This window comes from Flavonifractor sp. DFI.6.63, from assembly GCF_024462255.1.
In the GTDB taxonomy this organism is placed as follows: domain Bacteria; phylum Bacillota; class Clostridia; order Oscillospirales; family Oscillospiraceae; genus Lawsonibacter_A; species Lawsonibacter_A hominis.
Genome location: NZ_JANGBE010000003.1, coordinates 112,306 through 167,603 on the forward strand (window position 1 = coordinate 112,306; position 55,298 = coordinate 167,603).

Here is a 55,298-nt window from a genome sequence, read left to right on the forward strand (position 1 = left end):
CTGGCCGCCTGCCTGCCCATGGCGCTGGGCGGCCTGCTGTCCGGCATCGCCCAGGGCCGGGTGGCCGCCGCCTCGGTCAACATCGTGGCCAAGAACCCCAACGACTGGTCCAAGGGCATGGTGCTGTGCATCATCGTGGAGTTCTATGCCATCCTCTCCCTGCTGATCTCCTTCCTGATGATCATGTTCGGCTTCTGAGCGGGGATACGCTATGGACGGAATCGAAAAAATCACCGGACGCATCGCGGAGGATGTGGGGCGGGAGATCGACGAGCTGACCGCCGAAGCCCGCCGCCAGGCCGACGAGATCGCCGCACGGTATGACGCGCAGGCAAAGCGCGAGTGCGAGGACATCCTGGCCCGAGGCCGGCGGAACGCCGACGAGCGGGTGGAGCGGCTGGCCAGCGTGGCCCAGCTGGAGTGCCGCAAGCTGGAGCTGGCGGCCAAGCAGGAGATGCTCTCCAGGGCCTACGACAAGGCGCTGGAGCAGCTGCTGAACCTGCCGGAGCAGGAGTACACAGCCCTGCTGGCCGACCTGGCGGTGAAGGCCGCCGTCACCGGCCGGGAGGCGGTCATCCTCTCCCAGAAGGACCGCACCCGCTATGGCAAGCAGGTGGTCACCGCGGCCAACGAGCGCCTGAACGGCGGCCGGCTCACCCTGTCCGAGCAGACCCGCCCCATCCAGGGCGGGGTGATCCTCAGCGACGGGGATGTGGAGGTCAATTGCAGCTTTGAGACCCTGGTGCGTCTCCAGCGGGGCGCGCTGGACCGCCCGGTCGCCCAGATCCTCTTCGGAGATTGACGCGCACTCCGGACGAATGGAGGCAATGTCTTGACTAAGATCAAAGATACCGACTACCTGACCATATCCACCCGCATCCGGGCCATGGAGAACAAGCTGCTCACCCGTGAGCGCATGGAGCGGATGCTGGAGGCCCATACGGACGACGAGGCCGTCAAGGTCCTTTCCGAGTGCGGTTACGGGGAGCTGACGGAGCTGACCCATACCGCCCTGGACGCCCTGCTGGCCCAGGCCAGGGCGGCGCTGTATCGGGAACTGCGCAGCGCGGTGCCCGATCCCGGGCTGGTGGAAGTGTTTCAGATGAAATACGACTACCACAACGCCAAGGTGCTGCTCAAGGCCCAGGCGGTGGGCGCGGAAGCCGACCGCCTCCTGTCCGAGGGGGGGCGCTGGAGCGCCGGCGCGGTGAAGGACGCGTTTCAGCGGGACAGCCTGCGGGACTTCACGGAGCCCTTTCGCCGCGCGGTGACGCAGGCGCAGGAGCTTCTGAACGCCGGGGGCGACCCCCAGCTGGCCGACTTTGTGCTGGACCGGGCCTATTTTGAGGAGATGCACGCCGCCGCGGAAGCGACCGGCAGCGCATTCCTCCAGGGCTACGTGCGCCTGCTCACCGACGCCACCAACCTGCGTTCCGCCGTACGCTCGGCCCGGATGGGGAAGGGAAGCGATTTTCTCCATCAGGTGCTCCTGAGCGGCGGCAGCGTGGATGCGCGTACCCTGGCCAGCCGCAAGGGAGGCGACCTGTCCGCCGCATTCCGGGCGGGAGCGCTCGCCGAGGCCGCCGCTCTGGGGGATTCCCTTTCCGCGGCCGGCAGCGGGGAATTGACCGCCTTTGAGCGCGCCTGCGACGACGCGGTTATGGCCTACCTGACCCGCGCCCGCCGCATCCCGTTTGGGGAGCAGGCGGTGGTGGGCTACCTGTACGCCAGGGAAAACGAGTTTACCGCCATCCGTACCATTCTCTCCGGCCGTATGGCCGGTCTGGACGCGGACACCATCCGGGAAAGGCTGCGTGAAGCCTATGTCTAACAGTGGATACAAGATCGCGGTCCTGGGCGACAAGGACAGCGTCCTGGGGTTCAAGGCGCTGGGCCTGGACGTCTTTCCGGCCGAGACGGCGGAGGAGGCCCGCAGGATCCTCCATACCCTGGCAAAGGAGGACTACGCGGTGATCTATCTTACAGAGCAGTTTGCCGCCGGGATGCAGGCCGATGTGGACCGTTACAAGGATGAGCTGACCCCCGCGGTCATCCTCATCCCCGGCAAGGACGGCAGCCTGGGCATCGGTATGGCCAACGTGAAGAGCGCTGTGGAACGGGCTGTAGGCGCGGATATTCTATAGTCCGGGGGAGGATGCTTCCCCCTGGATACAAAACCGTCGCGCCGCCTGCGGCGGAAACTCCGGGAGGCGGGGTGCTTCGCAGGGGCGGGTGCCCGCACCCGCCCGCGCCCCCCGACGTGAAAGAAGGTTGAGTCAATTTGAGCGGAAAAATCGTCAAAGTCTCCGGCCCGCTGGTGGTGGCCACCGGGCTGAAGGACGCCAATATGGCCGACGTGGTCCGGGTGGGAGAGCAGCGCCTGATCGGTGAGATCCTCACCATGAACGGCGACGCCGCGTCCATCCAGGTCTATGAGGAGACCTCCGGCCTGGGCCCCGGCGCGGCGGTGGAGACCACCGGCGCGCCCATGTCCGTGGAGCTGGGCCCCGGTATCATCGAAAATATTTACGACGGTATCCAGCGTCCGCTGGAAGGCATCATGAAAAAGGCGGGGAGCAACAACCTGCCCCGCGGCGTAGAGGTGCCCGCCCTGGACCGGGAAAAGAAATGGCAGTTCGATGCCGTGGCCAAACCGGGCGACCAGGTCACCGGCGGCGATGTGCTGGGCACCGTGCAGGAGACCAGCGTGGTGCTCCATAAGATCATGGTTCCCCCCAACATGAGCGGAACCATCGAGTCCATCCAGTCCGGCACCTTCACGGTGCTGGATACGGTGGCCGTGCTGGTGGACGCAAACGGGGCGCGCCACGAGCTGACCATGGTGCAGAAGTGGCCCGTCCGTGTGGGGCGGCCCTACCGGCACAAGTACCCCCCCAGGACGCCCCTGCTCTCCGGCCAGCGGATCGTGGACGCCATGTTCCCCGTGGCCAAGGGCGGCACCGCCGCCATCCCCGGCCCCTTCGGCTCGGGCAAGACCGTCATGCAGCACCAGCTGGCCAAGTGGTCGGACGTGGATATCGTCATCTACATCGGCTGCGGCGAGCGCGGCAATGAGATGACCGACGTGCTGCGGGAGTTTCCCGAACTGGTGGACCCGCGTACCGGCGAGTCCCTGATGAAGCGGACGGTGCTCATCGCCAACACCTCCGACATGCCCGTGGCCGCCCGTGAGGCGTCGATCTACACCGGCATCACCATCGCCGAGTATTTCCGGGACATGGGCTATGATGTGGCCGTCATCGCCGACTCCACCTCCCGCTGGGCCGAGGCCCTGCGCGAGATGTCCGGCCGCCTGGAGGAGATGCCCGGCGAAGAGGGCTACCCCGCCTATCTGTCCTCCCGCCTGGCCCAGTTCTACGAACGGGCCGGCATGGTGGCGTGCATCGGCTCTGACGCCGGCCGCCGGGGTTCCCTGACCGCCGTGGGCGCGGTCTCCCCCCCGGGCGGCGACCTGAGCGAACCCGTGAGCCAGGCTACCATGCGCATCGTCAAGGTGTTCTGGGCGCTGGATTCCTCGCTGGCCTACCGCCGCCATTTCCCCGCCATCAACTGGCTCAATTCCTATTCCCTGTATCTGGACTCCCTCAAGCCCTGGTATGACGAGCACCTGGGCAAGCAGTTCATGATCAATCGCGATAAGTCCATGTCCATCCTTCAGGAGGAGGCCAGCCTCAACGAGATCGTGCAGCTGGTGGGCAAGGACTCCCTCTCCGCCGCCGACCAGCTGACCCTGGAGACGGCCAAGATGCTGCGGGAGGACTTCCTCCAGCAGAACGGCTTTCTGGAGGTGGACTGGTACTCCAGCTATGACCGGCAGGACAAGATGCTGGGCATGATCCTGGAGTATGACCGGCTCTGCCGCGCCGCCATCGAGAAGGGCGCCAGGGTGGCCGACCTGTTCGAGATCCCCTTCCGGGAAAAGATGGGCCGGGCCAAGAGCGTACCCGACAGCGAATATCCCGCCGTTTATGCGGACATGGCCCGCGAGATGGCCGAGCAGATCGAAGCGGCCGCCGCCAAGGGAGGTGCTGAGGAATGATCCGTGAATACCGTACCATACAGGAGATCAACGGCCCCCTGATGGTGGTGCGCAAGGTCTCCGGCGTCACCTATGACGAGCTGGGCGAGATCGAGCTGCCCGACGGCAGCACCCGCCGCTGCCAGGTGCTGGAGGTCAACGGCGACAACGCCGTTGTGCAGCTGTTCGAGGCATCTGCCGGCATCAACCTGGCCGAGTCCAAGATCCGTTTTCTGGGCCACCCGCTGGAGCTGGGCGTATCCGGCGACATGCTGGGGCGGGTGTTCAACGGCATGGGCCGTCCCATCGACGGCGGACCGGAGATCCTGGCCGAGGAGTTCCGGGACATCAACGGCCTGCCCATGAACCCGGCCGCCCGGGACTACCCCAACGAGTTTATTCAGACCGGCATTTCCACCATCGACGGCCTGAACACCCTGGTGCGCGGACAGAAGCTGCCCATTTTCTCCGGCTCCGGCCTGCCGCACGCGGCCCTGGCGGCCCAGATCGCCCGCCAGGCCAAGGTGCTGGGGGACGACGCGGGCAATTTCGCCGTGGTCTTCGCCGCCATCGGCATCACCTTTGAGGAGTCCAACTTCTTCGTGGAGGAGTTCCGCCGTACCGGCGCCATCGACCGCACCGTGCTCTTTACCAACCTGGCCAACGACCCCGCCGTGGAGCGTATCGCCACACCCCGCATGGCCCTCACCGCCGCGGAATATCTGGCCTTTGAGAAGGGCATGCACGTACTGGTCATCATGACCGATATCACCAACTACGCCGAGGCCCTGCGCGAGGTGTCGGCGGCCAAGAAGGAAGTCCCCGGCCGCCGCGGCTACCCGGGCTATCTGTACACCAACCTGGCCACCATTTACGAGCGGGCCGGCCGTCAGCTGGGCAAGAGCGGCTCCATCACCCTCATCCCCATTCTCACCATGCCCGAGGACGACAAGACCCACCCCATCCCCGACCTGACCGGGTATATCACCGAGGGGCAGATCATCCTCAGCCGCGAGCTCTACCGCAAGGGCGTCAATCCCCCGGTGGACGTGCTGCCCTCCCTGTCCCGCCTGAAGGACAAGGGCGTGGGCCCCGGCAAGACCCGGGAGGATCACGCGGGGACCATGAACCAGCTCTTTGCCGCCTATTCCACCGGCAAGGAGAACAAGGAACTCATGTCCATCCTGGGCGAGGCGGCCCTGTCCCCCACCGACCTTTTGTACGCCCGGTTTGCCGACGAGTTTGAAAAGCGCTATGTCTCCCAGGGCACCGACGAAAACCGCTCGATCGAAGAGACGCTGGACCTGGGCTGGGAGCTGCTTTCCATCCTCCCGAAGGCGGAGCTCAAACGCATCAAGCCGGAGCTGATCGACAAATACCTCCCGAAAAAGGAGGGGTAAGTCATGCCCGCAATTAACGTAAACCCCACCCGGCAGGAGCTGACCCGGCTGAAGGGCCGGCTCAAGACCTCAATCCGGGGCCATAAGCTGCTCAAAGACAAGCGGGATGAGCTGATGAAGCAGTTTATGGACGTCGTGCGGGAGAACCGGGCGCTCCGCGCCAAGGTGGAGGCGGCCCTGATCCGGGCCCATGGCTCCTTCACTGTGGCCTCGGCGGTCATGTCCTCCGAGATGCTGGAGCAGTCCCTGCTCTACCCCAAACAGAGCGTGGAGTTGGACATGACCTTCCAGAACGTCATGTCCGTGAACGTGCCCGTCTATCAGTTCAAGACCAAGAGCGACGACGCCGGGGAGATCTATCCCTACGGCTTTGCCACCACTTCGGGCGAACTGGACGACGCGGTGGACGCCCTTTCCGGAATCTTTCAGGATATGCTGCGCCTGGCCCAGATCGAAAAGACCTCCCAGCTGCTGGCGGAGGAGATCGAGAAGACCCGGCGGCGCGTCAACGCGCTGGAGTATGTGAAGATCCCTCAGATGCAGGAGGCCATCAAGTATATCTCCATGAAGCTGGATGAAAACGAACGCTCTTCCACGATCCGACTGATGAAGGTCAAGGATATGCTTCTCAAGGAAGCCATTGAGGAGAAGCGGGAGGAGGACGCCAGGGCTGTGGAGGCCTTTGGCGGCCGCCTGGACGATCCGGAGAGCATCTGATCCAGCAAAAGGCCCCCATCCATGACTTGGATGGGGGCCTTTTGGCGTCAAAAAAATGATTGACAAACGATAATAGTTCCGCTAAACTGAAAAAGAAATTATTGCAAAACGATAATTTGGAGGGAGAGCACATGACAAAACGGGAGGCGCTCCTGTTGACCGCGGCGGCCGCGCTGGGAGCGGTGCTGGCCGGCCTGACGGAGTGGGGGATGGGACTGCGGGCCGGGCTGGGCTTGATTGACGGCATTGGGGATGGCCTGCGCGCGCTCTCCGGACTGGGATACGCCGGAAATCTGGCCGCCTGGGCCATCTGCCTGGTGGCGGCAGGACTGCCGTTGGGATGGCTGTGGTATCAGCGGCGCAGGCGCAGGCTGTACTGGGAGGACGCGCTGCTGCTGCTGGCCGCCCAGCTTCTGTACAGCCTCTACCGGCTTGCCAATCGGGCCGCCCTGATCGGACAGGAGACGTTGGAGCTCACCGGCGTTTGGGCGCTGGCGGCGGGGGGCGCCCTGTTTGCCACCCTGGCCGGATACGCGGTGCTCCGTCTGCTGCGGCGCCTGGAGAAGGAGGCGGGGCTGTCCCGCTTGTTCCGGGGCCTGCTGACCGGCGCGGCGGCGCTGCTGGTGTTCCTGGCCGTATGGGGGGCGCTGAGCGGCTTTCTGGCCCAGGCCGCGGCGGTGACCGCGGGCAACACCGGCGATCCGGCGGGGGCGGCGCGCACCAACGGAGTTGGCGCTGTCCTGACGCTGCTGGGGCTGACGCCCAGCTTCCTGGGGGCGGCGGTACTCCTGTGGGGCGCCCGGCTGGCCCGGGCACTGGAGCGGGAGCCCTTCGGGGCGGAGACGGTGGAGCTTTGCCGGATCACCGCGGAGCGCTGCCGCCGGACGGCCCAATGCGCCATCCTCCTGTGCGTGGGCGGCAACCTGCTCCAGCTGCTCCTGCTGCCCCAGCTGCGGAAGGTCTCGTTTACCATGACCCTGCCGTTGGTGAGCGTGGCGCTCTCAGCGGCGCTCTTTCTGCTGTGCCGCTACTTTCAACAGGGCAAGGCTATCCACGACGACAACCAGAGCATTATTTAAGGGCGCGCCATGGCCATACGGGTATCTCTGAGCGATGTGCTCAAGGCGCGGGGCATGACGGCCAAGGAGCTGTGCGCCAAGGTCGGCATCACCGAGGCAAACCTTTCCATCCTGCGCAGCGGGAAGGCAAGCGGCGTGCGGTTCCATACCATCAACCGCATTTGTTATTACCTGGACTGTGACGTGGGCGATATCCTGCATTTTGACGGAAGATTGGAGGAGGACGATGAAACGGATGGGTAGGCGCCTGGCGCTGCTTGCGGCGGCCGCGGCGGTGCTGGCGGCTCTGGGGACCGTGCCGCTGGCCGCGCCGGGGCCGGAGGGGCAGGCGGACCGCTTTGTGGGCTTCCATGTGGCGTTCGGTGCAAGGCAGACCCCTTATGACGACGGCAGCTGGACGGAATACGGCAGTCAGACGCTGGATACCGGGCGCTTTGGGGCGCTGTCGTTCCCGCGCAGCGTGCTGTTCGGGGTGTACGACGCGGAGCGGGGCCGGTATGACTTCCCCGGTCTGGAGGGGCGTAACTGCTTCCTCTATCAGAGTGTGGAGGAAAACGGAGACCTGGTGAACAGCAGCAGCGTGGAGCTGGCGCATCCGAACATGGCCTACAAGTCGACGGACCAGGGGGAGGAGGAAACCATCTCCGGCACCGTTTATTTCCGGGCGGGAGAGGAAGAGCGCTTTGTTACCCTCTACCGGGTGTATCAGACGGAGGACGGGCGCCTCTATCTGGACGGCAGCGGCAACAGCTACGGCGGGGCGGGCGGCATGACCGTCACGGAACATTGGCAGCAGAGCGTAACGGAGAACGGCGAGACGCACAGCACCTCCTTCTCCGTGGAGGTCTCCCTGCAGGACGTTCAGCCGCTGCAGACGGTAACGGTCACCCAGTACGGCGGCTCGGACGAACCGCTGGCGGCCTGCGTGCTGGACGGAAGCCGGGCGGAGGAGTCGATATCCCTTCTGCCGCAGACCCAGTGGGTGCTGGTGGCCGAGCGGGACGAGGACGGCGGCGTGAAACGCACCGTCTACGACCTTGCCCCGGAAGGCGGGCCGCTGATGCATACGGCGTGGTTTTTGGATGAGGCGGGTCTGGGCCGTCCGGTTTTCCTTACCATCGGAGTGCAGGCTGAGGGGCGGGTGTGACACCCGCCCCTACCGTGCTACAGCTGCTCCAGAATGCCGCGCAGCAGCCAGGCGTGGGCGTTTTCATCCCCGGCCAGCTCCAGATAGAGCTCCCGCAGACAGGGGTCTCCGGTCTCCTCCGCCGCGGCCAGATAGGAGAGCTCGCCCCGCTGCTCTTCCGCAAAGCGTTCCCGCAGGGCGGCGGGAAAGGCGCAGGCAAGGGCGGCGGCCGGACGCTCCACCGGCCAGTAGCGCACGCCGGAGATCAGGAAATACGCGGTGGACAAACGCTTGGCGTGGCGGCGCTCGTCCGCGGCCATCGTGGAGAGGACCTTGCCGCCGGTGCCTGTGGCCCGCCGGGAGAGAAGCTGATACGTCCGCCAGTCGGCCAGTTCGTGGTCTATGTACTGCTGGAGCTGGGCGCCGTATACGGCCGAGGCCGCGCCCAGACAGGGTACGTCGTGTTCCGGCGCGCAGCCGGACTCCTCCTGGGGCATGGGCATGGGCATGGCGGGGCGCATGGCCGGAACGGACAGGACCCCGGGCGCGGCGGCGGTGGCCGCAGGGCCTTCCGGGAGGGACGCGGCTTCTGCCGCGGGCTGGGCGGCGGCTGCTTCATCCAGCACGAAGGGGCAGTCGGGCCGATCCTCCGGCATGACCCGCCGCCAGACCCGCTCAAAGACCTCCCGGTCGCAGGGGTAGTCCGGGGAATCGGGCGGGGTGCAGGGCAGTTTATCTTGTTCCATGGATTTGCCTCCTAATCTGCATAGAATCTAAGCCATACTATGCGCCATCCGGACCGGATGCCCCGGAGGAGGCCGGGAAACGGCGGACATACTTGTTTTTTCCGGATGGGCATGTTACAATATTTAATCACGGAAATCACCATGTACAAAGGAGCAACGGCTTATGTTGGAAATCAAGGGCCTCAGCTACCAGGTGGAGGGGGAGTCCGGCCAGGAACTGGGCATCCTCAACGACGTTTCCCTGACGGTGGAGGACTACAAGCTGGTGGTCATCACCGGCCCCAACGGGGGCGGCAAGACCACCTTGGCCAAGGCGATTATGGGCCTGGTGCAGCCCACGGGGGGAAGCATCCTCTGGAACGGCGCCGATATCACGCAGATGGATATCACCGGCCGGGCGCGGCTGGGGATCAGTTACGGCTTCCAGCAGCCTCCGCGGTTCAAAGGGCTGAAGGTCAAGGACCTGCTGGCGCTGGCGGCGGGCAGCGACTCCCTCACCCGGGAGGAGGGCTGCCAGTACTTGACCAAGGTGGGCCTGTGCGCGCACGACTATATCGACCGGGAGGTGGACGCATCCCTCTCCGGCGGCGAGGTCAAACGCATTGAGATCGCCACCATTCTGGCCCGCAAGGCCGGGCTGATGATCTTCGACGAGCCGGAGGCGGGCATTGATCTGTGGTCCTTCGCCAAGCTGACCGAGACCTTCCAGGCCATCCACCGGCGGCGGGAAGCCACCCTGCTCATCATCTCCCATCAGGAGCGGATCATCAATCTGGCGGATGAGATCGTGATGATCAGCGACGGCCGGGTGAGCAAATACGGGCCCAAGGAAGAAATATTCCCTCAGATCCTGGCCAACACCCTGTCCGGGTGCAGCTATATGACGGAGGGGGCGGCACAGTGAATCACACCGATTGGAAACTCCTGAAGGAGATCGCGGAGTTGGAGAAGACCCCTCAGGGGGCCTACAACATCCGCCGCAACGGGCAGCTGGACTCCCGCGCGAGCACCGCCAATATCGAGATCACCACCAAGACCGAGCCGGACAAGCCGGGCATCGATATCCGCATCAAGTCCGGTACCCGGAACGAGTCGGTCCACATCCCGGTCATCATTACCCAGACCGGTATGTCCGAGATGGTATATAACGACTTTTTCATCGGAGAGGACTGCGACGTGGACATCGTGGCCGGCTGCGGCATCCACAATACCGGCTGTGAGACCAGCCAGCACGATGGGGAGCATACCTTTTACGTGGGGAAGAATTCCAAAGTCCGCTATGTGGAGCGCCACTACGGCGAGGGACCGGGCACGGGAAAGCGCGTCATGAATCCCCGGACGGTGGTATATCTGGAAGAAGGGGCGTCCATCCACATGGAGACCACCCAGATCCGGGGCGTGGACTCCACCAAGCGGGAGACCAAGGTCGTGGCTGCCAGGGGAGCCGAGGTCGTCATTACGGAAAAACTGCTGACCCACGGCGACCAGACCGCCGAGAGCGATATGGAGATCATTCTGGACGGAGCGGACGCCAACGGACGGGTCATCTCCCGCTCCGTGGCCCAGGACGGCTCCAGACAGGTATTTTATCCCAGGATGACCGGCAATGCAAAGTGCTTTGGTCATGTGCAGTGTGATTCCATCATCATGGGGCAGGCCAAAATTTCCTCCATCCCGGCCATTGTGGCCAACAGCGTAGACGCCCAGCTGATCCATGAGGCGGCCATCGGCCGCATTGCGGGAGATCAGATCCTCAAGCTTATGACTCTGGGCCTGACGGAGCAGGAGGCAGAGGAGAAGATACTCGATGGATTTTTACAGTAAGCTGCTGGAGCGGGTCAATCAAGCGGGCACGTTTTCCACCAACAGCCGTATTTTTGTCACAAGGATCGAGCAGGGCTGCGCCGAGGGCGTCCTGCATGCGGACGAGAGCAGCCTGAACCCCAACGGTATCGTCCACGGGGGCTGCCTGGTCACCCTGGCGGACACCGTAGCGGGCTGTGCCGCCCACGGGCTGGGCGGACAGTATGTCACCCTGAGCAGCAACCTGAATTTCCTCGCGCCTGCTCAGAAGGGGGAGGTCCGCTGTGCCGCCGAGGTCCGGAAGGCGGGGCGCACGATCGTGGTGTGCGACGTAACCATCACCGACGCGGCCGGGAAACCGCTGGCCTGCGGGAGCTTCACCTTCTTCCGGGTGGGAGAGCTGCCGAACTAGGATACCAGGGGGACAGGATTTCCTGTCCCCCTTTTGCACCGCTTAAACGGGCAGGTCGCCGCTCTCTTCCAAAGCGGGCTGGCATCGCTGCAAAAAGAGCAGATCGTCCAGCCGCAGCAGGGCGGCCGCCAGGACCAGCACAGAGGCGCACAGGTTGGCGGCGGCTGATTTTCGGGCGACGGGGTCGTCGCCCTGGGAAGCCTGCTGCCAGGCGTTCAGAGCCAGACACAGGAAAAAGCCCAGGGCGCCGATTACCAGGGCGCTGGCGCAGCAGCGGATCGGAAAGACCGGCGGCAGCGCCGCCGCGGCCTGCGTGTTTCCGGCCAGCGTATCTGCCAGTTGGCGGCGCTGTATCCCAACGGCGGCGTAGGACAGCACGACGGAAAGAATGATGAACAGCAGAAACAGCAAAGAGGCGTCCACTGTTTTTAATTGGCTGCAGAGTGTCTGCCGCGAATTGGTCTCCTGCATGCAAAGCCCTCCTTTTATTCCAGTCTATCCGCCGACGGCGGAAGAGGTGCGCAAAACAGGGCCCCGGCATCCAGTTGGATGCCGGGGCCCTGTTTTGCCCGCTTTAGCGACTTTCGCGGGGCGAAAGTCGGCGTCGTTTCGGCGCTGGCCTCACCATGCCCTTTTAGGGCTTGTTCAAGCCACGCGTTTCACGCGTGGTCTTGGCTTGCATTCAGGCGATCCCGCCGCCAAATTCATAGAAGGTCAGATCCCGGTTCCGCTCCTGGGTCCAGCCGATGGCCCATTGAGACCCGAACAGCAGCAGCTGATTGCCCTTATAGTCCTCCACCAGCTTTACGTCGGTGCCCAGGATGAGGTCCTCCTCCTTCACCGGCTCGCCGTCCGCGCTCCGGATCCAGCGCAGATATTCGTAGGGCAGACCCTCCATATAGAGTTCCACATTGTACTCGTTCTTTAAGCGGTACTCCAGCACGTCGAACTGAAGGGTGCCCACCACCCCCACGATGACCTCTTCCATGCCGGTATAGGGCGTTTTGAAGATCTGGATGGCGCCCTCCTGGGCGATCTGCTCCATGCCCTTCAAAAACTGCTTGCGCTTCATGGTGTCCAGACTGCGCACCCGGCGGAAATGCTCGGGGGCAAAGGTGGGGATGGGGTCGAACCGGAATTTTTTACCCGGAGCGCACAGGGTATCTCCGATGGAGAAGATGCCCGGGTCGAACACGCCGATGATATCGCCGGCGTAGGCCTCCTCAATGATCTCCCGTTCGGCGGCCATGAGCTGCTGGGGCCGGGAAAGGCGGATCTTCTTACCGGCCTGGACATGGTAGACCTCTTTGTCCGCGTCGAACCGGCCGGATACCACCCGCAGGAAGGCGATGCGGTCCCGGTGGGCTTTGTTCATGTTGGCCTGGATCTTGAAGACGAAGGCGGAGAAGTCGTCGTCCATGCAGTCGACCACCAGTTCTCCGGCCGTTCGGGGCAGCGGAGCGGTAGTCATGCGCAGGAACTCCTCCAGAAACGGCTCCACGCCGAAGTTGGTGAGAGCGGAGCCAAAGAACACGGGAGAGAGCTTGCCGTGGCGCACGCGCTCCAGGTCGAACTCCGCCGCCGCGCCGTCCAGCAGCTCGATGTCGTCGGAGAGCTGGGCGTGCAGCCGCGGCCCGATGAGCGCGTCCAGGTTGGGATCGTCCAGAAGCACTTCCGTGGCGGTGGCCGCCTTGGCGCCGCCGTTGGAGGTGAAGTGGATGATCTCGCCCCTGCCCCGGTCATAGACGCCCTGAAATTCCTTGCCGCAGCCGATGGGCCAGTTGACCGGGTAGGTTTCCAGACCGAGCTCCTTTTCCAGCTCCTCGCACAGCTCAAAGGGATCCCGGGCTTCCCGGTCCATTTTGTTTATAAATGTGAAAATGGGGATGTCCCGCATGGCGCAGACCTTAAAGAGCTTGCGGGTCTGGGCCTCCACACCCTTGGCGGCGTCAATGACCATTACGGCGGAATCGGCGGCCATCAGGGTGCGGTAGGTGTCCTCGGAGAAGTCCTGGTGGCCGGGGGTATCCAGAATATTGATGCAGAAGCCCTCGTACTGGAACTGCATTACCGAGGAGGTGACGGAGATGCCGCGCTGCTTCTCGATCTCCATCCAGTCGGAGGTGGCGGCGCGGGAATTCTTCTTGCCCTTGACGATACCGGCCTGGGCAATGGCCCCGCCGTAGAGCAGGAATTTTTCCGTCAGCGTGGTCTTGCCCGCGTCCGGATGGCTGATGATGGCAAAGGTGCGGCGGCGATTGATTTCGGATTGATACTGAGACATAGCGGATAACCTCCAGAACAGGGCGCGGGGCCGGGATCAGCCCACGCGCCGATTGGCACGCAGATGGGGCGGTTTGCTGCCTTGGGCGTGTAAGAACGCACAGGGAGATTGAGAAGAGCGCCCTTATGGGGGCGTAACGGCAAAAGCGCAGCGGCAGCTGCGCTCGGATTTACAGCGCGGCATGGGATCCCCTCCGGACCGGTTGATGCCGAAAAACGGCCACATCCCCCCGGACGTGGTCAATTCAGGCGCAATATATCCGTATTATATCCGAAAAGAGCGCGTCTGTCAAAAAATACTGCACCGTGGGGGAATGGCTGCCCTTCTCTCAGATAGCGCGGGGCAGCAGGTCCGCTGGGCGGGGTGTGACGCTGGCAGCGGCAGGGCCTTCCCGCCCAAGCTGCGCTGCAGCTCCATGGGCAGTATCCCCCTGGGGGACGGTCAAGCGGAAGACAGGAAAAGGACCGGAGACAGCGTTGGTTGGCGCGGCGGAGAAGTGGAAGCGGGAAAACCGAGGGCCACCGGATGCACGACTTGATCCGGGCCCTGTGTGCCGGGCCGTGTTGTGCGCGCGGTTCCGCACTTGCAGCGGAATAAGGTTCAGCCGGTTCAGAACGGGAGCCCTCCCGGCGGGGCGGGACTTTTTTGTGGCAAAAAAGAGTGAAATCAGACGGCTTCTTTTGCTGCAATAGAGAAGCAGCGCGAAAAAGAGGAGAGTAGTGCAAAATATCTATTTTGTGGGTAGAAAATTGTGGTTTCCCTGTTGACATGCTGAGGGGAATATGCTATAAATTATTTGAACAAAATAATTATTTCATTCAAATAGATAAAATATCGAAAAAATAAAAAATATAAATTTTAAGCTGTTTGTTAATATCGTTCTGAAGCCAGAAGGATATTTACAATAGAAGGAATGGAAACGACTTGTAGAGGAGGATGTTATGAAAACGATCGGTAAGAGAAGTCTCGCCCTGTTCCTGTTGTTGACCCTTTTGGCGGCGCTGGGCGGCTGCGGTGGACAGACGTCGGGGGAAAGCGGCACGCCTGCGCCGCAGACCGGCGCACCGGCAGCCGAAAGCGGCGCGCCTTCGGGAGAGCAGCCGGATCCTATGACGCTGACCTTTGCGACGCATTTGCCTGAGACCGGTGTGGACGGCGCCTCGCTGAAATACTTCTTTGAAGAAGTATCCAAGGAGACCGGCGGCCTGCTTACGTTTGAGTACTATTTTGCAGGGTCCCTGGTCAGCGCCACCGATTCCCTGACGTCCGTATCCGAGGGCTTGACGGACATCGCCTTTGTCCCGGAGGGATTTTTCGAGACGCAGTTCTATCCCACGTTCGTGGCCACCATCCCCTATACGACCACGTCCGAGTGGGTGACCAACAAGGCCCTGTATGAGATGTTCCAGACCTACGCCCCCTTCCGGGAGATGTGCGCCGCTCAGAACGTGGTGAACTTGGGCGTCGTGGCCCCCAGCGAGCTGGCCATGTGCTCGAACCTGAAGATTGAGTCCCTGAACGATCTGACGGGCCTGAAGATCCGGGCCATGGGCGCGGTCAATGCGGATATGACCAAGCTGGGCGCGACCCCCGTGGCCATGGCCGCCAACGAGATCTATGAGGCCCTGGAGCGCAAGACCGTGGACGCCGCCACCGGGATCCCCGTCACCCTGGCGGTCTCCTACAAGCTCCAGGAGATCAGCGACTACTTTATCTATACCGGCTACGGCATGTACACCACCTCCAGCATCTACATGAATAAGGCGGTCTATGACAAGCTGCCCGAGGCCTATAAGCAGGCCTTCCAGACGGTCTATGAGCGCTTCGTGGACGAGTATTCCAGCGAAACGTGGATGGGCGGGGCCATCAAGGACTCCATCCAGGCCATTGAAGATGCCGGCGGCGAAGTGATCGTCCTCCCCAAGGAGGAGCGGGACAAGTGGGCGGAAAAGCTGGCAGTAGACGCCCAGGAGTTTGTGGATACCGCTACCTCTTACGGGTATAACGGCCAGGAGATCCTGGACACCTATCAGGCACTGGTGGCCAAGTATGCTCCGGACGATATCGCCTATCAGGTCTACGAGTGACCGCAGCCTGCGGCGGATCCGGCGGGAGACTCCCAAAGGGGTCTCCCGCCCTTTTAAAAGACGGAAGGAGCGACTGTATGAAACTTTTGCGGAAGGTACCCGATTTCTTCGGACTTCTGTCGGCGTTGCTGATCGCACTGATCTGGATCATCATGACGGCGGAGCTGGTGGCGCGCAATGTGTTCCACTCCCCCATCCTTGGGGTGAGCGAGATCGCCATCTATCTGTATGTGACGGCGGCCTATTTCGGTTTTTCCTATACCCAGAAGGAAAAAGGACACATTTGTGTGGAGCTGCTGTATGACCGGCTGGGGCAGCAGACCAGGCGGGTCGTTGACGTAATCGCCTATCTGCTGTGCGACGCACTGTTTCTCTGCTTTGCCGTGTGCATCTGGCGGGCATTTGGAGAATCCTGGGCGATCAAGGAGATCCAGCTCTCCGCCATGAAAATGCCGGTGTATGTGCTGAAGTTTACTATCGCCCTAGGGATCACCGCCATGCTGCTGCAGCTGATCCTGGATACTGTGGATGCCGTAAAGCTCGCTCTGGGCCAAGGCGGAAATAACGGCCTGATGGAGGAGGAAAAGTTATGAATCCTTTGCTGATCGGACTGATTGCGCTGGTGGCGCTGATCGTACTGATGCTGCTGCGGGTCCCCATCGGGATCTCCATGTTTATCGTAGGGGCCGGAGGACTGCTGCTGACCAAGGGGACGGTACTGGCCAACTACGCCCTGGCCACCACGCCGGTCAGCGCCATTTCCTCCTTTACGCTGGTGGCCATCCCCATGTTTATCCTAATGGGAAACCTGGCCAACGAGGCGGGAATTACCACCGAGCTGTACGATACCGGCTATAAGCTGCTGGGCCGGCTTCCCGGCGGGCTTGGCATGGCTACGGTGTTCGCCTGCGCGGGCTTTGCCGCCACCACCGGTTCCTCCGTGGGCATGGTGGCCGCCATGACCCGCATCGCACTGCCGGAGATGGACCGCTATGGGTATGACCGCCGTCTCAGCCTGGGCACCATTGCCGGCGCAGGCACCCTGGGCATTCTGATCCCGCCCTCCATCCCGGCGGTGATGTACGCCATCACCACCGAGCAGTCCGTGGGCCGCATCCTGTTGGGCGGCGTACTCCCCGGCGTCATCATGGCGGTGGCCATGCTGGCCTATCTGGGCATCCGCTGCGCCATCAACCCAAAGCTCGCTCCCGTGTCCTCGAAAAAGGTCCCCCTGCGGGAAAAACTGCGTTCACTCAAGGGCATCTGGGCGATCGTGGTATTGTTCGGCGGCGTGATCGGCTCCATCTATCTGGGCATCGCCACCGCTACCGAGGCCGCTGCGGTGGGCTGCCTGGGCGCCGTCGTGATCGCGGCCATCAAGAAGAATCTGAGCTGGAAGGGGATCAGATCCGCCCTGGTGGACACCGTGAAGATGACCTGCATGATCATGCTGATCTCGGTCGGCGCGGCGGTGTTCCAGCTCTTCCTGACCCGATGCGGGTTTGCGTCTGCCTTCTCCAATCTGTTTATCGGCTCTCAGATGCCGATGATGGCTACCATAATCCTGATGCTGCTGGTCTACATCCCTCTGGGCATGTTCTTCGACACCATGGGTATGATCCTGCTGACCATCCCCATCTTCTACCCCATCATGAGCAACTTGGGCGTGGATCCCATCTGGTTTGGCGTCATGGTCATCATTATGATCCAGGTCAGCCTGCTCTCCCCGCCCGTGGGCCTGAACGTCTACGTGCTGAAGGGCTGCGTCCCGGACGCGTCTCTGGGCCAGATTTTCCGGGCCTCTGCACCGTGGATGGGCATACAGCTTGTCGTGGTGGCGCTGCTGCTGCTTTTCCCGGGGCTGGTGACCTGGCTGCCCAACCTGATGAAATAGGAGCCGCAAATCCGGAAAGGAAGCGTTTGAATGGAGCGTTTTGCAATCGTAGGGTTCGGCTGCGCAGGCTGCCATGCACTCAAGGCACTCCGCGCGGCCGGCTGCAGCGCGGCGGTAGATGTGTACAGCGATACCGGGCTGCCGCCCTATAACCCGATGCTGACTACTTATTACGTGAAGGGGAAGATCCCCTATGAAGCTATGTTTCCCTTCGGAAGCATGGAGCAGCTGAAACAGGAGCTCTCCTTTACGCTGTTTGACCAATGCACGGCGGCCTCCATCGACGCCGGGGCCAGGACCCTCCGGCGGACAGACGGGACGGTGCAAACCTATGACAAGATCCTGGTATCCACCGGCGCGCGGGCCTTCGTGCCGCCGGTGGGCACGCTGCCCGACGAGAGGATCTTTTCCATGCGCTCGGTGGAGGACGCGGTGCGGCTCAAGGAAGCCTTGGCGGCGGGAACGCTCCGGCGGGTACTGGTCGTAGGCGCCTCCATGGTGGGCATCAAGATCGTGGAACTGCTGGAGGAGCGGGGCATCGAGGTGGTGCTTTCCGATCTGGCGCCCCACATTTTTCCGACCGCCGCCTTTGCGGAGACCAGCCGGCGGATCGAGGGCGAGCTCCGGGAAAGGGGAATCGTCCTGCGCTTTGGGGAAAAGACCACCGGGGCCTGCGAACAGGACGGCCGGGCGGAGGTGAGCTTCTCCGGCGGGGATCGGGAGATCGTGGACGCAGTCGTGGTCTGCATCGGCACCCGGACCGCCTTGGACTGCCTTGCGCCGGAGCAGGTGGAGATCGACCGGGGCGTTGTGGTGGACGAGCATATGCAAACCAGCGTGCCGGACCTGTTTGCGGCGGGGGATTGCTGTCAGGGCCGCGACCTCTCCATCGAGGGGACCCGCCTCATCGGCCTGTGGGCCAACGCGGTGTGTCAGGGAGAGACGGCCGGGAAAAACATGGCCGGACTGGATGCGGCCTATCCCGGCAACCTGCTTCACAACATCACCCACTTTATGGATATGGACTTTGTCTCCTTTGGAGACAAGAGCCTGCCGGGTGAGCGGCGGGTCTTCGTGGACAAGGGACGGCAGTACGCCGAGGCCACCATTTCGGACGGCCGGGTCCGCTGTATCAACCTGCTGAATCTGTTCAAAAACAGCGGCGCCGTAAAAAATTACATGCTGCGGGCCCTGTACCGGCACGATACGCCCGCGGATGCGCAGATGAAGGCCGTTCTCCTGAAAAGCGGCCTTCCCCGGGAGCTGACGGAACTGCTGATGGGAGGGGAAGGAACATGACGGAACTGGAGCGCCTGCAAGAGGCGAAGATCCCCTGCAAGGAGACCGGGATCGAGGTCAAACACACGTTTTGTTCCGTATGCGAGCCGCTGTTTCACTGCGGAATCGACGCGTATGTGAAGGACGGCCGAGTCGTCAAGATCGAGGGAACGCCGGACTATCCGGTCAGCAATGGGAACCTGTGCCCCAAGGGGCATGCCAACCGGCAGTATATCTACCGCGCCGACCGCATTCAAACGCCGCTGCGCCGGACGGGTCCCCGGGGCAGCGGCCAGTTCGAGGAGATCTCCTGGGAGGAGGCTTACCGGGAGATCGCTGCGCGGCTGAAGCAGCTCAAAGCGGCCTATGGGCCGGAGTCGGTGCTGTTCTATTCCGGCTACGCCAAATGGTACCGCTCTTTCCTCCAGCGGCTGGCCCATTCCTTCGGCTCCCCCAACTTCGGGTCGGAGTCCTCCACCTGTCACATGGCCACAGTGGAGGCGTGGAAGGATATGGTCGGCACCTTTTCCGCCTACGACGTGCAAAACGCAGCCACCTTCATGGCCTGGGCGGTCAATCCCTACCACTCCAAACCGACTCAGCTGCGGCAGCTCTATGAGGTGAAGGAGCGGGGGCAGAAGATCGTGGTCATTGACCCGCGGGTCACCCCCATGACCACCAAGCTGGCCGACCTGCACCTGCGTATCCGGCCGGGCACCGACGGAGCCCTGGCGCTGGGCATGGGGAAGCTTATCATCGACAACGGCTGGGTGGATCGGGATTATGTGGAGCACCATGTCCACGGGTTCGAGGCATACGCCGGCTACGTCCGGCAGTTTGACTTGAAGCGGGTCTGTGAGATTACCGGCCTGGCGGCAAAGGACGTCGAGCGGGCCACGGAGTGGTATGCCACCAATAAGCCCTCCTGCATCAGCCAGAGCGGCGCCCCCATCGTCCATCACCGCAACGGCTACCAGACCTTCCGCGCCATTATGAGCCTGAGTGCCATTACCGGCAACTACGACGTAAAAGGCGGCAATTTTCCCATCGGGGAGACCTATTCCCACCAGTGGGCCGGGTTTCAGACCCGGGAGCATGAATTCACTCATGCCACCAAGCCGAAGGATGCCCCGCCCCGCATCGGCGACAGGCGCTTTCCGCTGTGGGAGCACTTTATGGACGAGGGGCAGATGACCGACCTGACCCGGCAGATCCGGGAGGGGACGCCCTATCCCGTCAAGGCTGTCATGGCCTTCGGCCTCAACCACCGTATGTTCCCCGAGCCCCACAAGATCCTGGAGGCGGTGGACGAGCTGGAATTTGTCATGAGCGCGGAGCTGTTTATGACGGACATGTGCCGCCACTCCGATATTGTCCTGCCCGTGTGCACATCCTTTGAGCGGGAGGAATTCAAAGTGTATCCCGGCGGCTTTGCCACCTATATCAAACCGGTCATCGCGCCGCTCTATTCCGCCCGGCCGGATTCCACCATCATCAAGGAGCTGGCCGACGTTCTGGACCTGGACGACCCGCTGCTGCGCTCGGGCTATGAAAACTGTGTGCGCTGGATGCTCTCAGACTGTGCCCTCAGCCTGGACGACTGCATCCGGGAGGACCGGCCGGTCAGGGTGCCTGACGCCAGGCCTTATGAGCCGGGCGCCTATACCGCGCGGGGATACGATACCCCCACCGGGAAATTTGAACTCTATTCCACCAGCATCGAGCGGTACGCCCCTGGATTGAGCCCGCTGCCTACCTATACGCCCCCCTGGGACCGGGCGGAGCCGGAGGAGTATCCCATGGTGCTGTCGGTGGGCGCGCGGCTCCCCTTCGCGCTGCACAGCCGGATGCACGAGGTACCCTGGACCCGCTCCCTCCGCCCCGATCCCATGGCCGACCTGAACGATGGGGACGCCGCGGCCCTGGGCGTGGGCGAGGGGGACTGGATCACCATCGAGAGTACCGCCGGGACTCTTGCGGTACGGGCCAACCCCACCGCGCGGATCCTGCCAGGGTGCCTTCAGATGTATCACGGCTACCGGGAAGCGGATGCCAACGAGCTGGTAGGCAGCGTCCATCTGGACCCCTATTCGGGCTATCCGGGCTATAACTGCGTCCGCTGCCGCATCCGGAAGGGAGGCGGAAAAGCATGAAGCTGCGTCTGCTGCTGGAAATCGAAAAGTGCTCTGCCTGCGGGGCCTGCGCTGTGGCCTGTATGGATCAGCACGATATCGACGTGGAGGCCGGGGTGTGCCCTCTGCGGCATATCTATGACGTAGAGGCGCTGGGACGGGAGGGCTACTTGTCCGTGTCCTGCATGCACTGCGATGATGCGCCCTGTATCGCGGGGTGTCCCTCCGGATGCCTGAAAAAGGATCCGGAGACCAACCTGACCATATATGACAATACCAACTGCATCGGCTGCCACAGCTGCGCCATGGCCTGCCCGTATGGAGCGCCCTCATTCGGGACCGACGGTAAGATGATCAAATGCGACGGCTGTATCGAGCGCTGGCGGCACGGTCTGGAACCCGCCTGCGTACGGACCTGCCCCACCGGCGCGATCGCGCTGCGGGATATGGATGAGGCATAAGCGCATCAGGCTCCGGGGGTCTCGCCTCCCTTGCTTTTTGGGCGTTTCTTGTGATAAAATCTTGGAAATAGAAAGGGAGGGAGCATATGGCAGCTTCCAATGAAAGCACCTTGCAGAGGACCTTCTCTGTGGTCGAATATCTGAGCAGGGAGAAGCGCAAAGTTCCCCTCCAGGAACTGGCCGGGGCGCTTTGCCTGACAAGCGCCGCCGCGCACCGGCTCCTGAACGGCCTGATGGAACTGGGGTATGTGGATCAGGATGAAAACAAGCGGTATTATCTGACCTATAAGGTCTATAAAGTGGCCGGCAAGTCCCTCAACCGGGATAACTTTCTGCAGGATATGATCCCCTATATGAATTACTTTGCCATGCGCTACGGCTGCGAGGTGGGGCTGACGGTCTTCGCGGACGACACCATCATCCACGTCCTGAATGTAGGGAGGAACATTAATTTGGGAAAGGACTGCCTGCGGCCCGGACAGGTGTTTCCGCTCTACTGCTCCGCGCCGGGCAAGGCTTTTCTGGCGCAGATGGCGCCGGACGCGCTCAGCCGCTGGATCGAAGAGAGCGCGCTGCTGCCGCATACCATACGGACCATCATTGACAAGCAGCAGCTCTATCAGGAAATCCGGAGGACCCGGGATCAGGGCTACGGCGTCAGCGAAGGCGAGCTGTATGATATCGTATACGCAGTGGCGTTCCCCATTCACGATCAGAGCGGGGCTGCGATCGGGACCTTCAATTTCCGTATGCTGCCGGAGACCTATCAGGAAAACATGTGCAGCACCTTCACGGAAGATGTCCAGAGGGCGCTGGAGAATTTTGGGCTGTAGGGACGGCGGTGAAATATGAACAGTAATGAGGACTCCATGCAGAAGATTTTTTCTGTGATCGAGTACATGAGCGATATGGGGCGGAAGCTCTCCATCCAGGAGATATCGGCGGCGCTGGACATGTCCACCGCCACAGTCCACCGTATCCTGACCGGGCTGAAGGGCCTGGGGTACGTGGAACAGCATACGAATAAGCAGTATTATCTGACGTACAAGCTGTATGCCCTGTCCGGCGATGTCATCAACCGGGACGGCGCCATCGACCGGATCATCCCCATCATGAATTACTTTTCCATGCGGTATGGCTGTGAGGTGGGACTGACGGTATTCGACGGGGCGTCCATCATCCACATCATCAGTGTGGGAGAAAACATCAGCTTTGGGATGCAGCCTACGCCGGGGCAGGTCTGTCCAGTGTATTGTACCGCCGCCGGGAAATTCCATCTGGCCCAGATGGAACAGGACGCGCTGATGGAGTGGATCGCAAAGGCGCGTATCGTCCCCCATACCCGCAATACGATCATCGACCGGGACGAGCTGCTGCAGGAGATCGTGCGCACCCGAAGCCAGGGATACGGCGTAGCGGTGGGCGAGCTTTATGATATGCTGGCCTCGGTGGCCTTTCCCATTCGTGACGGAGGCAGGCGCATTACGGGGACCATCAACCTGAACTTTTCCGTGGAGAAGTTCCGAACCCAGATGAGCCAGACGTTTGTCCAAGAGGTGGAAGAGGCGCTCAAGCGGTTCGGCGTATAAGGGAAACGCGGTACGGTTTCAAACAAAAGCGGGGTATGCGCACACGCGCATACCCCGCTTTGGAGTTGATGGGAAAACAGCCGGCCGGACCGCGCGGCCCTATTCGTCCAGATAGATCCACTGTTCCAGCCGCTCGGTCACGGAACCGATGATCGCGGCCTGTGGGATCTGCTCGCGCAGCTCATCCAGGCAGGCCTGCGCCTGGTCTTCCGGAAGAGCCATCAGCAGTCCGCCGCTGGTCTGAGGGTCGTACAGGATGTCCTGCATGGCGCGGCTGACGCCGGCGCCTGCGGCCACGCCGCGGGCGGCATAGTCCCGGTTGCGGTAGGCCCCGGCAGGGATGAGGCCCATTTCAGCCAGCGGATAGGCCTCGGCGTGGAAGGGAACCTGGCTGGTCCTGATGTGAATGGAGCAGCCGCTCCCCTGCGCCATTTCAAAGCTGTGGCCCAGCAGGGCGAAGCCGGTGACGTCCGTACAGCTGTGGACCGGATAACGGACCATGATGTCCCGGGCCGTTTTGTTCAGCGTGGCCATCTGACGCCAGACGCGCTCCAGAACCGGCTGCTCCACCAGATCCGCCTTGGCGGCCGTGGTCAGAATGCCCACGCCCAGGGGCTTGGTGAGGATCAGCGCGTCCCCGGGCCGGGCGCCGCAGTTTTTCAGGACCGCCTTGGGGTGCACAAAGCCGGATACGGCCAGTCCGTAAATGGGCTCTGCGCCGTGGATCGTGTGCCCGCCGGTGATGATGGCCCCCGCCTCATAGGCCTTGGCGTAGCCTCCCCGCAGGATCTCCTGCACGGTGGCGGCCTCCATCCGCTCCGGAATACACATGATGTTCAGGGCCAGCTTGGGTTCCGCGCCCATGGCGTAGACGTCGCTCATGGCATTGGCCGCCGCGATCTGCCCGTAAAGGAACGGATCGTCCACAATGGGGGGAAAAAAGTCGGTGGTCTGGACCAGCGCCACCGTATCGCTGATGGCGTAGACGCTGGCGTCGTCGCTCTTGTCGTAGCCCACGATCAGGCGGGGGTCCTGATGGGTCTCAAACCCCTCCAGCATCCGCACCAGCGTGCCTGCGCCGACTTTGGCGCCGCAGCCGGCGCAGGCGGCCAGCTTGGTCAGTTTTACTTCCGTTTCCATCCGCGCACTTCCTTTCAGCTGTTCTCCGCGCGATAGCAGGTGCGGTAGCCCGCCTCCAGCACCTGCACGATCTGTTCGACCTCCTCGGGGCAGGACGGCTCCGGGCAGGGCGCGTCTCCTTCCCAGCGCACGCAGGTGCCGCAGCTGCTGCTCAGATCCCGGGGCACCGGCATGAGCGTGGCCGCCATTCCATGGAGCTGGCACAGCTTCTTATAGCGGATGGCGCCAAAATGGGAATAAAAGGTGGCGATATAGGTCATCTCACTTGACGATGGAAAGGGTATATTCCCCGTCCTGCTCCGTGCAGGTGACATGATACCCCTGATGCTCCGCGTAACGGGTCACATTTTCCCGGGAGGCCGGGTTGTCCACGAGGATCTGATAGGCTTGCTCTCCCGCGGCCATGGCGTTGCGCAGCAGGACGACGGGTTCCGGGCACGAAAGGCCGCGGGCATCCAGTGTTTTCATAAGCGCTCTCTCCTTTTATGCGTCTTTTTTCCGAAAGGTGTTGAGGCACGCGATGGCGCACACAACGGCAATGCCCAGGATCACCGCGATCTTGCCGTTGGCGGTGGGGCCTTCGCCGCTGGAAGCCAGGCCGAAGTTATGGGCAAAGGCCGCTCCGGCCATGAGCCCGATCACGGTCATGGCGCTGTCCGTGTTCCCCTCGCCCGAGAGGACCAGCTGGCGCAGGGGACAGCCCCCCAGCAGGACGCAGCCGAAGCCGGCCAGCAGCATGCCCAAAAAGTTCCACAGCCCGTCGGTGTGGGCCACGGGCTGCCCCGCCAGGCTCAGATGAAAATAGGTATCCGGCGTGGCCGCGTTCAGGATCAGATTGCACGCCAGGGCGCTGACCAGAATGGCGACAAAGCCCAGGATCAGTTTGGTCTCCCGGAACAGGACCAGATCCCGGATGCCGCCCACCATGCACAGGCGGGTCCTCTGCGCCAGCGCGCCGACGATCAGTCCGGCGGCAAGGCTGATCAAAATGGCCGCGTGTTTGGCGCCGGGTCCGCCGCCGGACTGGGTAAAGCGGAGCAGGGAGGGCGCGGCCACCAGCAGGACCAGCAGGACGACCTGGATGCAGGCAAACAGTCTTCCCTCCAGGACGGGGAGGCGGTAGGTGCGCTTGAGGGTGTAGCCGCGCTTCAGGAAGAACACTCCCGCCAGGATGCCGCAGACAAACCCGGCCAGACCGAACAGCGCGTTCAGGTCGCCGCCGGCCAGGCGCAGGATCATGCGGAAGGGGCAGCCCAGAAACATCAGGCAGCCGATCATCACAAAAACACCCAGAACGAACCGGGTCAGCGGGGCACTGCCGCCCCGGGCGGAAAGCTCCTTCTTTCCCAGCGCCAGCAGGAAGCTGCCCAATACCAGCCCGATGATCTCCGGCCGGATGTACTGCACCGCCGCGGCGGAGTGGAGCCCCAGCGCGCCGGCGGTATCCCGCAGGAAGCAGGCGATGCAGAAGCCCATGTTGGCCGGATTCCCGAAGAACACCAGCAGGGAGGCAATGATTCCGATCACTGCTCCGGCCAAAAGAATGGAGGTCTTTTCCTTTCTAAGGTCCATATGCAATCCCCTCTCAAACGATTTGGTTGCCGTCTGTGGGCCGGGGCGGGCCCCGTGGCTGCGGGCGGGACAGGCGTCCGGCTTGGCCCAGAACCGGCACCCTCAGTATAACAGGAAACACCAGCCGTTTCCAATTGCAATTATTTATAATTCTTCTAAATCTATTGGAAAAACAAATAATAAAGTGGTATACTGGAAAAAAGACCGCGCCAGACAGCGAGGAGGGGACGCCATGCCGAGCATCTACCTTGACAACGCCAGCACCACCTTTCCCAAGCCGCAGGCCGTGCCGGACGCCATGTACCGTTTCATGACCCAGGTGGGCAGCAACATCAACCGGGGCGGCTATGCCCGGGCCTATGATACCGAAGAGACCGTCTACGAGACCCGCCAGCTGCTGTGCGGCCTGTTCGGCGGACAGGACTGCAGGCAGGTGATCTTCACCAAGAACGTCACCGAGAGCCTGAATCTTCTGCTGAAGGGGTTTCTCAGAAGCGGCGACCATGTGCTGGTCTCCTCCATGGAGCACAATGCCGTCATGCGGCCGCTGGTCCAGCTGGAAGCGCGGGGGGTCGCCTTCACCCGCGTCCCCTGCGCCGGGGACGGGAGCCTGTCTGTGGAGCGCCTTGCCGCATGCCTGACCGACCGGACCCGTGCCGTGGTCATGACCCATGCCAGCAACGTGTGCGGCACGCTGCTGCCCATTGAGGCGGTGGGAGAATTCTGCCGGGCGCACGCGCTGAGGTTTTTTGTGGATGCCGCCCAGACCGCAGGCGTCTGGCCCATCGATATGGAGCGGATGCACATCGACGCGCTGGCCTTTACCGGCCACAAGGGGCTGCTGGGGCCTCAGGGGACCGGCGGATTTCTGCTGCGGGAGGATATGGTCCCCCTGGTGGAGCCGCTGCTCTCCGGCGGGACCGGGAGCCTCAGCCATACAGAGCGTGTTCCGGATTTCATGCCCGACCGCTTTGAGCCGGGCACGCTGAACCTGCCGGGCATCGTCGGCCTGCATGCGGGCCTGCTCTGGCTGCGGGAGACCGGGATCGACGCCGTCCGCGCCCACGAGCTGCAGCTGACCGAACGCTTCCTGGCCGGGGTGAGGGTCCTGCGGGAGAAAACCGGGGGCGTCTGCGTGTCCGGAAGGGAGGACCTGTGCGGGCGGACGGGGGTGGTGTCCCTCCGGACGCCGGGGCGGGACCCGGCGCAGGTGGCGTATGCCCTGGCGGAGGACTACGGCGTGCTGACCCGGGTGGGCCTGCACTGCGCGCCCTCGGCCCACCGGACGCTGGGGACCTATCCCACCGGCACCATCCGCTTTTCCTTCGGCTGGTGGAACACGGCGGACGAGGTGGACGCGGCCCTGCGGGCGCTGGAGCGGCTGCTGGAAGGTCGGGGCGGCCATGGAGCTTAAACAGCTGCGGTCCTTTGCGACGGTGGTGGAATCCCGCAGCTTTACCAAAGCGGCGGAAAAGCTCTACACCTCACAGCCTACCATAAGCACCCACATCCGTCAATTGGAGGAGCAGCTCCATTCCCGCCTGATCGTCCGCACCACCAAAAGCATCGAGGTCACGCCCAGGGGATGGGAGCTGTACGAGTGCGCCGCCACGATCCTGAAGCTGCAGGACGATCTGCTTCAGCGCTGGTCGGGGGAGAGCCGGCAGATCATACGGCTGGGAGCGTCCACCATCCCGTCGGCCTACCTCCTGCCCGAGCTGCTTACCGCTTACGGGAAGGCCCACCCGGGCGTTTACTTTTCCATCCACCAAAGCGACAGCCGGGGCATTGTGGACGGCCTACTGAACTGCAGCTTTGACGTGGGGCTGATCGGGATGAAGTGTACGGACGAAGCCTTGTCCTGCATCCCGTTTTATCAGGACCGCATGGTGCTGATCGCGCCGGTCAACGAGCACTTTCTGCGTCTGAAGGAGCGGCGGGAGATCGCGCTGGAGGAGCTGCTGCGGGAGCCGATGATCCTGCGGGAGGAAGGGAGCGGCAGCAAAAAAAGCGCGGACCGGTTTCTGGAGCGGATGGGGGTCAAGGAGGGACAGCTGCAGATCACCGCCCGCATCAATGATCAGGAGGCTGTGAAGAATCTGGTCGCTCAGGGATTGGGGGTCTCCATCATTTCCGAGCGGGCGGCCCGGAATTTCTGCGAGGAGAAGCGGGTGCTCCTGTTTGAACTGCCGGAGGACGCCGCCCGGCGCAGCCTCTATCTGATCTCGCATAAAAGCTACAGTCTCCAGCCGTATATCCAGAAATTTACGGAGTACGTGAAGCACTTTTATGACGCGGACGGGGAACGGCCGGCCGCGGGGGCCTGATCGAACGGCGGCCGCCGGAGCGCCCCGGCGGCAGAGCTTCCCGCTCCGACCGCATCCGCACCGAAAGGCCCGGCGCCTGCACATCGCAGGCGCCGGGCCTTTCGGCGTTTGGGAAACCGGCGGCCGCCGGGTCTTCCGCACAGAATATCCGGGATGCGGTCATAACAGCTTTCCGTCGTCCTCGTTGGTGGAATCGTTGTGATCCTGGCGGAACGCCTTCAGGTCCGCCCGGTGCTCCGCGATGGGTTTCGTCACCCAGCTATGGTAACAGATCCGGATGGCGTCCCGCTCCTCGTAGAGCATCTGATCCATGGCAATTTTCCGTTCGTTGGGTTCATACTGTCCGTCATGAGAGGTGTCATTATCCGACGCACCTGTCTCCGGAAATGACGGAGCTTCCTTTCCTTCCGTCGTCTGCGGACGACTCAACTCTGCCAGGCCTTCCCAGCGGATCTTTTTGTGAGGCGTTCGAAAAAGCTGCACGAAATTTTTGCCGGCCATTTCACAAGAAACCGAGGCAAGATTTCGTGCGAAGGGCCATTTCCGAGGCCGCGGCACGCCCCTTGCAGGCGAATTCTGAAAAGAGAGCGATAACAAGGCTTTTAGCGGCAGCGGAAAGAGCGGCTCCCCGACCGGGACCCTGAGAGAACACCCTTTTCCGCTGCCGGGGCAAACAGCGGCGGACGTACGCAGAAAACGCCGGCCTCCCATGCACGGGCTACCGCTGATATTCGAATTCCAGATTATAGAGGGAGACGGGATCCCCGTCCTGGATGCCCATCTCCTCCAGACGGTCGAACAGACCGCACTGGCGGAGCATCCGGTCAAACCAGTTGCGGGACTCAAAGTCTCCAAAATTGACGTTGGCCATCAGCCGCTGAAGGGCGGGGCCCTCTACGATCCAGGTGCCGTCATCCTCCCGGGTGATGGTCATGGGCTCGCTCAAGTCCACCTCCGGCGGCCGCTCCACATACGTGGGCTCATACACCGTGATGGGCGGCAGGCTCTCCAGTTCACGGGCGGCGGCGTACATCAGCTCCCGCGTCCCCTGCTGGGCGGCGGCGGAGAGTTCGAAAAAGGGCATGCCCAAGCCCTCCGCATGGGCGCGCAGCGCCTCCAGTCCGGTGCGGTCGGCGGCGATGTCCACCTTGTTGCCCGCCACCAGCATCCGGCGGGAGGCCAGTTCCGGGCTGTATTCCCGCAGCTCCGCCTGGATGGCCTCGAAATCGGCCACCGGGTCCCGGCCCTCGCTGCCCGAAACGTCTACCACATGGATGAGCAGGCGGCAGCGGTCGATGTGCCGCAGAAAATCGTGTCCCAGGCCCGCGCCGTCGGCGGCGCCCTCGATGATACCGGGGATATCGGCCAGCACGAAGGAGACCCCCTCCTCCACGTACACCACGCCCAGATTGGGGGAAAGGGTGGTGAAGTGGTAGTTGGCGATCTTGGGCTGGGCCTTGCTGACCACCGAAAGGAGGGTGGACTTGCCCACGTTGGGGAAGCCGACCAGCCCCACGTCCGCCAGCAGCTTGAGTTCCAGGATCACCTGCCGCTCCTGACCGGGCAGGCCTGCTTTGGCAAAGCGGGGGACCTGCCGCGTGGGGGTGGCGAAATGCTTGTTGCCCCAGCCGCCGTTGCCGCCCCGGGCCAGTACGAAGGGCGCCCCGGTGGACAGGTCGCAGATGATCTCGCCCGTCGCGGCATCCCGCACGACAGTGCCGCGGGGCACCTTGATGACCAGGTTTTCCCCATCCTTGCCGGAGCAGCGTTTGCCCTGGCCATCCATGCCGTTGCCCGCCGCATACTTGCGCTTGTAGCGGAAGTCCATCAGGGTGGACAGGTGGTCGTTGACCTCCAGGATCACGTCGCCGCCGCGGCCCCCGTCGCCGCCGTCAGGACCGCCGGCCGCCACGTATTTCTCCCGGTGGAAGGATACCACACCGTTGCCGCCGTTTCCGGCCCTTACCGTAATACGGGCGGTATCCACAAAAGAAGCTGCCATAATTTCCCTCCTCCGTACAGGAAATGGCCCCGAACGGGATACGTTCGGGGCCATTAGTATACCCATTTTTACTGGGCGATCTCCACGATGGAGACCTGCTTGCGGTCCTTGCCCAGGCGCTCGAACTTGACCTTGCCGCTCTTGAGGGCGAACAGGGTGTCGTCGCTGCCCTTGCCCACGTTCACGCCGGGGTGGATGTGGGTGCCCCGCTGGCGGACCAGAATGTTGCCGGCCAGAACGTACTGGCCGTCGCCCCGCTTCACGCCCAGGCGCTTGGCCTCGGAATCGCGGCCGTTGCGGGTGGAGCCGACGCCCTTCTTGTGGGCGAAGAACTGAAGACCGATTTTCAGCATTGTGTTACACCTCCAAACACGTGTGTAGCAGTTGCGTGGGGAGTTATTCCTCCTCCACCACGATGATATTGTCCGGATACTCCTCGTGCAGCGTGGTAAAGTAGACCATCAGGGCCGTCATCAAAGCCTGACAGGTGGCCTCGTTGGTCTGCCCCAGGGCGCCGGGGAGCTTGAGAGAGATGGACGCGTCCTTTTCCTTCACCTTCACCGCCGCGCCCAGGCCCAACACGTCGTTGACGGCGCACTCGGTAAGACGGACGGCGCTGGTGACTGCCGCGCAGAGCAGATCCTCCCCCGCTTCGGCGCAGCCGCTGTGGCCCGCCACGGTGAAGCCGGTGATGCGCTCCCCCTCCGTGCGGAAGGAAACGGTGGTCATCAGACGGAGATCTTGCCGATGGTCACCTTGGTATAGGGCTGACGATGGCCCTGCTTGCGGCGGTAACCCTTCTTCGGCTTGTACTTGAAGACGATGACTTTCTTGCCCCTGCCGTTCTTCACGACGCTGGCGTCCACCTTGGCACCCTCCACCACGGGAGTGCCAACGGTGAGCGTGTCGCCGTCAATGACGGCCAGGACCTTGCTGAAGGTCACGGCGTCGCCGGCCTCCGCAGGCAGCTTCTCGATGAAAAGGGTATCGCCCTCCGCCACCTTGTACTGCTTGCCGCCGGTCTCAATGATCGCATGCATGTAGTTTCAACTCCTTCATTACGGGCTCGCTGTCGGGGGTGGAACGAAGCGCGGCAGTGACGCGGCGCTTTTTCACTTGCTGACCCATTCAAAGCGGCTTTGATAGTATATCAGCCCAAACGGAGAAAGTCAAGTGCGATTTCCCGGAAGATCCGTGTTATAATCGTGGGTATGGAAGGGAATTAAGAGCGGTCTCTTCCCGCGGTTCTGCCGCGCAGATTCGAACCAGCGGCAAAGGCGCCGTTTCGGCGGCCCGGACGACGCTGCGGAAGGAGCGACGACCATGAGCCTGTTCTGCTGTCCCATCTGCCGCGCGCCCCTGGAGCGGGGGGAGCGGAGCTATACCTGCCCCAACGGCCACAGCTATGACCGGGCCAGGGAAGGATACGTCCACCTGCTGCCCGCCAACCAAAAGCACGCCAGAGATCCGGGGGACGACAAAGAGATGGCGGCCGCCCGCAGCCGCTTTTTATCGGCGGACTACTACGCGCCCCTGCGGAAGGCCCTGTGCGCGCTGGCCCTGGAGCACGCCGGAGCGGGGGCGGCGGTGCTGGACGCGGGCTGCGGGGAGGGCTATTATACCGCAGGGCTGTTCGGCGCGCTGGCCGTGGCGGGGCGGGAGAGCCGGCTGGCGGGCGTGGATCTGTCCAAGCCGTCGGTGCGTCTGGCGGCCAAACGCCTGCCCCATGGGGAATTTGCCGTGGCCTCGGTCTACCGCCTGCCGGTGGGCCGGCGGCAGATCGACCTGCTGCTCAACTGCTTTTCCCCCCTGGCGCTGGACGAATTCCGCCGGGTGTTGAAGCCGGGAGGCGTTTACCTGTACGTGGTGCCGGGGCCGGAGCATCTCTGGCAGCTCAAGCAGGTGCTCTATGAACGGCCCTATCCCAATCCGGAACAGGCAATCCCTTACGAGGGCTTTTCCTATGAGCGCATCGTACCGGTGGAGGCGGATCTGGCGGTGGAGGGGGCGGCGCTGCAGGATCTGTTCCGGATGACGCCGTACTATTGGAAAACGCCCAGAGCGGGCGCGCAGCGCCTGGCGGCGCTGGACGGGCTGAAGATGCGCGCTTCGTTCCGCATTCATGTGTTTCGGCGGGAAGGATAGGCATCCGGGCGGCGTCCGTCACAGCCCCGCTTCCGGGGATACAAAATTTGATCAGTATACCAGATCAGCCTGCTGTTTGCAAATAGAGAAGCAGTATGATATAATCAATCGGTTCCGGAGGCGCGGAGTGCTTCCACAGCCTTCCCACCTGGGGGCGCGCCGGCGCTTCCGTTGATTTGAGGTCGCGTCCCCCGGACGGGGCGGGCGTTTGGGTACGAAAGAGCGTTTCGATGCCTGTGGGGACCTTGAATCAGGCAATTTGAAACAGAAGGGAATTTTGTACCAATGGAGATCAACGGCGAGCAAGTCAACGAGATCGTCAATTACGCGCAGCTGGACCTTTCCCCGGAGATCATGAAGGCAATCGACAAGAAGGGCTATGTCCAGGCCACTCCTGTGCAGGCGGGCGCGATCCCCTATTTTATGGATTGGAAGGACGTGATTGCCAAGGCCCCCACGGGCACTGGCAAGACCTTTGCATTCGGTATCCCCATGGTGGAGCACGTCGACCCCGCCGGTGAGGATGTGCAGGCCCTGGTGCTGGCCCCGACCCGGGAGCTGGCCGTGCAGATCCAGGAGGAACTGCGGGACCTGTGTGAATTTAAGGAAGGGGTGCGCACGGTCTGCCTGTACGGCGGCGCGCCCATCGACAAACAGATCACTACGCTGAAAAAGCGGCCACAGATCGTGGTGGCCACCCCGGGACGCCTGATGGACCATATGAAACGGCGCACGGTGAAGCTGGACAAGGTGCAGACCGTGGTGCTGGACGAGGCGGACCGGATGCTGGATATGGGCTTTGTCCGGGATGTGACCCGCATCCTGGACCAGATCAAGCATCGCCGCAACCTGGGGATGTTTTCCGCCACCATCTCCCGGGAGGTCATGGATATCTCCTGGGTGTACCAGCGCGACCCTGTAGAGATCACCGTGCGTCCCGTGGAGGACTCCAAGCCGGATATCCAGCAGTACCGCATCGACCTGGACGGCCGGGAACAGAAGGTGGATACACTGGCCGCACTCATTACCCACGGCGGGTATGAACGGGCCATCGCCTTCTGCAACACCAAAAATATGACCGACCGGCTGGCGGGGCTGCTGCAAATGCGGGGGATTTCCTGCCAGGCGATTCATGGGGATATCCAGCAGCGCATCCGGGAGAAGACGCTGGAGCAGTTCAAAAAGGGTGAAATGAAGGTGCTGGTGGCCACCGACGTAGCGGCCCGGGGCCTGGATATCGACGATGTGGACGCGGTGTTTAACTACGACGTGCCCGATGAACTGGAGAATTACACGCACCGCATCGGCCGCACCGGCCGGGCCAAAAAACACGGCGTGGCCTATACCTTTGTAGCCACCATTACCGAGGGCATCCGTATGGACGATATCGTACGCAATACCCGCGCGGAAGTGCAGCGGCTGAAGTACGACAAGGACGGCTGCCTGATGCTGGTGGAAGAGAACGGCAGATGATTTAACCCAATTTTAAAGGTTCCGGAAGGATTTTTTAACAGCGGCGTGGTATCATGTACCCAGAACGACAAGGAGGGGTCAACATGAATGAACCCAAAAAGCTCTATCGAATCGAGCAGGGAGCCAAGCTGTTCGGCGTCTGCGGCGGTATCGCGGAATACTTCAATATCGACGCCAACCTGGTGCGGCTGATCTGGGTGGTGCTCAGCCTGCTCACCGTAGTGGTGACCGGCGTTGTCCTCTATCTCATTGCCGCGCTGCTCCTGCCCAAGAAGAGCGACGTATATCCGGGTTATTAGCGAGTGCGCAAAAAGGGACGCGCCCCCCGTTTCGGGGACGCGTCCCTTTTGTCAAAAGAGTTTTTTTAGGGAATCGACGGTGTCCGAAAGTTTGCCGGCCGAGAGCTTGGCCTTCACGCCTTGAACGATCTGTTGGATTGCATCATCCGGCAAATCCACGCCCAAAAGCTTCTCCACGGCTTTGGCTGGGTTCTGCTGGAACTGAGCCCGCAGTGCGCTGTCCTTAGCGAAGGATTCCGCCAGCTGACGGATTTGAGCGTTGAGATCCATACGCCGCGCTCCTTACGCCTGCTCCACGATGGAGGCGTCGGGGGCGTTTTTCTTGACGGATTCGATTCCGTTCATGCAGCTGGCCATGGCCTTGTACCCCTCGCTGACGGCGATGATTTGGCCGTTGACCGCTTTCAGACGGAACCGGAATTCCCCGGCTTTGTCGGCGTAGACCTCGAACTTGGGGTGCTTTGCGGCGGGATACCCCTCCACGGTCTGATCCTCCACGGCCGCCGCGGGCGCGTTCTTCTGAACGCTGGCGATGCCCTTGCGGCAGGCATCCTCAGAGGTATAGACCTCTGAAGTGGCGATGGTTTCTCCGTTGCCCGCCTTCAAGTCGAACTTGATGCCGGTGCTGGTCTTTCGAATGACGAATTTACCCATGATATTGCCTCCCTTCAAAGTTAAAGCATCGGAATTCAGGAACAGAATACATCAAAAGTACATAAAAGGCAAGAAAAAACGGGGAAAAGGGCGAAGGCCGGCGGGGCCGCCGCGGAGACACGGGAGAAGATGGATATGAACTTTTATGAGCGCGTATACTGCCTGGTGCGGCAGATTCCGCAGGGCAAATGCGTCAGCTATGGGCAGATAGCCCTGCTGCTGGGTTCGCCCCGGGCGGCCCGGGCGGTGGGATACGCCCTGCGTGCCTGCAGGGAACCGGGGGTTCCCTGCCACAGGGTGCTCCGGGCCGACGGTTCCGCCAGCTGCGCGTTCGGCCCGGGCGTACAGCGGTCTCTGCTGGAGGCGGAGGGCGTAGCGTTTACGGCGGAGGGCCGGGTGGACTGGACGCGGAGCATGTGGGACGGACAGGCTGAGGCGCGGGACGCGGCACACGGAGGCGGCCTGCCGCCGCTTGCTTATATTAAAGGTAGGAGGCGTTGACGGCGCGCCGGTTTTGCTTGCCATATGGATGCGGGCGTGATAACATATCGGTACACTGGGAAAACAAGGAGACGAAACCTGTATGATCGATTTTCACCCTCCCCGCCTGGAGGAAAAGCCTTGGGTCGACGAGCTGCTGCGGCGGGCGGACTACCGGGGCTGCGACTATAATTTTACCAACCTGTTCGTATGGAGCCGGGCGTACCACCAGGAGATTGCCCGGGTGGACGATTTTCTGGTGACCCATGTCTGCGGGCGGATGGGATGCAGCTTTATGTTCCCCGCCGGAGGCGGCGATCTGGCGAGCGTGATCCGGAAGCTGGAGGAGGAAGCGGCCGGGCGGGGCGAGCCCCTGCGGCTGGTGTGCCTTACCCCGCGCCAAATGGCGGAGCTGGAGGAGTTTTTTCCCGGTCAGTTTACCTTCACCGCCGACCGGGACGGATACGACTATCTCTACGAGATCGACCGCCTGGCCGATTTGGGCGGCAAGCGCCTGCATGCCAAGCGCAACCATATCAACCGTTTTATGGAGAACAATCCCTCCTGGACCTATGAGGAGATCACGCCCGAGAGCCTGGGCGAGTGCCTGGCCATGGACAAGGAGTGGTACCGGCGCTCTCTCGCGCGGGAGGGAGAGGCGGAGGAACGGGACCTGGGGGACGAGGGCGTCGCCCTTCGGCAGGCCATGGAGCATTATCAGGCGCTGGGCCTGGAGGGAGGGCTGATCCGGGTATACGGCGAGGTGGTGGCCTTCACCATGGGGGATCTGCTGAACAGCGACACCTACGACGTACACTTTGAGAAAGCCTACGGAGAGCTTCAGGGAGCCTACGCCATGATCAACCGTGAATTTGCCCGCTGGGTGCGCGGACGCCATCCCAATGTGAGATACCTCAACCGGGAGGACGACATGGGGGTGGAGGGGCTGCGCAAGGCAAAGGAATCCTACTACCCCGACCAGATGGTGGAAAAGCACACAGCGATGTGGAAGAGGGAGACCTGATCCGGCGGATCATTGGAAAGGAGGCGGGGCAGATGGTGGACATCCGCCCATCCAGGCCGGGGGAGATCCCGGCGCAGAAGGCGCTCTGGAAGACGGCCTTCGGGGACGAAGACCGCTTGATCGACTGGTTTTATGACTGCTGCATGCCGGAGGAGGATATGCTCCTGCTGCTGGAGGATGGACGCCTGGCTTCCATGCTGGCGCTGCTGCCCGTGTCGCTGTCCCTGCCCGGGGGCGTGGAGGCGTCGGGACGCTATGTCTATGCCCTGGCCACCGATCCCTCCATGCGCGGTAAGGGATATGGGCGGCAGCTGCTGCACTATGTGGACGGATTCCTGTCTTCCCGGGGGAGCGATTGTGTCACCGTAGTCCCCGCCGAGCCCAGCCTGCATAAGTTTTTTGCCACTGTGGCGTTTTGCCCGGCCTTTTCCACCCGGAAGCTGGAGCTGCTGCGGGATATGGTGGGGCCGGCGCGTGCGGAGGACGGCCTGACGGAGGCGGAGCCGCAGGAGTACGGCCGCCTGCGGCGCGCCCTGCTCTCGGATACCGCCGCGGTCCATTATGATCAGCGCCTGCTGCGGTTCCAGCAGGGCATGAGCCGTATGAGCGGCGGGGGGCTGTATAAGATCACGGTGGACGGTGTGGAGGGCTGCGCCGCGGCTGAGTATGTGGATCGGCACAGCGTATTGTGCAAGGAGCTGCTGATCCCGTCTCAGCACCTGGCGCGGGCCGTGGCCCGGCTGGCGGAGCGGCTGCCCGCCGACCGGTATCATGTGCGTACCCCCGCCGGGTGGGAGGGCCTGCCGGGCAGCTACAACCAGGCGTTCGGAATGGTCAAGTGGTACGACCGGGAAAAGCGGGCGCTGTGGGAGCGGACGGCGCACGGCTATATGGGCCTCGGGTTTGACTGATAGGGCATCCGGCTGGAGGGGCGCTGCCTGTGTGGGGCGCGGCGCGGTTGAACCGCTCCGGCCCGCCGGAGAAAACGGGCGTACGCCGGTATCATGCGCCTGAAGCATCGAATTTTGCAGAATATGTCCCCAAAAGCGGCGCACGGCAAGTCCGTGCGCCGCTTTTTGCATCGTTTCTGGTCGGATGCTTCAGCACGTTAGTTTGACGGGTTTGGCTGCAAATGAATAATTTTTAACTTTGATGGTTTTATATTCGCTTGCAAGTTTAAAAATGAAGAAAAAAGACACCAAAAAACAGTTTTTCATAATAAAGAAAATTGTTTTCCGAAATAATTTATGGACAAATACGAGGATAAATGTTCGTGTCGTGAGGACACTTGCAAGAAAAGGAGTCATTTCCATCAAAAAGGCGGAGGGAATCCCTTGACGCAGGAGGGCTTTTAAGATAAAATAAACGAACGCTAATATGGGGCATCATGAATTGAAGCAACAGATATAGGAAGTGAAGAAATGGCAAAATACACAGCGAAGCGAGTAGTGATGGCGCTGTTGACGCTGCTGGTGGTGGCCTGCATTACCTTTTTCCTGATGAACGCCATACCGGGGAACCCGTGGCTGTCGGAGAAGACGCCGTCCCAGGCGACGATCGACGCGCTGAACGCGAAGTATGGGCTGGACCAGCCGCTGATCGTGCAGCTGGGAAAGTACCTGGGGAACCTGCTGCAGGGGGACTTCGGGGTGTCGATCAAAATGCAGAAGAACCGCCCGGTCCTGGACATCATCCTGGAGATGTTCCCGGTTTCGGCGAAGGTGGGCATCGTGGCCATCTGCTGGGCGGTGGTGGTCGGGGTGCCGTTGGGCTGCCTGGCCGCCTATAAGCGGGGGACTTGGGTGGACAGCCTTTTGCGGGTGGTGTGCACCATCGGCATCTCAATGCCGGGCTTCGTGGTGGCGACGATCCTGCTGCATACGCTGTGCGGCGGGATCGAGGGGCTCAAGATTTTCCCGACGATCTTTGACGGGACGCTGAAGAGCTATGTGCTGCCCTGCGCGGCGCTTGGGTTCTATCCCATGTGCTACCTGTCCCGGCAGACCCGGACGGCCATGCTGGACTCCATCAACCAGGAGTACATCAAGACGGCGCGGGCCAAGGGGCTGAAGAACAAGAAGATTATTTTCAAGCACGCCCTGCGCAACGCCCTCATCCCGGTCATCACCTACCTGGGCCCCCAGATCGCCTTTACCCTGTGCGGCGGGCTGGTGGTGGAGAAGGTGTTCTCCATCCCCGGTCTGGGGCGCTATTTCATCCAGTCCATCCAGAACCGGGATTACCCCGTGATCATGGGGACGACCATCTTCCTGGCGGCGTTCATCATCGTGATGAACCTGCTGGTGGATCTGGCGTACAAACTGGTGGACCCGCGGATCAATCTTTCGAAGGGAGGGAACTGACCGATGGCCGAACACAAGCGGAAAAAGACCTTCAGCTCCCTCCAGCCGGATATCGAGGACATCCTGTCGTGGAACGAGCTGCCCGGCGACGCCTTCGAGGCGGCAACCACCGAGGAGCGGGAGAACTTTATTCAGGACCGGAAGAGCGTGTCCTATTGGGCGGACGCCTGGCGGCGGCTGCGGAAGAACACAGTGGCCATGGTGGCTTTGTGCATCGTGGTGATCATCGCCCTGTTTGCATTCATCGGCCCGATGGTGGTTCCGTACACCTACAAGCAGCAGGTGCGCGGCTCCGAGTCGCTGCATCCGTGGCACTACAGCCTGGAAGACCAGAAGCGGATCAGCGATTACCTGGAGGAGCACAACGGCGCGGGCAAGCTGACCCCGGACGAGGCGGTGGAGAAGGCCCGCGCGGAAGCGGCGGCGGCGGGCAAGACCCTCTCCCGTGTGGAGGAGGCCAAGATCCGCGCTCAGGCCAATGTGAGCCAGGGGCAGACCGCCGAGGAGGTCACCCAGGCCGACGCCGTGAAGGCGCTGGGCATCCAGTCCAAGCCGTTCGGCTACTCGATGCAGGAACTGCAGCGCAAGGCCGCCGGGGAGGACGTGTTCCCCCACGTGTTCGGCACCGACGAGCAGGGGCGTGACATCATGGTGCGTGTGATGGTGGGCGCCCGGGTGTCCATTATCGTAGGCGTGTGCGCGGCCCTGCTGGTGCTGGTGATCGGCGCGCTGTACGGCTCCATCTCCGGCTACTGCGGCGGCATGGTGGACACGGTCATGCAGCGGATCGTGGAGCTGATCTACTCCATACCGGAGATGCTGATCATCCTGCTGCTCTCGGCCACGCTGAAGCCGGCGCTGGAACAGTTCCAGAACTCCGGCAACGGGCCGCTGCAGAACCTGGTGACCATCCTGGGTCCCAATATTATCGCCATGTTCATCGCCTTCGGGCTGTTGTACTGGGTGACCATGTCCCGCATCATCCGCGGGCAGATCCTCCAGCTCAAGCAGCAGGAGTACGTGACGGCGGCCCGGGCGCTGGGGGCGAAGGGCGGGCGCATCATCAAGCGCCACCTGCTGCCCAACTGCGTGGGCCAGATCGTCACCACCACGTTCCTGCAGATCCCGTCCGCCATCTTCCTGGAGTCATTCCTGTCCTTCGTGGGCGTGGGCGTGTCCGCGCCCCTGACCAGCCTGGGCTCCATGTGCTCCGAGGCCCTGAGCGGTCTGACCACCTATCCCTATCGCCTGTTTATCCCGGCGGCCATCCTGAGCCTGCTGATCCTGTGCCTGAATCTGTTCGGCGACGGTCTGCGGGACGCGCTGGACCCCCGGCTGAAGAAATAAGAAAGGAGGAGACAAACCTATGGACCATACGGAAAAGAACGGCAAGCTGCTGGAAGTCAAGGATCTGCACGTCTCCTTCTTCACCCCCGCGGGCGAAGTCAAGGCCGTGGGCGGCATCAGCTATGATCTGAATTACGGCGAGGTCATGGGCATCGTGGGAGAGTCCGGCTCCGGCAAGAGCGTGGAAGCCTACTCCATCATCGGGCTGCTGCAGTCCCCGGGCAAGGTCATCGGGGGGTCCATCACCTTTGAGGGGGAGGACGTGCTGGCCAAGAGCAAGGAGGAGATGATCGCCTTCCGCGGCAGCAAGGTGGCCATGATCTTCCAGAACCCCATGACCTGCCTCAACCCCGTATACACCATCGGCAACCAGCTGATCGAGGCCCTGAAGGCCCACGACAAGGGCGTCTCCAAGGAGGCGGCGGCCAAGCGGGCCATGGAGATGCTGGAGCTGGTGGGCATCAACAACGTGGAAAAGCGAATGAAGCAGTACCCCCATGAGCTTTCCGGCGGTATGCGGCAGCGGGTGATGATCGCCATGGGGCTGATCTGCCACCCTCAGCTGCTGATCGCGGACGAGCCGACCACGGCGCTGGACGTGACCATCCAGGCCCAGATCCTGGAACTGATGAAGGACCTGCAGAAGAAGACCCATATGGGCATCATCTTTATTACCCACAACCTGGGCGTGGTGGCGGAGATCTGCGACAAGGTGTCGGTCATGTACGCGGGGAAGATGGTGGAGCAGGGGCCGGTGGACGATATCTTCTATCAGCCCGGCCACCCCTACACGATGGGACTGCTGCGCTCCATGCCGCGGGTGGACGCGGAGAGCTACGAGCGGCTGATCCCCATTGAGGGCACTCCCGTGGACATGCTCAACCCGCCCGAGGGCTGCCCCTTCGCGCCCCGGTGCGAGCACGCCATGAAGATCTGCCTGCAGAAGATGCCGCCCTATGTGGAGCTGGGCAACCAGCACCGCTCGGCCTGCTGGCTGCGGGTACAGGAGCAGCTGGAGCGGGAAAAGGGGGAGAAGAAGGAGGTGGACGGCCGTGAGTGAGCAAAAAGACATCCTCGTACAGGTCGATCACCTGAAGAAGTATTTTGGGGTCAAGGGTTTAAAGGGCCCCGGCGTGCAGGCGGTGGAGGACGTGTCCCTGTTCATCCGGCGGGGCGAGACCCTGGGCCTGGTGGGGGAGTCCGGCTGCGGCAAGACCACGCTGGGCCGGACCATCCTGCAGCTGCATGAGCCTACCTCGGGCCGGATCGTCTATGACGGACAGACCATCTTCGAGGGGAAGGATCCCTGGCAGCGCAAGAGCGTGCCGGTCCGGGAGAAGGACGGCTCCACCACGAAACGGGAGGAGCTGGTCCAGGTCAAGGTGCCCCGGCCCAAGCAGGTGAACATGCTGCCCTACCGGCGGAAGATGCAGATCATCTTCCAGGACCCCTCTGCCTCCCTGGACCCCCGCATGACGGTGGGGGAGATCATCGGCGAGGCGCTGGACATCCACAAGCTGTGCGCTTCCAAGGCGGAGCGCACGGAACGGATCAAGGAGCTGCTGGGGCAGGTGGGACTGAATACCGAGCACGCCAACCGCTATCCCCATGAGTTTTCCGGAGGCCAGCAGCAGCGGGTGGGCATTGCCCGGGCCCTGGCGGTGAAGCCGGAGTTTATCGTGTGTGACGAGCCCATCTCGGCGCTGGACGTGTCCATCCAGTCGCAGGTGGTGAACATGCTGGAGGATATGCAGCAGGAGATGGGGCTGACCTATCTGTTCATTGCCCACGACCTGAGCGTGGTGCGGCATATCTCCAACCGCATCGGCGTGATGTACCTGGGCACAATGGTGGAGCTGGCGGAGAGCTACGAGCTCAACCGTAACCCGATGCATCCCTACACCAAGACGCTGCTGTCCGCAGTGCCTGTGCCCGATCCGGAGGTAAGCCGCTCCCGGCAGCGGATCGTACTGGAGGGCGATATCCCGTCGCCCATGAATCCGCCTACCGGCTGCCGCTTCCACACCCGCTGTCCCTATGCCACAGAAAAGTGCAGGGAAGCGGTCCCCGAGTTCAAAGAATATGCGCCCGACCATTGGGCCGCGTGCCATCTGCTGGGGTAAGGGGCGCATATTCTTCGGCCGGCAGGGCCGGCCCGCCGCGTGGGCGGCGTCCAAGCGGTTTGGCCGCATGGCCAAACCCTTGCCGCAGGGCGGATCGATTCCGCCCGAGGAAGCGCGGTAAAGGCGGGGCCCCCGCGGGGCGCGGCCCCGCGGGGGGCATATGCGCCCGGCCATTGGGCCGCGTGCCATCTGCCGGGGTAAGGAGCGCACGGAAGGCCACGCCCGGCGCAGGCGGCAGGAAAAGGATCTGGATTTTTGTTCAAATTTATGTAACAAATTTGAAACAATTGCTTTACACTCCGCTGAGCTCTATGATATAATCGGTTTGTTCCAAAAAGGCCATGGCCTTTTTGCGCCCGCATTCCGCGGGCGCAAAGAAACCCATTGTGTATCGCGCCGTAAGGCGAAATGATACAAAAATGAAAAATGGAGGTCCATATAATGAAAAAGACGAAGCTCCTGTCTCTGCTTCTGTCCGTGATCTTTGTGGTTTCTCTGCTGGCCGGCTGCGGCGGCGGCGGGACTGCGGAGACCACCGCGCCGGAGAGCACTGCTCCGGAGACCACCGCTCCCGAAACCACCGCTCCTTCCGACGGCGCGTATGAGATCACTCTGAACATCGCGTCCGAGCCCCAGTCCATCGACCCCGCCCTGAACTCCGCCGTGGACGGCGCCATCATGCTGGGCCACATGTTCGAGGGCCTGATGAAGTGGGAGGACTCCGGCGTGGAGGCCAACGGCTCCGACGGTACGGCCAACAATGCCGCGCTGACCTATGGCCAGGCCGCCAGCTATGAGAAGGCTGAGAACGCCGACGGCACCGTCACCTACACCTTTACGCTGCGTGACGACGCCATGTGGTCGGACGGCCAGCCCGTCACCGCCCAGGACTTTGTGTACTCCTGGCAGCGCCTGGTCACCCCCGAGACCGCCGCTGACTACAACTACATGATCGACTGCGTCGTGAACGCCAATGAGATCATGGCCGGCGAGAAGGAGCCCTCCGAGCTGGGCGTTTCCGCCCCCGACGAGCACACCTTCGTGGTGACGCTGGTGAACGATCTGCCCTACTTTACCGAGATCTGCGCCTTCCCCGCCACCTTCCCCGTGCGTCAGGACATGATCGAGGCCGCCGGCGACCAGTGGACCTTCGATACCGCTACCTACCTGTCCAACGGCCCCTACACCATGACCGCCTGGAACCACAACTCCGAGATCATCATGGAGCCCAACCAGTATTACTATGACGTGGCCAACCTGGGCCCCGACAAGATCACCTTTAAGCTGATGGACGACCAGAACGCCATGCTGTCCGGCTTCAACTCCGGCGAGCTGGACTTCATCGAGGATGTGCCTCAGGCTGAAATCGCCGGCCTGATCGCCTCCGGCGACCTGAAGATCGTGGACTACATCGGCACCTACTATGTCTGCTACCAGACCCAGAAGGCCCCCTTCGACAATCCCAAGGTCCGCCAGGCCTTCACTCTGGCCGTTGACCGCACCTACATCGTCAACCAGGTGACCCAGTCCGGCCAGGTCGAGGCCGGCGGCTTCGTGCCCGCGGGCGTGTATGACGCCGAGGGCGCTTCCGGCGCGGACTTCCGCACCAACGGCGGCGATTACTACGCGCCCACCGACGCCGACTACGAGGCCAACTGCGAGCTGGCCCGCCAGCTGCTGGCCGAGGCCGGCTATCCCAACGGCGAGGGCTTCCCGGTGGTCGAGTACCTGTACAACACCTCCGACGCCCACAAGGCCGTGGCTGAGGCCCTGCAGTACATGTGGGAGACCGAGCTGGGCGTGACCGTGACGCTGAACAACCAGGAGTGGGCCGTGTTCCTGCAGACCCGTAAGGACGGCGACTACTCCATCGCCCGCAACGGCTGGATCGCCGACTACAACGATCCCATGTCCTTCCTGGATATGTGGCTCACCGGCGGCGGCAACAACGACGCTCAGTACGTCAACCCCGAGTACGACGCGCTGATCCAGGCCGCCAAGTCCACCACCGATCCTGCCGAGCGCATGCAGGCCATGCATGACGCCGAGGACATCATCATCGGCCAGGACTGGGCCCTTAACCCCCTGTACTTCTACACCCAGAAGTACATGATCTCCGACCGTATCAACGGCATGTACTACACCCCCCTGGGCTACTTCTTCTTTACCTACGCCCAGCCCAACGCCTAAAACGCAACAGCAAAAGGGCGGAGCCGACCGGCTCCGCCCTTTGTTTTTTGTCAGCTTTGACGAATGAATAAATATTGCATTTATCTGAATATGGTGTATAATAAGAAACATCCAAACCGGAATGAGGCTATTACATCTGTGGATACCATGAATAGGAGAGAATGAAAATGAAGCAGTTTAAGAAGATTGCTGTCCTTGGCCTGGCACTGGCCATGTCCGTCAGCCTGCTGGCCGCCTGCTCCGGCGGTTCCGGCACCGCCGCCACCCCGGCCCCTGAGACCGCCGCGCCCGAGACCACGGCTCCGGAAACGACCCCCGCCGACGGCCTGGTCACCGTGGAAGCGGGCAAGCTCCACATGTCTACCAACGCCGCCTTCCCTCCCTATGAGATGGTGAAGGACGACGGCACCTTCGAGGGCATCGACGTGGAGGTGGCTGCCGCGATCGCCGAAAAGCTGGGGCTGGAGCTGGTCGTGGACGACATGGGCTTTGACGCCGCCCTGCTGGCCGCGCAGAATGGCCAGAGCGACATCGTCATGGCCGGCGTGACCGTCACCGAGGAGCGCGCGGCCGTCATGGAGTTCTCCGACAGCTACGCCACGGGCGTGCAGGTGGTCATCGTCAAGGAGGGCTCCGATGTGACCATGGACAACCTGGGTGAGAAGATGATCGGTTGCCAGAAGGCCACCACCGGCTACATCTATGCGTCGGATACTCCTGAGAAGGGCGGCTACGGCGAGGACCACGTCATCGCCTATGAGACCGGCGCTCTGGCCGTAGAGGCCCTGAAGAACGGCCAGGTGGACTGTGTCATCATCGACAATGAGCCTGCCAAGGCCTATGTGGCCGCCAATGAGGGCCTGACCATCCTGGATGGCGAGTGGGTCACCGAGGATTACGCCATCGGCATGAAGAAGGGCAACACCGCCCTGCTGGAGGCCGTGAACAACGCTATGGCCGAGCTGAAGGCCGACGGCACCTTCCAGAAGATCGTGGACAAGTATATTACCACGAAATAAGGGTGAACATTGAGGCGGCGACTCCCGGGCTGCGTTCCGGGAGCCGCCTTTCTCGCTGTCCGCCCCAACGGTTGAGGCAAAGAAAGGAGAGAGCCTATGGGTACTCGGCTGATAGAGTTCCTTGACTGGTTCAGTGTGGGCTTCCACCGGGCCTTCCTCGAAGGGGAGCGCTGGAAGCTGTATCTCAAGGGCATGGGGGTCACGCTGCAGCTCACCATCGCCGCCCTTGTCATCGGTATTGTGCTGGGCGTGGTAGTGGCCGTCGTCCGTACCGCCCACGACCAGCAGCGGCTGGGCCACCGGAACGTGGTGCTGGGTATTTTAAACGGTGTGTGCAAGGTGTATACCACCATCATCCGGGGCACGCCCATGATGGTCCAGCTGCTCATCTGGGGCTTCGTCATTTTTAAGACCAGCCGCAACCATACCATGGTTGGGATCCTGGGCCTTGGCATCAACTCGGGGGCCTACGTGGCCGAGATCGTCCGCGGCGGACTGATGAGCGTGGACATGGGACAGACCGAGGCGGGCCGCTCCCTGGGCCTCAACTACCTGGACACCATGCGTTTTATTGTGATTCCTCAGGCCTTCAAGAACATCCTGCCCGCCCTGGGCAACGAGCTGATCACGCTGTTTAAGGACACCTCCCTGGTCTCGGCCATCGGCGGTACGGAGCTGGTCTACTTTGCCGAGGCGGTGGGCGCCAAGACCTATGAGTACATGTTCCCCTACGTGGGCATCGCCGTGATGTATCTGGTGGTCGTGATGGTCCTGACCTGGCTTCAGGGCAAGCTGGAAAGGAGGCTGCGTCAAAGTGATCGACGTTAAACACCTGTCCAAATCCTTCGGCAGCCACCTGGTGCTGGACGATATCAGCGAGCACATCTCCCCCGGGGAAAAGGTGGTGGTCATCGGGCCTTCCGGCTCGGGCAAATCCACGTTCCTGCGCTGCCTCAACCTGCTGGAGACGCCCTCTGCCGGTACGATCACCTTCGGCGGCACCGAGATCACCGACCCTAAGACGGAGATCGACAAGGTGCGCCGCCAGATGGGGATGGTGTTCCAGCACTTCAATCTCTTTCCCAATATGACCATCCGCAGAAACATTACCCTGGCGCCGGTGCGCACCGGCCTTATGAAGCAGGGAGAAGCCGATGCGGAGGCGGTCAAGCTGCTGGAGCGCGTGGGGCTGGCGGACCGGGCGGATTCCTACCCGGCCCAGCTTTCCGGTGGGCAGAAGCAGCGGATCGCCATTGTCCGTGCCTTGGCCATGAAGCCGAAGCTGATGCTCTTTGACGAGCCCACTTCCGCCCTGGACCCCGAAATGGTGGGCGAGGTGCTGGAGGTCATGAAGGAGCTGGCCCGGGAGGGCATGACGATGGTGGTGGTCACCCATGAGATGGGCTTCGCCCGAGAGGTGGGCACCCGGGTCCTCTTTATGGACGGCGGTAAGATTTTGGAACAGAACGAGCCGCAGGCCTTTTTCGCCAACCCCAGGGAGGAGCGGACGAAAGAGTTCCTGTCCAAGGTACTGTGAACGGCAAAAGGACCGGTTTCCCACCAGCTTGCAGGCTGGTGGGAAACCGGTCCTTTTGTGTGTTTGCCGGATTGGGCCGCGCCCGGGGCGGCTTTGCAGACGCGCTCCGGTCTCAACGGCTCATTCCGCGGAGATCATATAGTAGTAAACGGGCTGCCCGCCGGACAGCAGGGTGATCTCCGCATTGGGACAGGCGTCGGTGAAAAGCTTCAGCGACTTCTGGGCGTCCTTTTCCGACACGTCCTCCCCATAAAAGATGTTGATAAATTCCGCATTCTGCTGGGGCTCGGCCTCCGCCAAACGGCGCAGGAGCTTATCCAGCTTCCGGTCGGTGCCGAAGAGCTGATGCTCGGTGAGGGCCAGATAGTCGCCCCGCTGGATGGCAAAACCGTCGAAATCAGAGTCCCGGGCGGCATAGGTGATCTCACTGGTGTGGACGCGGCCCAGCGCCTCGGTCATGGCGGCGGTATTGTCCTCCTCGGAACCCTCCGGGTCCATCACCATCAGAGCGGAAATGCCCTGAGGCACCGTCTTGGTAGGCAGCACCACCACCCGCTTGCCCTCGGCCAGAGGGATGCACTGCTCGGCGGCCATGATGATGTTCTTGTTGTTGGGCAGTACGTAGACGATTTCAGCCGGAGTGCGGTCGATCTCCCGCATGATATCTTCCGTGGAGGGGTTCATGGTCTGACCGCCGCTGATGACGCCGTCGGCGCCCAGATCCCGGAAGACCTCCGCCAGGCCTGCGCCCGCCGCGACGGCCACCACGCCGTATCGCTTTTCCGGCGGGGCGACGTTCCGGCCTGCGTGGGAATGATCGGCCTCCTCCAGGTCGTCGGTGCTCTGAATGTGCCGGCCGGCGGCCAGATCCTCCGCCTGGGTGCGCATGTTCTCGATCTTGGCCAGCTCCAGGGTACCGTACTTCTGGGCCTCCGTGAGGGCGGCGCCGGGGATGTCGGTATGGACATGCACCTTGAACGCATCGTCGTCCTCGCCGATGACCAGGCTGTCGCCAATGCTGTTGAGATAGGCCTGGAAGGCTTCCAGGCTTTTCCGGGTGGTTTTGCGGACGATGAATACCGTGTCGAAGGTAAAGGTGATCTCCTCGGCGGCAATGGCGGCGTAGTCGGTCTTCTGCTCGGGCTTGGCGTGGTCCCCGCTCTCCTCAGGCAGGGGCAGGCCGCGCATCGAGTCCAGCATCCCCTGAAGAATGACCAGAAACCCCTTGCCGCCGGCGTCTACGACCCCTGCCTTTTTCAGTACGGGGTTTTGGTTGATGGTGTTCTCCAGGGCGAGCTGGCCCTCCGCGATGGCGGCTTCCAGCACGGCCTCCGGGTCGTTGGGCGTGGCCCGCGCGGCGTCAGCCGCCCGGGCGGCGGCCAGGCGGGAGACGGTAAGGATCGTGCCCTCGGCGGGCTTCATCACCGCCTTGTAGGCGGCGGCCACGCCAAAGTCCAGGGCAATGGCCAGCTCGCGGCCGTCGATGACGTCCTTGTCCTTCACGGCCTTGGCAAACCCCCGGAAAAGCAGGGAGAGGATGACGCCGGAATTGCCCCGGGCGCCCCGCAGCAGAGCGGAGGCGTTGGCGGCGGCGGCGTCTGACACCGTCTTGGGGTGCTTTTTGCGCAGTTCGGCAGCAGCGGTGGAGATGGTCAGGCTCATATTGGTGCCGGTATCCCCGTCGGGCACGGGGAAGACGTTGAGCTCGTTGATCTGCTGCTTTTGTAGATTGATGGAGGCCGCCGCGTGGATGATCGCCTGAGCAAACGACGCTCCGTCAATACACTCTCTCATGTCTGTGTTCCTTCCTTTCGATGGCGGACCAGGGGTCAGCCGATGACCATGGAGTCGATGCACACGTCTACGTTGCGCACCTCGGCGCCGGTGGTACGGCTGACGATATAGCGCACCTCGCTCATGATGGAGCGGCTGACCGCCATCAGATTGACGCCGTTGTCCACGATGATGTGCAGCTCAATGGAGACGGTGGCATCGTCGTTATAGGTCACCTTGACGCCCTTGGCCATGGACTCCCGCCGCAGCAGGTGGACCAGCCCGTCGGTTGCGGAGCGGATCGCCATCCCCTTGACGCCGTAGCAGTTGGTCGCCGCCGCGCCGGTGATGTGGGTAAACACCTCGCTGCTGATGGTAATCTCGCCCTTTTCAGTTTGCAGCTTCATGGAATCCCGTCCTTTCTGGGAAAATGCAAGCAGGCCGCCGCGAAGACGGCCGATTTCTTTTCATTCGTTTCTATATTGTATTCTATTTTCATGCAAATTACAAGGGAAAAAAGTTTCAAGAAAGTAGGGCGGCGCACTTGTATTTTGGGAAAGAAACGTGTAAACTGTGGATAGCAATGGATCAGCAGCAAAAACGGTAAGGAGGCTGCCTGCACGATGAAAAAGTTTTTTTGCGGTGTGGTGAAATTTTTCACCATTCTCACCATCCTGGCCGCTCTGGCCTACACTGTGGTTCTCTATTGGGATAAGATCGTCGATTTCGTCGACCGTGTGAAGGGGCTGTTGGCAGAGAAGAAGCTCTGTTGCTGCCATGACGAGACGGACGACTACGCCGATTGGGACGAGTAAGGCGAAAACCGGTCAGCCGGGCCTGCGAACGCGGGCCCGGCTCTTTTTCGCGCCCGTTCCTGATGTTTTTCTTACAATGATGCGCCTGGCTTGACCTGCCTGCGGCAGATTGGTTATAATAGCACTGATGGCAAAGTACGCCGGCTGAAGCAACCGCTTTGCAGAGTTGCCGCGGCACACTGGAATACCGCTGAAAGGGGAGCGTGCCATGGATGCCAATATCCTGGTTGTAGACGACGAGCCGGAGATCGCCGATCTGGTGGAGGTCTACCTGAAAAGCGAGGGGTGCACCGTCTTCAAATGCGGCACGGGCACCGAAGCGCTGGCCTGCGTGGCCCGCGAGCGGCTGGATCTGGCCATTCTGGACGTGATGCTGCCCGATATCAGCGGCTTTACCCTGTGCGGGGAGATCCGCAAGGAGCACCACTTTCCGGTGCTTATGCTCACCGCCAAGGTGGATGATATGGACAAGATCACAGGGCTGACCATCGGCGCGGACGACTACATCACCAAACCCTTCAATCCCCTGGAATTGGTGGCCCGGGTGAAGGCGCAGCTGCGGCGCTATACCCGCTATAACGAGGCGGACAAGTCCTCCGAGAGCCGGGACCTGATCGATTTCAACGGCCTGGTCATCAATCGGGGCACGCATGAGTGCCAGCTCTACGACCGGGAGCTGAATCTGACGCCCATTGAGTTTGACATCCTATGGATGCTGTGTGAAAACCGGGGACAGGTCATCTCCGCCGAGCGCCTGTTTGAGACGGTATGGGGAGAAAAGTATCTGGACCGGAACAATACCGTTATGGTACACATCCGCCGTTTGCGGGAGAAAATGGGCGAGCCCAGCCGGAATCCCCGGTTCATCAAAACGGTATGGGGCGTGGGGTATAAAATCGACTGATTTTCCGTAAAAAAAGATTGACAAGCCGGGACAAATCGGGTATACTAACTCTTGCCCTGTGTGGCAGGGCCTGACAAGGCGGCATAGCTCAGTTGGCTAGAGCATGCGGTTCATACCCGCAGTGTCCCCGGTTCAAATCCAGGTGCCGCTACCAGACCCAAAAGACGGCACGTGCCGTCTTTTGGGACTTTCCTTCGGGAAGGGACCCCGGCCCGCTTGGGCAACATGGCCCGTTGGTCAAGTGGTTAAGACACCGCCCTTTCACGGCGGTAACACGAGTTCGAGTCTCGTACGGGTCACCAAATATGGAGGCGTAGCTCAGCCGGTAGAGCACTTGCTTCACACGCAAGGGGTCACAGATTCGAGTTCTGTCGTCTCCACCAAAAAAGAAGACACGCTGGAAGCGTGTCTTCTTTTTTTACGCGCCTGCCGCGGTTCCATGGGATAGCACAGGGCAGAGCCGTGCCGCCCACACGCCTGCGCCGCGACAGGATCGGCGCCGGTGGAATGGATGAGGACCGCTTCAAAGGCTGCAAGATCTGGAGGAAGCCCCTCGAAATCCGGCTGAAATTGTGGGATGAGGCAGGGCTGCAGAGGACGGGATCCCATCCCGTCCTCTGCGGCCCTGCCCTGCTTGAACAGCATTTGCAAAAAGCTCTGGAACCCATATGGTTCCAGAGCTTTGATCTGGTGGACGATACAGGACTTGAACCTGTGACCTCCCGCACGTCAAGCGGATGCTCTACCAGCTGAGCTAATCGTCCAGACAGCGAAGATTATTATATCCGCAACAGGACGACTTGTCAATACTTTTTTCCGAATTCCTCTTTTAAAGAGTGAAGGAAACTGCTATACTGGAGCAAAGGGAGAAAGCTGGCGAACGGAGAAAAAGGAGCGGGAGATATGCTGTACCGGGAATTTGGCCCCGCAGAGCTGCATCCGGGGCTGACGGCGGGGGAAGGAGTCCGGCTGCGGGCCTATTGCCGGGAACACACCGGCCTGTTGGCCGATGACGGCAAGCGCTGGGCGGTGCTTATCCTCCCGGGCGGGGCCTACCGGCGCCTGGCGCCCGCGGAGTCCGAGCCCGTGGCGCTGGCCTTCTTGGCGGCGGGGATCCAAGCCTTTGTATTGGATTACAGTGTGCTGCCCAGACGCTGGCCCCAGCCTCTGCTGGAGACGGCCGCAGCGGTGGCCTTCCTTCGCTCGCATGCGGCGGAGTACGGCTTTCGTGCCGACCGGGTGGCTGTATGCGGTTTTTCGGCAGGCGGACATCTGGCGGGATATCTGTCGGGCCGTTGGGAGGATCCGGCGATCGGAGCGGCGCTGGGCCTGACGCCGGATCAGGTGCGGCCTGACGCGGCGGTTTTGGGCTATCCGGTGGTCCACCTGGCGGCGCTGCTGGAGGAGATCGGAGCGCCGGAGGCGCTGCGGCTGGACCGGCAGGTCCGGCCGGGCCACCCGCCCGTCTTTTTGTGGGCCACTGTGCGGGATGCGACCGTCCCGGTGGAAAATACGCTGGATTATGCCCGCGCGCTGCGGGCGGCGGAGGTGCCCTTTGAGCTGCATCTCTTTGCGGACGGGCCGCATGCCATGGGGCTGGCCGACCAGGAGAGCGCCCGGGACGAGGATCACTGCAATGCCCACGCAGCTGCATGGCATCCCCTGTGCGTGGACTGGCTGAAAGGACGATAACAAAATGGGACAAAAGGTCGTTCTTATTACCGGCGGCAGTCGCGGCATCGGCGCGGCCTGTGTCCGGCGCTTTGCCGCGGACGGGTGCCGGGTGGTCATAAACTACCGCGGCTCCCGGGGCCAGGCAGAGGCTCTGGCGGCCCAGGTCGGGGGACTGGCCCTTCAGGCCGACGTGGCCGACCCGGTCCAGGTACAAGATATGGTTGACAATGTGTTAGATAAATTTTGTCAACTTGACATTCTGGTATGCAATGCCGGAATCTCCCAGCAGAAACTGTTTGGCGATTTGACTGACGCCGACTGGCGGCGGATGTTCGCCGTAAATGTGGATGGGGTCTTCCACAGCATCCGGGCCGTGCTTCCCCACTTCATCCACCGGAAGGCGGGGCGCATCGTGACGGTATCCTCCATGTGGGGGCAGGTGGGGGGCTCCTGCGAGGCGGCCTATTCCGCTTCCAAGGCGGCGGTCATCGGCCTGACAAAGGCTCTGGCCAAGGAGCTGGGCCCCTCGGGCATCACGGTCAACTGCGTGGCCCCGGGGGTCATTGATACCGAAATGAACGCCCGCCTGGATGCCGGGACGCTGGCGGCGCTGGCGGAGGAGACCCCGCTGGGGACCATCGGCACGCCGGAGGACGTGGCGCAGTCGGTCTGTTTTCTGGCCTCTGACGCCGCCCGGTTCATTACCGGACAGGTGCTGGCGCCGAACGGCGGGCTGGTAATTTAGACCGGCGCGTTTTAAAATTGTCGATATCTCCCACAATGGCTGTCCGTATTGGACGGCCATTGTGCATTTTAGCGGTTGACAATTTTGCTGTGGGAAGATATAATTGTCAACAACCTTAAAGGAGGTAATGAATGATGAAGAAATCCCGCATCCTGTCTCTTGCCATGGCGGGTGCCCTTTGCTTCTCCCTGCTGGCCGGCTGCGGCGGCAGCGGCGGCACCGCCAGTTCCCCCGCGCCTGAGACCACCAGCCCCGAGACCGGCGCGCCCGAAAGCACCGCCCCCGCCGGCGGCAGCACGTCCGCGTTCAAGCTGGGCGGCACCGGCCCCCTGACGGGCGGCGCGGCCATCTACGGCAACGCGGCCAAGCAGGGCGCCGAGATCGCCGTAGAGGAGATCAACGCCCTGAACGGCGACATCCGGTTCGACCTGCGCTATGAGGACGACGCCCACGACGCCGAGAAGGCGGGCAACGCCTATAACACCCTGAAGGACTGGGGCCTGCAGATCTTCCTGGGCTCCGTTACATCCACCCCCTGCGTGGCCACCTCTTCCGAGAGCAACGCCGACCACATCTTCCTGCTGACGCCTTCCGCCTCTTCCACCGACGTGCTGGGCGGCGTGGCCGATCCTCTGACCGGCACCGTGAACATCCCCCGGAAGGACAACGCGTTCCAGATGTGCTTCATGGACCCCAACCAGGGCTCCGCTTCCGCGCAGTACATTTCGGATAAGACGCTGGGCGAGAAGATCGCCGTCATCTACAAGAACGACGACGTGTACTCCACCGGCATCTACAACAGCTTTGTCGCCAAGGCCGCCGAGCTGGGCCTGGAGATCGTGTCCACCACCACCTTTACCGAGGACAGCCAGACCGACTTCTCCGTCCAGATTGCCGACGCCAAGACCAACGGCGCCGACCTGATCTTCCTGCCGATGTACTACACGCCCGCCTCGCTGATCCTGGCCCAGGCCAAGGCTGTGGGGTATGCGCCCACGTTCTTCGGCGTGGACGGCATGGACGGCATCCTGACGCTGGACGGCTTCGACACCGCCCTGGCGGAAGGCGTTATGCTGCTGACCCCCTTCAACGCCGACGCCGAAGATGACGCTACCCGGAGTTTTGTGACCAAGTATCAGGAGAAGTACGGCGATATTCCCAACCAGTTTGCCGCCGACGCCTACGACTGCGTCTATGCCATTTATCAGGCCCTGACCAATGCCGGCGCTACCTCCGATATGAGCGCCAGTGAGCTGTGCGACCTGCTGATCGCCCAGTTCACCTCCCCTGAGTTCTCCTTTGACGGCCTGACCGGCGAGGGGATGACCTGGGATGAGACCGGCGCGGTCTCCAAGAGCCCCAAGGGCATGGTCATTGCCAACGGCGCTTACGTGGGCATGGACTAAGCCCGGACACAGCTGCCATACAGAACAGCGGTATTTATCCCGCCCTTACGGAAGTTCCGAGAGGGCTGCCCGAAACGGCAGCCCTCTTACTTCTGTTTTTGTCCCGCCGTGTCGTCCCGAGCGAAGGGGAGGAAGCGCTTCCTCCCCTTCGCTCAGGACGACAGAGAAGTTGCGGTCCTGTTTGGACGAGCGGCGCGGTCCGCCGGTCCGGACTCGGACCCGAGAGAGAATTACGAGGTGTGTGTTATGACCTTCCTGAACCATCTGATCAACGGGATCAGCCTGGGCAGCGTCTACGCCATCATCGCCCTGGGGTACACCATGGTGTACGGCATTGCCAAGATGCTCAATTTTGCCCACGGGGACGTGATTATGGTCGGAGCTTACGTCTGCTTCTTTGCCAGCTCCAGCTTCGGACTGCCCCCCATCCTGGGCGTACTCCTGGCCATGGCGGTCTGCACCGCCCTGGGCGTGGTGATCGAGCGGCTGGCCTACAAGCCGCTCCGGCAGGCCACCTCCCTGGCCGTGCTCATCACCGCCATCGGTATGAGCTACTTCCTCCAGAATGCCGCGCAGCTGCTCTGGACCTCCAACCCGAAGATCTTCCCCACCTTTTTTACCGTTACCGACCGGGAGACCGGGGCCGTCAAGACCGGCATCAGCCTGTTTGAAGGGCAGCTGAACCTCTCCTATGCCTCCATCGTGACCATCGCGGCCTGTATCGTCATCATGATCGCCCTGACCCTGTTTACCAGCAAAAGCAAGATGGGCAAGGCCATGCGGGCCTGCTCCGAGGACAAGGCGGCGGCACAGCTGATGGGGATCAACGTGAACACCACCATTTCCATGACCTTTGCCATCGGCTCCTGCCTGGCGGCCATCGCGGGCGTGCTGCTGTGCTCCTCCTATCCCACCCTCCAGCCCACCACCGGCTCCATGCCCGGCATCAAGGCGTTTACCGCCGCCGTTTTCGGCGGCATCGGCTCCATCCCGGGGGCGCTGCTGGGCGGCATCCTGCTGGGCGTCATCGAGATTTTGGCCAAGGCATACCTGTCCACCCAGCTCTCCGACGCCATCGTCTTTGCCGTGCTCATCGTCGTCCTGCTGGTGAAGCCTGCCGGCCTGCTTGGCAAGCTGGTCCGCGAGAAAGTTTGAGGTGGCGGATATGAAACGACTGAGCAAGACTTCAAGGGCCAACGGTTTGACCTACGTCATGGTGGTCGCTGCCTTTGTGATCCT

60 protein-coding genes and 4 tRNA genes (2 of these 64 only partly in view) are annotated in these 55,298 nt (G+C 62.2%); 47 read left to right on the forward strand and 17 right to left on the reverse strand.

The features are described 5' to 3' along the window. From NE547_RS02405 to NE547_RS02450, 10 genes are all read left to right on the forward strand, one after another. On the forward strand, positions 1–198 hold the end of the coding sequence (locus NE547_RS02405) for a V-type ATP synthase subunit K (protein WP_186906732.1). It extends 297 nt beyond the left edge of the window; the window shows 198 of its 495 coding nt (coding positions 298–495); its start codon lies off the left edge, out of view; its stop codon occupies positions 196–198. Positions 199–211: 13 nt separating this feature from the next. Continuing rightward, entirely contained in the window at positions 212–802 is a 591-nt protein-coding gene (locus tag NE547_RS02410; protein ID WP_186906733.1) for a V-type ATP synthase subunit E, read from the forward strand. Positions 803–832: 30 nt separating this feature from the next. Continuing rightward, positions 833–1,831: a V-type ATPase subunit gene (locus tag NE547_RS02415; RefSeq protein ID WP_256174660.1), complete on the forward strand. Its 999-nt coding sequence runs from the start codon at positions 833–835 to the stop codon at positions 1,829–1,831. Further along, positions 1,824–2,144 carry a V-type ATP synthase subunit F gene (locus NE547_RS02420; protein WP_256174661.1) on the forward strand — a complete coding sequence of 107 codons (321 nt, stop codon included), beginning with the start codon at positions 1,824–1,826 and terminating at the stop codon, positions 2,142–2,144. The genes NE547_RS02415 and NE547_RS02420 overlap by 8 nt, the downstream gene beginning before the upstream one ends. Before the next feature lie 137 nt (positions 2,145–2,281). Further along, on the forward strand, positions 2,282–4,060 hold the full coding sequence (locus NE547_RS02425) for a V-type ATP synthase subunit A (protein ID WP_186906736.1): 1,779 nt from the start codon (positions 2,282–2,284) through the stop codon (positions 4,058–4,060). Further along, positions 4,057–5,439, forward strand: coding sequence for a V-type ATP synthase subunit B (locus tag NE547_RS02430; RefSeq protein ID WP_186906737.1), 1,383 nt, complete (start codon positions 4,057–4,059; stop codon positions 5,437–5,439). The genes NE547_RS02425 and NE547_RS02430 overlap by 4 nt, the downstream gene beginning before the upstream one ends. A 3-nt stretch (positions 5,440–5,442) precedes the next feature. After that, positions 5,443–6,156, forward strand: a complete 714-nt coding sequence (locus NE547_RS02435; RefSeq protein WP_186906738.1) for a V-type ATP synthase subunit D — start codon at positions 5,443–5,445, stop codon at positions 6,154–6,156. Between the two features lie 131 nt (positions 6,157–6,287). Beyond that, complete coding sequence (locus tag NE547_RS02440) at positions 6,288–7,235, forward strand: hypothetical protein (protein ID WP_256174662.1); 948 nt, start codon at positions 6,288–6,290, stop codon at positions 7,233–7,235. Positions 7,236–7,244: 9 nt separating this feature from the next. Then, positions 7,245–7,478 carry a helix-turn-helix transcriptional regulator gene (locus NE547_RS02445; RefSeq protein WP_186906740.1) on the forward strand — a complete coding sequence of 78 codons (234 nt, stop codon included), beginning with the start codon at positions 7,245–7,247 and terminating at the stop codon, positions 7,476–7,478. Next, positions 7,462–8,382 (forward strand): hypothetical protein, encoded by a 921-nt coding sequence (locus NE547_RS02450; protein ID WP_256174663.1) that lies wholly within the window; start codon positions 7,462–7,464, stop codon positions 8,380–8,382. The genes NE547_RS02445 and NE547_RS02450 overlap by 17 nt, the downstream gene beginning before the upstream one ends. A gap of 17 nt (positions 8,383–8,399) precedes the next feature. Here the strand turns inward: NE547_RS02450 and NE547_RS02455 are convergent, their stop codons facing one another. Beyond that, positions 8,400–9,107: a rubrerythrin gene (locus NE547_RS02455; protein ID WP_186906742.1), complete on the reverse strand. Its 708-nt coding sequence runs from the start codon at positions 9,105–9,107 to the stop codon at positions 8,400–8,402. A 163-nt stretch (positions 9,108–9,270) separates the two neighbouring features. On the opposite strand from NE547_RS02455, the gene NE547_RS02460 reads away from it, so the two are divergent. Genes NE547_RS02460 through NE547_RS02470 form a run of 3 tightly spaced genes read left to right on the forward strand, consistent with a single transcriptional unit; the run spans position 9,271 to position 11,322 of the window. Beyond that, complete coding sequence (locus tag NE547_RS02460; protein ID WP_186906743.1) at positions 9,271–10,011, forward strand: ABC transporter ATP-binding protein; 741 nt, start codon at positions 9,271–9,273, stop codon at positions 10,009–10,011. Beyond that, entirely contained in the window at positions 10,008–10,931 is a 924-nt protein-coding gene (locus NE547_RS02465; protein ID WP_186906744.1) for a SufD family Fe-S cluster assembly protein, read from the forward strand. Before NE547_RS02460 ends, NE547_RS02465 begins: the two co-directional genes overlap by 4 nt. Beyond that, positions 10,915–11,322 (forward strand): PaaI family thioesterase, encoded by a 408-nt coding sequence (locus tag NE547_RS02470; protein ID WP_256174664.1) that lies wholly within the window; start codon positions 10,915–10,917, stop codon positions 11,320–11,322. The genes NE547_RS02465 and NE547_RS02470 overlap by 17 nt, the downstream gene beginning before the upstream one ends. A 42-nt stretch (positions 11,323–11,364) precedes the next feature. Here the strand turns inward: NE547_RS02470 and NE547_RS02475 are convergent, their stop codons facing one another. After that, on the reverse strand, positions 11,365–11,793 hold the full coding sequence (locus tag NE547_RS02475; protein ID WP_186906746.1) for a hypothetical protein: 429 nt from the start codon (positions 11,791–11,793) through the stop codon (positions 11,365–11,367). A 211-nt stretch (positions 11,794–12,004) separates the two neighbouring features. Then, positions 12,005–13,606: a peptide chain release factor 3 gene (locus NE547_RS02480; protein ID WP_186906747.1), complete on the reverse strand. Its 1,602-nt coding sequence runs from the start codon at positions 13,604–13,606 to the stop codon at positions 12,005–12,007. A 941-nt stretch (positions 13,607–14,547) separates the two neighbouring features. On the opposite strand from NE547_RS02480, the gene NE547_RS02485 reads away from it, so the two are divergent. The 8 genes from NE547_RS02485 to NE547_RS02520 all read left to right on the forward strand — a co-directional run bounded on the left by NE547_RS02485 (position 14,548) and on the right by NE547_RS02520 (position 23,047). Continuing rightward, positions 14,548–15,693 (forward strand): TRAP transporter substrate-binding protein, encoded by a 1,146-nt coding sequence (locus NE547_RS02485; RefSeq protein WP_186906748.1) that lies wholly within the window; start codon positions 14,548–14,550, stop codon positions 15,691–15,693. Positions 15,694–15,770: 77 nt separating this feature from the next. After that, positions 15,771–16,286 carry a TRAP transporter small permease subunit gene (locus tag NE547_RS02490; protein ID WP_186906749.1) on the forward strand — a complete coding sequence of 172 codons (516 nt, stop codon included), beginning with the start codon at positions 15,771–15,773 and terminating at the stop codon, positions 16,284–16,286. Then, positions 16,283–17,587 carry a TRAP transporter large permease gene (locus NE547_RS02495; RefSeq protein ID WP_186906750.1) on the forward strand — a complete coding sequence of 435 codons (1,305 nt, stop codon included), beginning with the start codon at positions 16,283–16,285 and terminating at the stop codon, positions 17,585–17,587. Before NE547_RS02490 ends, NE547_RS02495 begins: the two co-directional genes overlap by 4 nt. A gap of 30 nt (positions 17,588–17,617) precedes the next feature. Next, a complete protein-coding gene (locus NE547_RS02500; protein ID WP_256174665.1) occupies positions 17,618–18,886 on the forward strand; it encodes an NAD(P)/FAD-dependent oxidoreductase in 1,269 nt (422 codons plus the stop codon). Then, a complete protein-coding gene (locus tag NE547_RS02505) occupies positions 18,883–21,018 on the forward strand; it encodes a molybdopterin-dependent oxidoreductase (protein ID WP_186906752.1) in 2,136 nt (711 codons plus the stop codon). The genes NE547_RS02500 and NE547_RS02505 overlap by 4 nt, the downstream gene beginning before the upstream one ends. Beyond that, entirely contained in the window at positions 21,015–21,458 is a 444-nt protein-coding gene (locus NE547_RS02510) for a 4Fe-4S dicluster domain-containing protein (RefSeq protein ID WP_186906753.1), read from the forward strand. Before NE547_RS02505 ends, NE547_RS02510 begins: the two co-directional genes overlap by 4 nt. Before the next feature lie 86 nt (positions 21,459–21,544). Continuing rightward, positions 21,545–22,291: an IclR family transcriptional regulator gene (locus NE547_RS02515; RefSeq protein WP_186906754.1), complete on the forward strand. Its 747-nt coding sequence runs from the start codon at positions 21,545–21,547 to the stop codon at positions 22,289–22,291. Positions 22,292–22,306: 15 nt separating this feature from the next. Next, a complete protein-coding gene (locus NE547_RS02520; protein WP_256174666.1) occupies positions 22,307–23,047 on the forward strand; it encodes an IclR family transcriptional regulator in 741 nt (246 codons plus the stop codon). Between the two features lie 99 nt (positions 23,048–23,146). On the opposite strand, the gene selD is transcribed toward NE547_RS02520, so the two are convergent. From selD to yedE, 4 genes are read right to left on the reverse strand one after another with little or no spacing between them, the layout of a single operon-like run. After that, positions 23,147–24,187, reverse strand: coding sequence for a selenide, water dikinase SelD (selD, locus tag NE547_RS02525; RefSeq protein WP_186906756.1), 1,041 nt, complete (start codon positions 24,185–24,187; stop codon positions 23,147–23,149). Positions 24,188–24,201: 14 nt separating this feature from the next. Further along, entirely contained in the window at positions 24,202–24,447 is a 246-nt protein-coding gene (locus tag NE547_RS02530; protein ID WP_186906757.1) for a DUF3343 domain-containing protein, read from the reverse strand. A gap of 1 nt (position 24,448) precedes the next feature. Then, positions 24,449–24,655 carry a sulfurtransferase TusA family protein gene (locus tag NE547_RS02535; RefSeq protein WP_186906758.1) on the reverse strand — a complete coding sequence of 69 codons (207 nt, stop codon included), beginning with the start codon at positions 24,653–24,655 and terminating at the stop codon, positions 24,449–24,451. 15 nt (positions 24,656–24,670) lie between these two features. After that, the gene (gene yedE, locus NE547_RS02540) at positions 24,671–25,759 is read right to left on the reverse strand and encodes a YedE family putative selenium transporter (RefSeq protein ID WP_186906759.1); all 1,089 of its coding nucleotides are present in this window, start codon (positions 25,757–25,759) and stop codon (positions 24,671–24,673) included. A gap of 232 nt (positions 25,760–25,991) precedes the next feature. On the opposite strand from yedE, the gene NE547_RS02545 reads away from it, so the two are divergent. Further along, entirely contained in the window at positions 25,992–27,173 is a 1,182-nt protein-coding gene (locus tag NE547_RS02545; RefSeq protein WP_186906760.1) for an aminotransferase class V-fold PLP-dependent enzyme, read from the forward strand. Then, positions 27,163–28,086, forward strand: coding sequence for a selenium metabolism-associated LysR family transcriptional regulator (locus tag NE547_RS02550; protein ID WP_186906761.1), 924 nt, complete (start codon positions 27,163–27,165; stop codon positions 28,084–28,086). The genes NE547_RS02545 and NE547_RS02550 overlap by 11 nt, the downstream gene beginning before the upstream one ends. Before the next feature lie 159 nt (positions 28,087–28,245). On the opposite strand, the gene NE547_RS02555 is transcribed toward NE547_RS02550, so the two are convergent. The 5 genes from NE547_RS02555 to rplU form a co-directional block, all read right to left on the reverse strand. Further along, a complete protein-coding gene (locus tag NE547_RS02555) occupies positions 28,246–28,398 on the reverse strand; it encodes a hypothetical protein (protein ID WP_186906762.1) in 153 nt (50 codons plus the stop codon). Between the two features lie 406 nt (positions 28,399–28,804). Next, positions 28,805–30,088 (reverse strand): GTPase ObgE, encoded by a 1,284-nt coding sequence (obgE, locus tag NE547_RS02560; protein ID WP_186906763.1) that lies wholly within the window; start codon positions 30,086–30,088, stop codon positions 28,805–28,807. A 68-nt stretch (positions 30,089–30,156) separates the two neighbouring features. Further along, a complete protein-coding gene (gene rpmA, locus NE547_RS02565; protein WP_186906764.1) occupies positions 30,157–30,441 on the reverse strand; it encodes a 50S ribosomal protein L27 in 285 nt (94 codons plus the stop codon). Between the two features lie 43 nt (positions 30,442–30,484). Beyond that, positions 30,485–30,817 (reverse strand): ribosomal-processing cysteine protease Prp, encoded by a 333-nt coding sequence (locus tag NE547_RS02570; protein WP_186906765.1) that lies wholly within the window; start codon positions 30,815–30,817, stop codon positions 30,485–30,487. Next, entirely contained in the window at positions 30,817–31,128 is a 312-nt protein-coding gene (gene rplU, locus NE547_RS02575) for a 50S ribosomal protein L21 (RefSeq protein WP_256174667.1), read from the reverse strand. Before rplU ends, NE547_RS02570 begins: the two co-directional genes overlap by 1 nt. A gap of 283 nt (positions 31,129–31,411) precedes the next feature. Between rplU and NE547_RS02580 the strand changes: the two genes are divergently transcribed. The 3 genes from NE547_RS02580 (at position 31,412) to NE547_RS02590 (ending at position 34,005) form a co-directional block, all read left to right on the forward strand. Then, positions 31,412–32,233: a putative RNA methyltransferase gene (locus NE547_RS02580; protein ID WP_186906767.1), complete on the forward strand. Its 822-nt coding sequence runs from the start codon at positions 31,412–31,414 to the stop codon at positions 32,231–32,233. Between the two features lie 285 nt (positions 32,234–32,518). Next, positions 32,519–33,706 carry a DEAD/DEAH box helicase gene (locus NE547_RS02585; RefSeq protein WP_186906768.1) on the forward strand — a complete coding sequence of 396 codons (1,188 nt, stop codon included), beginning with the start codon at positions 32,519–32,521 and terminating at the stop codon, positions 33,704–33,706. Between the two features lie 83 nt (positions 33,707–33,789). Next, positions 33,790–34,005 carry a PspC domain-containing protein gene (locus NE547_RS02590; RefSeq protein ID WP_186906776.1) on the forward strand — a complete coding sequence of 72 codons (216 nt, stop codon included), beginning with the start codon at positions 33,790–33,792 and terminating at the stop codon, positions 34,003–34,005. A 51-nt stretch (positions 34,006–34,056) separates the two neighbouring features. On the opposite strand, the gene NE547_RS02595 is transcribed toward NE547_RS02590, so the two are convergent. Together NE547_RS02595 and NE547_RS02600 are read right to left on the reverse strand one after the other, a co-directional pair. Then, a complete protein-coding gene (locus NE547_RS02595; protein WP_186906777.1) occupies positions 34,057–34,275 on the reverse strand; it encodes a hypothetical protein in 219 nt (72 codons plus the stop codon). 12 nt (positions 34,276–34,287) lie between these two features. Next, positions 34,288–34,659 carry a YegP family protein gene (locus NE547_RS02600; protein WP_186906778.1) on the reverse strand — a complete coding sequence of 124 codons (372 nt, stop codon included), beginning with the start codon at positions 34,657–34,659 and terminating at the stop codon, positions 34,288–34,290. Between the two features lie 135 nt (positions 34,660–34,794). Here NE547_RS02600 and NE547_RS02605 point away from each other — a divergent pair, with 135 nt between their 5' ends. From NE547_RS02605 to NE547_RS02655, 11 genes are all read left to right on the forward strand, one after another. Further along, positions 34,795–35,160, forward strand: coding sequence for an MGMT family protein (locus tag NE547_RS02605; protein WP_256174668.1), 366 nt, complete (start codon positions 34,795–34,797; stop codon positions 35,158–35,160). Between the two features lie 82 nt (positions 35,161–35,242). Next, complete coding sequence (locus tag NE547_RS02610) at positions 35,243–36,163, forward strand: DUF2156 domain-containing protein (protein WP_256174669.1); 921 nt, start codon at positions 35,243–35,245, stop codon at positions 36,161–36,163. Between the two features lie 32 nt (positions 36,164–36,195). Further along, positions 36,196–37,074, forward strand: coding sequence for a GNAT family N-acetyltransferase (locus NE547_RS02615; RefSeq protein ID WP_256174670.1), 879 nt, complete (start codon positions 36,196–36,198; stop codon positions 37,072–37,074). A gap of 510 nt (positions 37,075–37,584) precedes the next feature. Continuing rightward, positions 37,585–38,526 (forward strand): ABC transporter permease, encoded by a 942-nt coding sequence (locus NE547_RS02620; protein WP_186906781.1) that lies wholly within the window; start codon positions 37,585–37,587, stop codon positions 38,524–38,526. A 3-nt stretch (positions 38,527–38,529) separates the two neighbouring features. Next, positions 38,530–39,873, forward strand: coding sequence for an ABC transporter permease (locus tag NE547_RS02625; protein WP_256174671.1), 1,344 nt, complete (start codon positions 38,530–38,532; stop codon positions 39,871–39,873). A 19-nt stretch (positions 39,874–39,892) separates the two neighbouring features. Continuing rightward, the gene (locus tag NE547_RS02630) at positions 39,893–40,933 is read left to right on the forward strand and encodes an ABC transporter ATP-binding protein (RefSeq protein ID WP_186906783.1); all 1,041 of its coding nucleotides are present in this window, start codon (positions 39,893–39,895) and stop codon (positions 40,931–40,933) included. Next, a complete protein-coding gene (locus NE547_RS02635; RefSeq protein WP_256174672.1) occupies positions 40,926–41,996 on the forward strand; it encodes an ABC transporter ATP-binding protein in 1,071 nt (356 codons plus the stop codon). Before NE547_RS02630 ends, NE547_RS02635 begins: the two co-directional genes overlap by 8 nt. A gap of 441 nt (positions 41,997–42,437) precedes the next feature. Next, positions 42,438–44,186 (forward strand): peptide ABC transporter substrate-binding protein, encoded by a 1,749-nt coding sequence (locus NE547_RS02640; RefSeq protein ID WP_186906785.1) that lies wholly within the window; start codon positions 42,438–42,440, stop codon positions 44,184–44,186. 167 nt (positions 44,187–44,353) lie between these two features. Further along, positions 44,354–45,205, forward strand: a complete 852-nt coding sequence (locus NE547_RS02645; RefSeq protein ID WP_256174673.1) for a transporter substrate-binding domain-containing protein — start codon at positions 44,354–44,356, stop codon at positions 45,203–45,205. A gap of 96 nt (positions 45,206–45,301) precedes the next feature. After that, positions 45,302–46,033 carry an amino acid ABC transporter permease gene (locus NE547_RS02650; RefSeq protein ID WP_186906787.1) on the forward strand — a complete coding sequence of 244 codons (732 nt, stop codon included), beginning with the start codon at positions 45,302–45,304 and terminating at the stop codon, positions 46,031–46,033. Next, positions 46,020–46,742 (forward strand): amino acid ABC transporter ATP-binding protein, encoded by a 723-nt coding sequence (locus NE547_RS02655; RefSeq protein WP_186906788.1) that lies wholly within the window; start codon positions 46,020–46,022, stop codon positions 46,740–46,742. Before NE547_RS02650 ends, NE547_RS02655 begins: the two co-directional genes overlap by 14 nt. Positions 46,743–46,862: 120 nt before the next feature. Here NE547_RS02655 and NE547_RS02660 read toward each other — a convergent pair whose 3' ends face one another. Together NE547_RS02660 and NE547_RS02665 are read right to left on the reverse strand one after the other, a co-directional pair. Continuing rightward, positions 46,863–48,536, reverse strand: coding sequence for a DAK2 domain-containing protein (locus NE547_RS02660; RefSeq protein WP_256174674.1), 1,674 nt, complete (start codon positions 48,534–48,536; stop codon positions 46,863–46,865). Positions 48,537–48,571: 35 nt separating this feature from the next. Next, on the reverse strand, positions 48,572–48,922 hold the full coding sequence (locus tag NE547_RS02665) for an Asp23/Gls24 family envelope stress response protein (protein ID WP_186906790.1): 351 nt from the start codon (positions 48,920–48,922) through the stop codon (positions 48,572–48,574). 216 nt (positions 48,923–49,138) lie between these two features. Here NE547_RS02665 and NE547_RS02670 point away from each other — a divergent pair, with 216 nt between their 5' ends. The 5 genes from NE547_RS02670 to NE547_RS02690 all read left to right on the forward strand — a co-directional run bounded on the left by NE547_RS02670 (position 49,139) and on the right by NE547_RS02690 (position 50,617). Next, entirely contained in the window at positions 49,139–49,330 is a 192-nt protein-coding gene (locus NE547_RS02670; protein ID WP_186906791.1) for a hypothetical protein, read from the forward strand. Positions 49,331–49,538: 208 nt separating this feature from the next. Beyond that, a complete protein-coding gene (gene vanR / locus NE547_RS02675; RefSeq protein WP_186906792.1) occupies positions 49,539–50,234 on the forward strand; it encodes a VanR-ABDEGLN family response regulator transcription factor in 696 nt (231 codons plus the stop codon). A gap of 77 nt (positions 50,235–50,311) precedes the next feature. Continuing rightward, a tRNA-Met gene (locus NE547_RS02680) sits at positions 50,312–50,388 on the forward strand. 73 nt (positions 50,389–50,461) lie between these two features. Continuing rightward, positions 50,462–50,536: transfer RNA gene (locus tag NE547_RS02685), tRNA-Glu, on the forward strand. 5 nt (positions 50,537–50,541) lie between these two features. Continuing rightward, a tRNA-Val gene (locus tag NE547_RS02690) sits at positions 50,542–50,617 on the forward strand. Positions 50,618–50,922: 305 nt separating this feature from the next. Here NE547_RS02690 and NE547_RS02695 read toward each other — a convergent pair. After that, positions 50,923–50,998, reverse strand: a tRNA-Val gene (locus NE547_RS02695). A 139-nt stretch (positions 50,999–51,137) separates the two neighbouring features. On the opposite strand from NE547_RS02695, the gene NE547_RS02700 reads away from it, so the two are divergent. The 5 genes from NE547_RS02700 to NE547_RS02720 form a co-directional block, all read left to right on the forward strand. Then, positions 51,138–51,926: an alpha/beta hydrolase gene (locus NE547_RS02700; protein ID WP_256174675.1), complete on the forward strand. Its 789-nt coding sequence runs from the start codon at positions 51,138–51,140 to the stop codon at positions 51,924–51,926. Positions 51,927–51,930: 4 nt separating this feature from the next. After that, a complete protein-coding gene (ymfI, locus tag NE547_RS02705; RefSeq protein WP_186906794.1) occupies positions 51,931–52,653 on the forward strand; it encodes an elongation factor P 5-aminopentanone reductase in 723 nt (240 codons plus the stop codon). A 134-nt stretch (positions 52,654–52,787) separates the two neighbouring features. Continuing rightward, the gene (locus NE547_RS02710) at positions 52,788–54,059 is read left to right on the forward strand and encodes an ABC transporter substrate-binding protein (protein WP_186906822.1); all 1,272 of its coding nucleotides are present in this window, start codon (positions 52,788–52,790) and stop codon (positions 54,057–54,059) included. Positions 54,060–54,305: 246 nt separating this feature from the next. Then, positions 54,306–55,214: a branched-chain amino acid ABC transporter permease gene (locus tag NE547_RS02715; RefSeq protein WP_186906795.1), complete on the forward strand. Its 909-nt coding sequence runs from the start codon at positions 54,306–54,308 to the stop codon at positions 55,212–55,214. 10 nt (positions 55,215–55,224) lie between these two features. Continuing rightward, on the forward strand, positions 55,225–55,298 hold the 5' end (the start) of the coding sequence (locus NE547_RS02720; RefSeq protein WP_186906796.1) for a branched-chain amino acid ABC transporter permease. The gene runs 973 nt beyond the window's last position; the window shows 74 of its 1,047 coding nt (coding positions 1–74); the start codon lies at positions 55,225–55,227; its stop codon lies off the right edge, out of view.

Coding starts and splice junctions, on each gene's coding strand:
- NE547_RS02410 (WP_186906733.1), top strand. CDS start 212: ATGGACGGAATCGAAAAAATCACCGGACGCATCGCGGAGGATGTGGGG.
- NE547_RS02420 (WP_256174661.1), top strand. CDS start 1,824: ATGTCTAACAGTGGATACAAGATCGCGGTCCTGGGCGACAAGGACAGC.
- NE547_RS02430 (WP_186906737.1), top strand. CDS start 4,057: ATGATCCGTGAATACCGTACCATACAGGAGATCAACGGCCCCCTGATG.
- NE547_RS02435 (WP_186906738.1), top strand. CDS start 5,443: ATGCCCGCAATTAACGTAAACCCCACCCGGCAGGAGCTGACCCGGCTG.
- NE547_RS02440 (WP_256174662.1), top strand. CDS start 6,288: ATGACAAAACGGGAGGCGCTCCTGTTGACCGCGGCGGCCGCGCTGGGA.
- NE547_RS02445 (WP_186906740.1), top strand. CDS start 7,245: ATGGCCATACGGGTATCTCTGAGCGATGTGCTCAAGGCGCGGGGCATG.
- NE547_RS02450 (WP_256174663.1), top strand. CDS start 7,462: ATGAAACGGATGGGTAGGCGCCTGGCGCTGCTTGCGGCGGCCGCGGCG.
- NE547_RS02455 (WP_186906742.1), bottom strand. CDS start 9,107: ATGGAACAAGATAAACTGCCCTGCACCCCGCCCGATTCCCCGGACTAC.
- NE547_RS02460 (WP_186906743.1), top strand. CDS start 9,271: ATGTTGGAAATCAAGGGCCTCAGCTACCAGGTGGAGGGGGAGTCCGGC.
- NE547_RS02470 (WP_256174664.1), top strand. CDS start 10,915: ATGGATTTTTACAGTAAGCTGCTGGAGCGGGTCAATCAAGCGGGCACG.
- NE547_RS02475 (WP_186906746.1), bottom strand. CDS start 11,793: ATGCAGGAGACCAATTCGCGGCAGACACTCTGCAGCCAATTAAAAACA.
- NE547_RS02480 (WP_186906747.1), bottom strand. CDS start 13,606: ATGTCTCAGTATCAATCCGAAATCAATCGCCGCCGCACCTTTGCCATC.
- NE547_RS02485 (WP_186906748.1), top strand. CDS start 14,548: ATGAAAACGATCGGTAAGAGAAGTCTCGCCCTGTTCCTGTTGTTGACC.
- NE547_RS02490 (WP_186906749.1), top strand. CDS start 15,771: ATGAAACTTTTGCGGAAGGTACCCGATTTCTTCGGACTTCTGTCGGCG.
- NE547_RS02495 (WP_186906750.1), top strand. CDS start 16,283: ATGAATCCTTTGCTGATCGGACTGATTGCGCTGGTGGCGCTGATCGTA.
- NE547_RS02500 (WP_256174665.1), top strand. CDS start 17,618: ATGGAGCGTTTTGCAATCGTAGGGTTCGGCTGCGCAGGCTGCCATGCA.
- NE547_RS02505 (WP_186906752.1), top strand. CDS start 18,883: ATGACGGAACTGGAGCGCCTGCAAGAGGCGAAGATCCCCTGCAAGGAG.
- NE547_RS02510 (WP_186906753.1), top strand. CDS start 21,015: ATGAAGCTGCGTCTGCTGCTGGAAATCGAAAAGTGCTCTGCCTGCGGG.
- NE547_RS02515 (WP_186906754.1), top strand. CDS start 21,545: ATGGCAGCTTCCAATGAAAGCACCTTGCAGAGGACCTTCTCTGTGGTC.
- NE547_RS02520 (WP_256174666.1), top strand. CDS start 22,307: ATGAACAGTAATGAGGACTCCATGCAGAAGATTTTTTCTGTGATCGAG.
- selD (WP_186906756.1), bottom strand. CDS start 24,187: ATGGAAACGGAAGTAAAACTGACCAAGCTGGCCGCCTGCGCCGGCTGC.
- NE547_RS02530 (WP_186906757.1), bottom strand. CDS start 24,447: ATGACCTATATCGCCACCTTTTATTCCCATTTTGGCGCCATCCGCTAT.
- NE547_RS02535 (WP_186906758.1), bottom strand. CDS start 24,655: ATGAAAACACTGGATGCCCGCGGCCTTTCGTGCCCGGAACCCGTCGTC.
- yedE (WP_186906759.1), bottom strand. CDS start 25,759: ATGGACCTTAGAAAGGAAAAGACCTCCATTCTTTTGGCCGGAGCAGTG.
- NE547_RS02545 (WP_186906760.1), top strand. CDS start 25,992: ATGCCGAGCATCTACCTTGACAACGCCAGCACCACCTTTCCCAAGCCG.
- NE547_RS02550 (WP_186906761.1), top strand. CDS start 27,163: ATGGAGCTTAAACAGCTGCGGTCCTTTGCGACGGTGGTGGAATCCCGC.
- NE547_RS02555 (WP_186906762.1), bottom strand. CDS start 28,398: ATGGATCAGATGCTCTACGAGGAGCGGGACGCCATCCGGATCTGTTAC.
- obgE (WP_186906763.1), bottom strand. CDS start 30,088: ATGGCAGCTTCTTTTGTGGATACCGCCCGTATTACGGTAAGGGCCGGA.
- rpmA (WP_186906764.1), bottom strand. CDS start 30,441: ATGCTGAAAATCGGTCTTCAGTTCTTCGCCCACAAGAAGGGCGTCGGC.
- NE547_RS02570 (WP_186906765.1), bottom strand. CDS start 30,817: ATGACCACCGTTTCCTTCCGCACGGAGGGGGAGCGCATCACCGGCTTC.
- rplU (WP_256174667.1), bottom strand. CDS start 31,128: ATGCATGCGATCATTGAGACCGGCGGCAAGCAGTACAAGGTGGCGGAG.
- NE547_RS02580 (WP_186906767.1), top strand. CDS start 31,412: ATGAGCCTGTTCTGCTGTCCCATCTGCCGCGCGCCCCTGGAGCGGGGG.
- NE547_RS02585 (WP_186906768.1), top strand. CDS start 32,519: ATGGAGATCAACGGCGAGCAAGTCAACGAGATCGTCAATTACGCGCAG.
- NE547_RS02590 (WP_186906776.1), top strand. CDS start 33,790: ATGAATGAACCCAAAAAGCTCTATCGAATCGAGCAGGGAGCCAAGCTG.
- NE547_RS02595 (WP_186906777.1), bottom strand. CDS start 34,275: ATGGATCTCAACGCTCAAATCCGTCAGCTGGCGGAATCCTTCGCTAAG.
- NE547_RS02600 (WP_186906778.1), bottom strand. CDS start 34,659: ATGGGTAAATTCGTCATTCGAAAGACCAGCACCGGCATCAAGTTCGAC.
- NE547_RS02605 (WP_256174668.1), top strand. CDS start 34,795: ATGAACTTTTATGAGCGCGTATACTGCCTGGTGCGGCAGATTCCGCAG.
- NE547_RS02610 (WP_256174669.1), top strand. CDS start 35,243: ATGATCGATTTTCACCCTCCCCGCCTGGAGGAAAAGCCTTGGGTCGAC.
- NE547_RS02615 (WP_256174670.1), top strand. CDS start 36,196: ATGGTGGACATCCGCCCATCCAGGCCGGGGGAGATCCCGGCGCAGAAG.
- NE547_RS02620 (WP_186906781.1), top strand. CDS start 37,585: ATGGCAAAATACACAGCGAAGCGAGTAGTGATGGCGCTGTTGACGCTG.
- NE547_RS02625 (WP_256174671.1), top strand. CDS start 38,530: ATGGCCGAACACAAGCGGAAAAAGACCTTCAGCTCCCTCCAGCCGGAT.
- NE547_RS02630 (WP_186906783.1), top strand. CDS start 39,893: ATGGACCATACGGAAAAGAACGGCAAGCTGCTGGAAGTCAAGGATCTG.
- NE547_RS02640 (WP_186906785.1), top strand. CDS start 42,438: ATGAAAAAGACGAAGCTCCTGTCTCTGCTTCTGTCCGTGATCTTTGTG.
- NE547_RS02645 (WP_256174673.1), top strand. CDS start 44,354: ATGAAGCAGTTTAAGAAGATTGCTGTCCTTGGCCTGGCACTGGCCATG.
- NE547_RS02650 (WP_186906787.1), top strand. CDS start 45,302: ATGGGTACTCGGCTGATAGAGTTCCTTGACTGGTTCAGTGTGGGCTTC.
- NE547_RS02660 (WP_256174674.1), bottom strand. CDS start 48,536: ATGAGAGAGTGTATTGACGGAGCGTCGTTTGCTCAGGCGATCATCCAC.
- NE547_RS02665 (WP_186906790.1), bottom strand. CDS start 48,922: ATGAAGCTGCAAACTGAAAAGGGCGAGATTACCATCAGCAGCGAGGTG.
- NE547_RS02670 (WP_186906791.1), top strand. CDS start 49,139: ATGAAAAAGTTTTTTTGCGGTGTGGTGAAATTTTTCACCATTCTCACC.
- vanR (WP_186906792.1), top strand. CDS start 49,539: ATGGATGCCAATATCCTGGTTGTAGACGACGAGCCGGAGATCGCCGAT.
- NE547_RS02700 (WP_256174675.1), top strand. CDS start 51,138: ATGCTGTACCGGGAATTTGGCCCCGCAGAGCTGCATCCGGGGCTGACG.
- ymfI (WP_186906794.1), top strand. CDS start 51,931: ATGGGACAAAAGGTCGTTCTTATTACCGGCGGCAGTCGCGGCATCGGC.
- NE547_RS02710 (WP_186906822.1), top strand. CDS start 52,788: ATGAAGAAATCCCGCATCCTGTCTCTTGCCATGGCGGGTGCCCTTTGC.
- NE547_RS02715 (WP_186906795.1), top strand. CDS start 54,306: ATGACCTTCCTGAACCATCTGATCAACGGGATCAGCCTGGGCAGCGTC.